Raw genomic sequence first — 57671 nt, forward strand, 5'->3', positions numbered from 1 at the left:
CCGAGGCGGGCCGCTACTTCGGGCGGCTCGCGCACCTGCTGGACGCCGTCGAGGACCAGGCCGCCGACGCCGCGGCGGGCGCCTGGAACCCCCTCACCGCCACCGGCACCTCCCTCACCGAGGCCCGCCGGCTGTGCGACGACGCGCTGCACGGGATCCGCCTGGCGCTGCGCGAGGCGGAGTTCGCCGACGCGGGGCTCGCCCACCGGCTGCTGGTGCACGAGCTGCGCACCTCGGTCGACCGGGCCTTCGGGACCGGCAGCTGCGGCCACACCGCGACGAACTCCGCCGGTCAGGGCTACGGCGCCCCGCCGCAGGGCTACGGCCAGGCCCCGGCCCAGCCGTACGGGGCCCCCGGCCCCTACGGGGCGAACCCGTACGCGCCCGGCGCCCCGCCCCAGCCGGGCGGGCCCGGCATGCCGCCGCCGATGGGCCCGGGCGGCCCCGGCGGTGGCGGCGGTGGGGGCGGTGGCGGCTTCGGCGGCCTGCCCCCGCAGAAGCCGCGCCGCGGACTGCTGGCCGGCTGCGCGGTGGCCCTCGGGCTCTTCTGCACCTGCCAGCTGTGCTGCACCGACCACGAGGGCCCCTGGTCCCGGCAGAAGCGCGACGCGTGGTGCGACGACTGCGGTGACTGCTGCGACTGCGGCAATTGCTGCGACGGCTGCGACTGCTGTGACTGCAGCTGCGACTGCGGCTGCTGATCGGCCGTCAGCTCCCACAGGCCCGGACGGGGTACGGGATGGTTCCCGCCCGGGCCCGTGTGGAAGGGTTCAGCGGCATGAGTGACGACCGAGACATCAACGCCTGGCGGGAGTGGCACGAGCATCGGCTGGCCACCGTCTCCGCCCCGTACGGGCCCCTCGCCCTGACGGGCACCCACTGGATCGCCGACTACCCGGAGGGTCGAATTCCGGCCGTTCCGGGCCGGTGGCGCGCCACCGCCGACGGGGTCGTGCTCAGCGCCTCCGCCGAGGAGGGTCTCGCCCTCGACGGGAAGCCCCTGGACGGGGAGGCGCGCCTCGGCGCCGACGAGGGCCCGCCCGCGCACTCCCGGCTCACCGCCGGGGAGCTGCGGTTCGTGGTGATCCTGCGCGAGGGGGAGTGGGCGGTCCGCGTCTTCGACCCGGCCTCCCCGGCCCGGGCGGCCTTCCAAGGGGTCGAGGCCGGCCCGTACGACCCGGCCCTCGCGCTGCCGGGGCACTTCCGCCCGTACGACCGGGACCGGACCGTCCAGGTCGAGAACGCCGACGGGCGGGCGCGCGGGCTCGGCCTCGGCGGCGAGCTGAGCTTCACCCGCGAAGGCGTCCGGCACACCCTCCAGGTGGCCGTCGACTCCGGGGACGGCAGTCTCTGGGCCGTCTTCGGCGACGCCACCGGCGGCCGCACCAGCTACCGCTTCCGCTTCCTGCGCCCCGGGACCCCCGCCGCCGACGGCTCGGTCACGGTGGACCTCAACCGCGCCCTGCTCCCGCCCTGCGCCTTCGCCGACCACTTCATCTGCCCCTTCCCGCCGCCCGGCAACACCCTGGCCTTCGAGGTCGCCGCCGGGGAACGACGGCTGAAAGGCGCCCTTGTCGACGGCAACTGACGAACAGGACACTCCCGTCAGCGTCACCCGGCGGACTTGTCAGGGGCACGTCGAACCGCGCGGCAGTCGGCCGCCCGGACCGACCCGCCCCCCACCGCCGCTCACGGGCTCCGGCACCCCCACCTCCGCCGGGCCCCCGACCCCCTTCCCGGAGGACGTCAAGTGAGGATCAAGAGCATCACCCGTGGCCGGCTGCTCGCCGCCGCCACCGGCCTGGCCGCCGTCGCCGCACTGGCCGCCCCCACAGCCGCCAGTGCCGACAGCCAGGACAACGGCTTCGGCGCGGACCGCCTCGCCGCCGCCGGGGCCTCCGTCCTGCGCGCCGACGTCGCGGGCACCGCCTGGCACACCGACCCCGCCACCGGAACCCTCGTCGTCACCGCCGACTCCACCGTCACCGGCGCCGACATCGCGAGAATCCGCCGCGCGGCCGGCGCCGACGCCGCCGCCCTGCGCATCGAGCGCACCCCCGGCAAGATCCGCAAGCTGCTCTCCGGCGGAGACGCCATCTACGCCTCCAGCTGGCGCTGCTCGCTGGGCTTCAACGTCCGCAGCGGCAGCACCTACTACGTCCTCACCGCCGGCCACTGCACCGACGGCGCCGGCACCTGGTGGAGCAACTCCTCCCACACCACCACCGTCGGCTCCACCGTCGGCTCCAGTTTCCCCACCAACGACTACGGCCTGATCAAGTACGCCAGCAACTCCCCGGTGCCGCCGGGCACCGTCGGCGGCCAGGACATCACCAGCGCCGTCAACGCCACCACCGGCATGTCCGTCACCCGGCGCGGCTCCACCACCGGCACCCACGGCGGCACCGTCACCGGCCTCAACGCCACCGTCAACTACGGCGGCGGCGACGTCGTCTACGGCATGATCAAGACCAACGTCTGCGCCGAACCCGGCGACAGCGGCGGCCCGCTCTACTCCGGCAGCCGCGCCGTCGGCCTCACCTCCGGCGGCAGCGGCAACTGCTCCTCGGGCGGAACCACCTTCTTCCAGCCCGTCGTCGAAGCCCTGAACGCCTACGGGGTCAGCGTCTACTGATCCCCGCGCCCCCGCTGCGCCCCTGGACGTACTCCCGCCTTCTGGGAGGATGTCCAGGGGTGTCCACGGGGGGAAGGTTTCGTATGAAGCGCATCGGCGTGACCGGCCACCGGGCGATCCCGGGCGAGGTGCTGGGCCACGTACGCGAGGCCCTGCACTCCGTACTGGGCGGCCACCAGGGGCCCCTGGAGGCCTTCTCCAGCCTCGCCGACGGCGCGGACCAGCTCTTCGCCGACATCGCGCTGGAACACGGCGCCGACCTCACCGTCGTGATCCCCAGCGGGGACTACGAGGACACCTTCGAGGACCCCGACGCCCTGGCCGGCTACCGCCGGCTGCGCCGCCGCGCCGCCCAGGAGGTCCTGATGGCCTTCGACCGCTCCACGGACGAGGCGTACTACGCGGCCGGCACCTACATCGCCGACTCCTGCGACCGGCTCGTCGCCGTCTGGGACGGCCTGCCCGCGCGCGGCCACGGCGGCACCGCCGAGATCGTCGCCTACGCCCGGGCGCTGGGCAAACCCGTCACCGTCATCTGGCGCGAGGGCGTGACCCGGGACTGACCCGGGACCGAGCCGCACCCGCCCGCACCTCAATTGCCGGGGTCGTCAACTGCTGTGCCGGGCCAGCCAGTCCGTGTGCTGCGGAGACACGTACCGTTCCGTCTCGTACACCGCCGACGGCCACTGCGACTCGGAGATGGTCGTCTGCATCACCACCATCATCGCCGACAGGTCCTGCTCGATCAGCGTGTGCGCCTCGATCAGCGGATGGTGGCGCCGCACCTCGTTCCACGCGATCCCCGCCGCCGCGGCCGCGCTCAGCAGCGCCGTCAGCCGCGGCCCCGGACCCGAGCCGAACGCCCCGAACAGCGCGAACAGCAGCGCCAGACACGTCAGCAGCACGATCGCCCACGACCACAGCGCCGTCGCCCGCCGCGACCCCTCCGCCCTGCGCTGGTACCAGCTGCGCTGCTCGATCAGCCGGTCCCGTACGTACGTCTCCCGGCGCACCTGGTAGTCCAGCCCCCGCAGCCGGTGCATGGCCCCGGTGATCTCCCCGCCCTCCGGCACCAGACCGGCCGCGCGCGGATCCTTCCAGCCCATCTTGCGCAGCTCGGCCAGCCCCTTCTCCAGCCGCGTCCGGTACACCTCCTCGGCCCCGTCGGCCTCACTGCCGAAGGGCGCCCCGTGCACCGCGTACCGCCACGCCAGGGACTTGATGAACTCCGCCGCGCTGCGGTTGAGCTGCCACTGCGGACGGGCCCGGCGCCGGGTCGCCCGTACGCCCACGCCCAGTACCCCGGCGTACGCCAGCGCGGCCAGCGCCCCGAACACGTGCAGCGGGCCCACCGCGGGCCCGGACGGCAGGGCGGCCGCCCCCGCCGCCGCGACCAGCAGCATCAGCTGGGCGCGGGTGGCCTGCGTCGACTCCCGCTGCCGGGAGACCGCCGCCTGATCGGTGTGGTGGAAGAGGGCCGGCAGGTCCTCGTTGCGAAAGGTCATGCTGTCGGTCACAGCGCCCCCCAAGGTGCCGTCGGGCAGTCTGCCGCCCGGGCGGCGGGGACCGTACGGCCCCCGCCGCCCGCGCTCGGATCACACCGCGAGCGGCTCCAGGTCCCGGTGGACCCGCCGCTCGTCACGGGCGTACCGGGTCAGACCGTGGTCCTCCCCGAGGAGACGCGCCAGCTCGGCGACCGCCTCCGCCCGCACCCGGGCCGCTTCTTCCTTGCGGCCCATCATGTCCAGGCTCACCGCCATGTTGGACGCGCTCGCCAAGGTCTCCGGGTGGTGCGCCCCGAGGGCCTCGCGCAGCCGCATCACCGCGAGCCGCTCCAACTCCAGTGCGCCCTCCGGATCGCCCAGGTCGGCCCGCGCGTTGGCCAGGTTCAGGTGCGCGAAGACGGTGTGCGGATGGTTGTCGCCCAGGACCTCGCGCATCCACAGGATGGTCTGGCGCAGCATCGTCTCCGCCGTGTCCGCGGCGCCCGTGCCCCAGTGGAACACCGCCAGGTTGTTCACCGCGGCCAGGGTGTACGGGTGCTTCTCGCCCGGGACCTTCATGTACTCGTCGACCACCTCCTGCGCCAGGTCCCGCGCCGCGCCCGGGTCCCCGGTCGCGAACAGGTCCGCCGCCAGGTTCAGTTCGCAGGCCAGCAGGTCCGGGTTGACCGAGGTGTACTTCGCCCGGTACCGGGCCCGGGTCGCCGTCGTCAGCCGCAGCGCGTTCTCCAGCTCGCCCGCCCGCCGCAGCGACACCGCCAGGTTCTTCGCCGCCGACAGGGTGCCCGGGAAGGCCCGGCCCAGCTGCCGCTTGTAGATCTCGTACGTCCGGCTCAGCAGCTGCACCGAATCGTCGTAGCGGCCCACCTCGCGCAGGTCCCGGGCCAGGTTCTGCGCCGAGGACAGCGTGTACGGGTGGTCCGGGCCCAGCACCTCCGTACGCCGGTCGAAGACCTCCTGGTCGATCTCCCGCGCCCGGGAGTACTGCCCGATCATGCGCAGGTTCAGCGCCAGGTTGTTCGCGGCGGCCAGGGTGCGCGGGTGCGCCTCGTGGAAGATCTGCCCGAAGCCCTCGTGCGCGGCCGTCGCCAGCTCCATCGCCTCGCCGTACCGGCCGAGCGCGCCCAGGTCCATCGCCAGACCGCTCGTGGTCATGTACGTGTGCGGGTGCGAGGGGCCCAGCGCGGTCCGCTGCCGCTCCAGCGTGACCTCGTCCAGCTCCTTCGCCTCCACGAACCGGCCCTGCGAGCGCAGGATGTTGGACAGGTGGAAACGCAGGTACAGGTACTGGAGGTCGTCGTTGCCCAGGGTCTCCTTCCACGTCTCGCGCAGCTCCTCGCCCAGCGCGTACGCCGCCTTGAAGTCACCGCGCTTCCACAGGTAGCGCACCCGGTCGATCAGCAGCCGGCGGGTCTCCGGCTCCTTGCAGAACCGCGCCTCCGACGGGCTCAGGTGCGGCCAGATCGTGTTGAACCGCGGCCAGGTCTCCGGATTGTCTATCGGCTCGTCGTCGTCCGGCCGGGCCCCCGCCAGGATCCGGTGCACCGCGTGCCGGGCCTCGCGCTGCTCCTCCTCCGTCAGCTGCGCCCGGATCACCGCCTGCACCAGGCGGTGCACCTGGATGCTGTTGCTCACCTGGTCGACCTTGGCCATCGCGAACCGGCCGATCTCCCGGATCACCCGGCCCAGCACCAGCTTCTCCTGGAGCGAGGAGTCGTACGGCTTCAGCGCGTCGATCATCTCCTTGCTGTACAGCAGGTTCGCCGAGATCGGCTCCGGCGCGAAGAAGGCGCACAGCTGCAACAGCCGCACGGCCGCGGGGGAGCGGGACTGCAGCCGCTCGATCGACACGTTCCAGGTCGCGGCCACCGGCTGCGGGTACCCCGGCGGCTGGTTCAGGCCCAGCACCCGCGCGGCCTGCTGCGCCAGCTGCTCCAGGTACGCGGACACCGGCGTCGCGGTCTCCGCGATCCAGGCGCCCGCCTGCTCCACCGCCAGCGGCAGGTCACCCACCGCCACGGCCACCTGCTCGGCGTCGTCCTTGGTGAGCCCGGGGGCGCGCCGCTGGAGGTGCTCGATGGACTCCTCGCGCAGGAACACGTCCACCGGCAGCGCGTCCCCGTACTGGGACCAGGACTGGTTGCGGGAGGTCACCAGGACGTGCCCGGGGCCGCCCGGCGGGAAGAACCGCTTCAGCGTCTCGGGATCGTCGGCGTTGTCGAAGACCAGCAGCCACCGCGAGGTCGGAACCCCGCGCCGCAGCAGGTCGATCGCCTCCTGGGACGCGGACGCCATGTCGTCGCCGGTCTGCGCGCCCAGGCGCACGGCCAGTTCCGCGAGGGCGGCGACCACGTCGTCGGTCTCCTCCGAGGAGATCCACCACACCAGGTCGTAGTCGGCCATGAACCGGTGCACGTACTCCAGCGCCACCTGCGTCTTGCCGACACCGCCGAGCCCGTACAGGGTCTGCGGCTGCGGCAGCACCACGGCCATGCCGCCGCCGAGCTGGTCGCGCATCCGCTCCAGCACGATGCTGCGCCCGGTGAAACCGGGGTTGCGGGGCGGCGCGTTCCAGATCTTCGGGACCGTCCCCGGGAAGCGGGGGCCCGGCTGGGAGGCGCTGGCCACGGTGTCGGGCAGGGCCGTCGGGCGTTCCACCGCGCGCAGCAGGGCGGTGGTCGCGTGCACCTCGTCGAGCCGGAAGAGGTCCACGGGGTTGCGGTCGATGTAGGGCGTCGCCAGGCGTACGTCGCCCACCCGCAGCGGCACCAGCTGGCGGCGGCCGCCCGTCGGGTCCTCGGCGGCGGCCCGGTTCCACACGTCCACGGCCCGCGCCGACTTCAGGTAGGCGCTGGAGAGCAGCACCACGGTCCGGGCGGCGGTGTCGACGCTGATGCCCGCGCCGAGGGTGTCCCCGGGGGAGGTGTCCGGGGCGCGCTCGGCGGAGACGTCCTTGGGGACGACCCGGAAACCGGCCCGGGTGAGCACCGACTCGATCCAGTCGGCCCACATCCGGTTCTCGGCGACGTAGGACAGGAACAGGTCGGCCGGCAGGGCGGGGCGGCGGCGGGTGAAGGCGTCGCGGATCCGCAGCCGGACCTCCTCGCCGATGGGCGGCATGGAGGTGATCGCGCCCTCGGTGACCACCGTGGTCAGCCGTTCGAAGGCGGACAGCAGGGAGTTGGTGAGCCCGGCCTCGTCGCCGAAGGTGGCCAGGGTCTCCTCGTAGGCGTAGTAGGGCCGGTACGGGATCTCCACCGCGCCCCAGTAGGAGGTCAGTTCGTCGCCGACCAGGCCGTTCGGGAAGCGGTCGAACTTGATCCGGGCCAGCGCCCGGCCCGCGTCGGCCTTCTCCTTCTCGCCCTCGTCGATGCGCATCGGCACCGGGTAGATCTTGATCCCCCGGTCGTTGAACCGCTCGTCGATCTGCCGGGCGACCGAGGCGGCGCCGTCTATGGACTGGTCGGACAGGGTGAAGCAGTCGACCAGCACGTCGGGCAGGTGGACGGTGCAGATGTCGGCGATGTCGGACAGGCCGGTGCGGCTGTCGATCAGGACGTAGTCGTAGTTCCGCTTCATGTCCGCCCGTAAGGCGTCGAAGAAGAGGCCGCCGCCGAGCCGGTCGTAGAAGTTGTCCCAGTCGAAGGTGGACACGGTCGCCGAGTACTCGCGGTTCTGCCGGCCCGCCGAGACGAAGTCGAGGGTGCCGCCGTCGGGGAACTCCCAGCCCAGGGTCTCCGGGGTGAGGGACACGGCGTGCGGCTGGATTCTCGCGTAGTCCTTGTGCCAGTCGTCGGCGCGCTGCACCGGGCTGGTGGCGGCCCAGGCGTACTCGCTGATCAGGTCGATGACCCCGGTGGTGGCCCCGAGCGTGGAGGGGTCCAGGAAGGGGTGGAAGAAGCGGTGCAGGCCCGGGGCTTCCAGGTCCCAGTCCACGGCGAGGACCCGTTTGCCGTTGGCGGCGAGGATCCAGGCGGTGTTGGCCAGCGCCATCGTGCGGCCCGTACCGCCCTTGTAGGAATAGAAGGTGACGATCCGTCCGTCCCGGCTGTCACGACTCGCTGTCATCCGCGTCCCCCCGGTCGTTGTCGGTGCTGTGGTCTGGCGCGTCGGGCCCGCCGGGTCCCGCCGGTCCGCGGTGGACGTCGGGCGGGAAGGGGGCCCGTGGTGGCGCGGGCGGTCCGTTCATCCCCATCGGCCCGATCAGGCGCGGGCGTTCGGTGTGGGTGTTCCCGGCCGGCAGGTACACCTGGGCGTGTCTGAGGAACTGCTGCGCGGCCGCCTCCACCACCTGGGGAAGGATCTGGCCGAGGGTCTCCATGCTCGCCACGCCGTTGGCGGCGGCCCGGCAGGCGGCCCGGCCCTGGCCCATCTTGACGGGCAGGGTCTCCTCCAGCCGCCGGGCCAGCTCGTCCTCCTTGGCCTTGCTCTGGTGGTCGTAGCGGTTCCAGGGCACGACCACGTTGATCCACGGCCGGGACTCCTGGTCGAAGGCGGCCAGGCGCCGGCGCCGCTGTTCGTCCTCCACCGCCCAGCGGTCGACGATCAGGATCTCGGGGCGGGTGGGCGGCTGCTTGCTGTCGAAGTGCCCGGCCTCGTCGTCGAAGGAGGACATGCTGGTCTGGTAGTTGAGGTTCTTCACCAGCTCCTCGGCGACGTACGCGACGGGCCGCTGGGAGACCGGATGATACGGGTTCCAGTCGAGCGCGCTCTCCCCGTAGTACTCGGGGCTGCGGCCCTCCGGCAGGTCGTGCCGGGAGGCGGCGGCGACGGTCACGTGCAGGGTGCGGGCCGGGGCGCCGCCCTGGCCCCCCAGGCCGGCGCGACCGCCGGCGGGGCCGAAGGCGCTGGGCACCACCCGGTAGTCCACCGGCCGTACGGGGTCCAGGCGGACCGTCTCGGCGACCCGCACGATGCGTTTGGCCAGCTCGTACACGGCCCGCTCGTACTGCTCGGCGTAACCGCGCAGCTTGATCAGCCCGTACAGCCCGTCGGTGACGTAGCGATCGCCGAAGGTGTTGTGGTTGAACTGCAACCGCTCGGCGGGGCCGGGCAGTTGGGAGGGCGGCACCGGTACCCACAGGGCGGGCACGATGGCCTCGGCGTTCCGGTTGCTCACCGCGCCGTGGTGGATGGCCCGCTGGGCGAAGGCGAACCACTCCCGCCCGCACATCTCACTGGCGAAGTAGCGCGGCGAGAACAGGGGGACGAAGACCCGGCAGGTGGCCAGCGCCGCCCCCAGCCGTTCCGACCAGCCCTCGCCGCTGCGTATCTCCCGGTCCATGAAACCGGCCTCGGAGCCCGCGGGAAGATCGGTCAGCGCCATGACGTGGCTGCACAGGTCCCGGAAGAGGCGCTCGACCCACATGTCGGGGTCGGGACCTCCGGCCCCGAACCTCGGTGTATGCGCATAACTGAGAAAAAAATACGGCTGCACTGATGCGGGCACACGACCCCCGTCCCGAAGATGCGAGCGAAGGAACATCATTCCGGAGCCGCTTCGCCACATCCCCTCCTCGTTCAGTCATTCAGCGTCTGTTTTCGGTCATCCAGTCGAGGGCGTGATCGACTGCGTCCGGAATCGCGAAGAGCGTCGCGGAAACCCCGCCCACCCGTCCCCTGCGCATCCGTGAATCCGGGAATGTCCTGCCGATCTCCGCGAAATCGCCGTCGTCCAGCGCGACGTCCTCGTACGCGGTCCACTCCTCCCCCTGCCCGCCCCCCGGAAGGTTCACCTTCACCACACAGTCGTACATGCGCAAGGGGGGCTTCGGAATTCGGTACTCCGCGAGATGGAAAGCGGTACAGGCCGAAAATCCCACATTGATCATGAGTACCTGGCCCCCCTCCCAGCACAGCTTTCCCAGCGGCGACTCCTCACCGAGATGGCTTTCGACACGGTGCTGCGCGCACAGCCGCCCCGCGTCCGCGCCGAGCGCGGCGAAAGAGGTCTGCGGATGGCCGCTGCGCGCCGCCCCCGGCGCGGTACGCACCGCCTCGGCGAAAGCGCCCATGCCCTGGCTCGGGGTGCGCTCCGGGTCGAAGGCCGGCATCCGGGCGACGAACGCCGCCACCTCGGGCCCGCTCAGGCCCGCGATCCTGGCCAGATGGGCGGTGGAGGTGAGGGAGTTCTCCGCGGTGAAGGCCGGGACCACCAGCGTGCCGTGCGGCCCCAGGACCCCGCGCAGCGCGTCGAGCAGCCGCTCGGCGCGCAGGCCCGTACCGCCCAGCGCGGCGTGCACCAGCAGCCGCTGCCGGGGGCGCACACCGAGCAGCCGGAGCTGCACGGCCAGGGCCAGGACCCCCGTCGGCGCCGCGCGGGCCCCGTCCGGTGCGTCCGACGGGGTCACGCGTCCACCGTCTTCAGCTCCCAGCGCAGCTCCGCGACCAGGCGCTTACCGGTCACCGTCAGCTCGGCCGCCTCCGACAGCCGGTCCAGGGCCCGGTGGATCCGGTCCGCCCCGTCCGGCTCGTGCGTGGTCGTGGCCCGGCGGTACGCCTCCACCGCGACCCGCTCGTGCACGTCGGCCAGCAGCCGCGACACCGGGACCGGGCGGCTCCGCCAGGGCGAGGGGTGCTGCCAGGCCCCGTCCAGCGTGTACAGGTCGGCCACCTCCGTCAGCGCCCGCAGCCGGGCCCGGCGCCGGCCCGTCAGCAGGGCCAGGGCGGTCTCCCGGACCCCGGCCGTGTACGGCAGCCCGAGCGCTCCCGGCCCGTGCCGCCCCGCCTCGCCCCAGCCCCCGGCGCGGGGCCCGCCGGCCAGCGGGGTCAGGGTGCTCAGCCCGGCGGCCGCCGCCCGCGCGAACTCGGGGACGGTGCGGTGCAGCAGGGCCCAGGCCGCGTCCAGGCGGCCCCGCCAGGCGTCGGCCTCCCCGGCCCCGAGGCGCAGCCGGGGCGGGCGGGCGAAGCAGTTGCGGTACGGGTCCAGGTCCTCCAGCGCCACCGGGGCCGCGTCCGGCCCGGGCGACCAGGTCCGTACGGGCAGCCAGCGCGCGTCGCCCGCCGCCGGGCCGAAGCGGTGCTCGGTGCGCCCGTCCCGTACGGCGTACCCCTCATCGGTGGCGCGCAGCACGGCCCGGCCGTCCGTGCCCGGCTCCCCGAGCCGCAGCAGCCCCAGCGTCGGCAGGTACACCTCACCGTCCCGGTACGCCACCTCGGCCGGCAGGTCCAGCCCGCCCCGCAGGACGGCGGCCGTGGTCAGCGCGGCGAGCCTGCGCGCCGCCCCGGTGGCGTCCGGACGGCCCTGCAGGGCGGCGTCCAGGGCCTCCAGCACCCAGGTCCGGGTGAACGGGTGGTCCAGTACGGCGTCCACCGCGTCCGCGCCCGCCTCCCCGGCACCCTCGGCCCCGGCCAGCAGCTCCCAGGCCCGGGCCCAGTCCGGGTCCGCGGCCAGCTCGCCGGCGAGGCGGGCCAGCAGCACCCGGGTGAGCTCCTCGTGGGACCGGGCGAGTTCGGCCGGGTCGGCCAGCTCGGGTGCGGTCTGGCGGGACGCGGTCCGCCCCTCGACCCCGTCCACCAGCTCGCGCAGGTCGGAGCAGTACACGGAGGGGTTGTCGAAGCCGTTGTCCGGCCGGTAGCGGTGGGTGTACAGCCCGCCGCCGCACGAACGTACGACCGGGCAGCGGCGGCACGTGTCGCTGACCCCCGCCAGCCCCAGCTGCCGGGCCCGCACCCCGGGGTGGGCCGCGACCTGGTCGAAGGCGTGCTCGAAGACGTTGAACCCGGTGGCCGCGGCCCCCTCGTAGGCGCTCTTGAGGGAGTCGACCTGCTCCAGCGTCCCGTCGGTCTCCACGACCACGAGGTCGGTCGGCGCGAGCCCGAGGGACTCGGTCAGGCTGGGCCCGCCGCGCAGGGTGGACAACAGGGACTCGAAGAGCCGTACGGGCACCGGCCGGCCCAGCTGCTCCCAGTGGTCGAAGATCCGCAGCAGCCAGCGCGCGTACGCGTCGGGGGCGCCGTCGGGGCGGGGCGGCGGGGTCTGCCAGGTGGCGTGGGGGAGCAGGAAGTCCACGCGGGGCGGCGCGAGTCCGACGAGGGCGTCGAGGACGGACACCGGATCGTTGGCCACGTCCACGGTGCACAACAGGCCCTGGTAGAGGTGGCGGTAGGGCTCGGAGCGCAGCAGCGCCACGGCGGCCAGGACCAGGGGGTGACTCGTACGGCCGTCCGCGAAGCGGCGGTGGCGGTCGTTGGCCTCGCGGTCGCCGTCGAGGCTGACGCCGACCCGGACGCCGTACTCGGCGAAGAGGTCCAGGTAACGGCGGCTGAGCTGGAGGCCGTTGGTGTGGATCCGCAGATCCAGTCCGGCGGTACCGGCGAGTGCGCGGGTGAACTCCTCGCACACGAGCCGCAGTCGGGCCGGGCCGGCCAACAGGGGTTCCCCTCCGTGGAGGATCACCGTGACGGAGGGGAGTGCATGGTCACGGGCATGTTCGGCGAGCCGCGACGCGGTCTGGGAAATGACCCCGGGGGAGATCACTTTCGGCCGGGCCCGCCAGCTCTGATCTGCGTGTTCGTAGACGTAGCAATGATCACAAGCGAGATCGCATCTGCTGTGAACCTTCAGGACGATCTCGCGAAATGCGATCAGGCCGGTCATTCCGCCAGTGTAAAGGCGGAGTTCGCCGTCAGAGCGCAGAGTTGAAGATCGGCGCCTGACCGTGACGGCCGGATTCCGACGGAAGGACGCGGCCGAGCGCGGCGGCGGCGGACGCGCTGCGGACGTCGATCTTCGCGAGGGGGACCCGGCGGTCCTTGACCGTGCTGGTCGGGGGGGTTGCGGAAGTGTTCACGACACCGTCCTCGGGGAGGCCATGTGAAAGGGGGAGGAATGACAGCAGCGCTCGCTGCTGTCAAGCGTGGACTTTACTCGTCCACACCCCATTGGCAACCGAGACATGACGCCTGGTCAAGCGTTCTATAGAAAGCGTGGCGGAATTCTCAAGAGGGTGTATTCGGCCGTTCGCCGGAACTCAAGATCCATTTCTCCGGGGCGGCCGCCCGGTGGATCCCCGGGGGCGCCGCGGGGCCCGCCGGGGCGCTGGGTAGGTTGGGCGGATGACCGAGCCCCCCGTGATCCTGCTGCTCTCCGGAAGCCTGCGCGCCGGTTCCTCCAACGAGGCGGTGCTGCGCACCGCGCGGGCCGTCGCCGCCGGGTCCCGCACACCGCTGGAGGCCGTCCTCTACGAAGGCCTGGGCGAACTCCCGCACTTCAACCCCGACGACGACACCGACCCGCTGCCGGCCCCGGTGGCCGCGCTGCGCGCGGCGGTCGCCGGGGCGGCAGCCCTGCTGGTCTGCTCCCCGGAGTACGCGGGCACCCTGCCGGGCTCCTTCAAGAACCTGCTGGACTGGACCGTCGGCGGCACCGAGATCGGCGACAAGCCCGTCGCCTGGGTCAACGCCGCCGCCCCCGGCCGGGGTGACGGGGCCTCGGCCACGCTGCGCACGGTGCTGGGCTACACGGGTGCCTCGGTGGTGGAGGAGGCCTGCGTACGCATCCCCGTGTCCCGGGACTCGATCGGCCCCGACGGCCTCCTCACGTCCCCCGAGGACCGCGAACGCCTGGCCGGGGTCCTCGCCGTGCTCCTGGAGGCGGCGAAGCCGGCCTAGGCCGTGTGGGCGCCGCGCCGGTCAGAGGTGGCGGCGGGCGGTGGTGACGAAGGAGTCGATCAGCTCCCGGGTCGCGTCCCGCCGGGGGACGACCTCCTCGCGGACGGCCGCGCGGTCGATCCTCCCGATCGCCTCGAAGGCCTCGGCGGCGACGGCGAGGAGCTCGGGTTCACCGGTGACCAGCTGGATCCGGAACAGGCCCTGCTGGGTGCGGGAGCGCGTCTCGAACGAGCGCCCGCGCAGGGCCGTCTCCTCCTCGGCGTCGGTGCCCTCGTGCACGCAGAACCAGTGGTGCAGCATGGCCTGGCGGAACTCGACCAGCAGCCCGGCGTACTCCCCGTACAGGTCCATCCGCTCCTGCCGCATCCGCTCCTGACGGGCGGTGTGCTCCGTCCGCCGCGCGGAGCGCTGCTGGAAGAGGTGCGTCACCGTAGAGCCCAGCAGCGTTCCGACGACCGCGACGAGGCTCGTCACCATGGCTTCCATGGGGTCATGGAAGCAGACCCGCCCCTCCCGCCTCCGGCCGGGGTCAGGCGGGCTGTTGTGCGCCCAGGGGCGGGGCCGGCAGTTCGCGCAGCAGCCAGGTGAGGATGTCGGGCAGGGCGCGAAAGGCCGCGAAGTGGGCGGCGGCGGGGTCGATGGTGGTGGTGGCGCCGGGGATGCGGCGGCCCAGCCAGCGGGAGTGGCCGACGGGGGAGAACACGTCCAGTTCGCCGTGCCAGATCAGTACGGGGCAGCGGATGTCGGCGGGGTCGAAGCCCCAGGGGCGGCTGAAGGCGAGGATGTCGTCGATCCAGCCCCAGGCGGAAGTGCGCACCCCCTCGCGGTAGTTGCGCAGCAGCATCGACCGCAGCCCCGCGTCGGAGACGATCATGCGGTCGTTGACGGTGAGCTCCCGCCGCAGTTCCTCCAGGAGCCGCCCCGGGTCCCGGCGGATCCCGGCGGCGCGGGGGATGAGCCGGGCGGCCAGCTCCTCCGGGTCGGCGGAGGCGGTGGTGTACTCCTTCACGTTCGAGGCGGCCATCCCGGCGAACCAGTCCAGGTCCTCCGCGTCCCGGGGCGCGAGCGGCACCAGGGCGGCCGTCCGGGTCACCCGGTCGGGCAGCAGGGCGGCGCAGGCCAGCGCGCCGGGCCCGCCGCCGGAGCGGCCGGCCACCGCGAAGGTGTCCAGGCCGAAGGCGTCGGCGACGGCGGCCACATCGTGGGCCACGTCGGCGACGGTCCGGCCGCAGTGGCGGTCGGAGGCGCCGTAGCCGGGCCGGTCGTAGGCGATGAGCTGCATCCGCCGCTGGTAGAGCACCATGCCGCGGGGGGCCGGTCCCAGCCGGCTGCCGGGCATGCCGTGGAGCAGGAGGACGGGCTTGCCGTCGGGGTCGCCCCAGCGCTCGGCCACCACGGTGCGTCCGTCCGCGGTGCGCACCTCTTTGCGCACGCGTTCCCTCCCTCACGTCCGGCGCGAGCAGTCACGCCGATTGTGCTCTCCGGCCGGGGAGCGCGGTAGGGCGCACTCGCGGCAAATTCTTGTGAAAGTTTTCACAAGCGTGCAGGGGTCTTAGGTCCCGATACGTCTGCGCAGGTCAGAGTGGTGATTCGGGAAGCCTGAACGGGCCTGAAGGGCCCTTCGACCTGCCGTGAAAGGGCTTTTTCGGCGGGGTGTCTTCCGCTTTCGGGTGTCGAATTGAGTCATCAGGAAAACGGTTCCACGCCGGTCTTCGGGCCGGGCCGGGTCGAAATGAAGGAGTTCCTTCCATGCAGGCCAACGAGAGGGTGGACGGGCTGGTCCAGGGCGCGCTGGCGGCGCTCGGCCGGTTCGAGTCGTTCAGTCAGGAGCAGGTCGACCACATCGTCAAGAAGGCTTCGCTGGCCGCGCTGAGCGCGCACGGTGAGCTCGCGAGGCTCGCGGTCGAGGAGACCGGCCGGGGTCTCTTCGAGGACAAGGCCGTCAAGAACCTCTTCGCGTGCGAGCACGTGGTGAACTCCATGCGCGGCCTGAGGACCGCGGGAGTCATCCGCCGCGACGAGCTGAACGGCATCACCGAGATCGCCGAGCCGGTCGGGGTCGTCTGCGCGATGACCCCGGTCACCAACCCCACCTCGACCACGGTCTTCAAGGCGCTGATCGCACTCAAGACCCGCAACCCGATCATCTTCGCCTTCCACCCCTCCGCACAGAACTGCTCCGCCGAGGCCGCCCGCATCGTCCGCGACGCCGCCGTCGCCGCCGGCGCCCCCGAGGACTGCGTGCAGTGGGTCGAGCAGCCCTCCATGGAGGCCACCGGCGCCCTCATGAAGCACCCGGGCGTCTCCACCATCCTCGCCACCGGCGGCAACGCCATGGTCAAGGCCGCCTACTCCTGCGGGAAGCCGGCCCTGGGCGTCGGCGCGGGCAACGTCCCCGCGTACGTCCACAAGAGCGCCAAGCTGGCCCGCGCGATCCACGACATCGTGCTCTCCAAGGCCTTCGACAACGGCATGATCTGCGCCTCCGAGCAGGCCGTCATCCTCGACCAGGAGGTCTACGAGGCGGGCCTCGCCGAGTTCCGGCGGCTCGGCGCCCATGTGGTCACCGCCGCCGAGAAGACCAAGCTGGAGCAGTTCGTCTTCGGTACGACGGCCTACGCCGCCGACTGCGCCGGCGCCAAGCTGAACCCGGCGGTCGTCGGCAGGTCCCCGCGGTGGATCGCCGAACAGGCCGGCTTCACCGTCCCCGAGGGGACCTCCCTCCTCCTCGCCGAGTGCGACGAGGTCGGCGAGGGCGAACCGCTGACCCGCGAGAAGCTCTCCCCGGTGCTGGCCGCCCTGAAGGCCGCCGACACCGAGCACGGCCTCGAACTCGCCGCTGCGATGGTCGAGTTCCACGGACTGGGCCACAGCGCCGCCATCCACGCCGAGGACGAGGAGCTCGTCGAGGAGTTCGGCCGCAAGGTCAAGGCGATCCGCGTCATCGCCAACTCGCCCTCCACCTTCGGCGGCATCGGCGACGTCTACAACGCCTTTCTGCCCTCCCTGACCCTCGGCTGCGGCTCGTACGGCCACAACTCGGTGGCCGGCAACGTCACCGCGGTCAACCTGGTCAACATCAAGCGGATCGGACGGCGCAACAACAACATGCAGTGGTTCAAGGTGCCGCCGAAGATCTACTTCGAACGCAACTCCCTCCGCTACCTCGGTGAGATGGAGGGCATCAGCCGCGTCTCGATCGTCACGGACCGGACGATGGTCGCCCTCGGCTTCGTGCAGAAGGTCACGGACATCCTGGCCTCCCGGCCGGGCGCGGTCGCCGTCCAGGTCATCGACGACGTCGAGCCCAACCCGGAGCTGGCCACCGTCCGGGCCGGCGCCGCGCTGATGCGCGAGTTCCGGCCGGACACGATCATCGGCCTCGGCGGCGGCTCCCCGATGGACGCCGCGAAGATCATGTGGCTGATGTACGAGCGCCCGGAGGTGGAGTTCGAGGACACGAAGGAGAAGTTCTTCGACGTCCGCAAGCGCGCCTACACGTTCCCCCCGCTCGGCGAGAAGGCCAGGATGGTCGCCATCCCGACGACCTCGGGCACCGGCTCCGAGGTCACCCCCTTCGCCGTCATCTCCGACCCGGCCGCGGCCCAGAAGTACCCGCTCGCCGACTACGCGCTGACCCCGGACGTCGCCATCGTCGACCCGGTCCTCCCGATGGGGCTGCCGGCCACGGTGACCGCGGACTCCGGCTTCGACGCCCTGACCCACGCCACCGAGGCGTACGTGTCCGCGTACTCCAACGACTACACCGACGGCCTCTGCCTCCAGGCCATCAAGCTGATCTTCGAGAACCTCCAGCGGTGCGTCGTCGACGGCCCGAACGACCCCGAGGCCCGCGAGAAGATGCACAACGCCGGGACCGTGGCGGGCATGGCCTTCGCCAACGCCTTCCTGGGACTGGTCCACGCCATGGCCCACACCCTGGGCAACACCTTCAAGGTGGCCCACGGCCGCACCAACGCGATCCTGCTGCCGCACGTGATCCGCCACAACGGCACCGTCTCGCACAAGGCCACCCCGTGGCCGAAGGCCGAGGTCTACCGGGCGCCGGAGCGCTTCCAGGAGATCGCCAGGATGCTCGGCCTGCCGGCCGCCACCCCCGCCGAGGGCGTCGAGTCCTACGCCAGGGCCGTCGAGGAACTGCGCACCAAGTGCGGGATCCCCGCCTCCTTCGCCGAGGAGGGCGTCGACGAGCAGGCCTTCCTCGAGGCCCTGCCGGTCCAGGCCGTGAACGCCTACGCCGACCAGTGCGCCCCCGCCAACCCGCGGATGCCGATGATCGACGACATGGAGCAGCTGATGCGCCAGGCGTACTACGGCAGCTGAACCGCCGCGAAGGACAGCACCCCGCCCGCCCGGACCGACAGGACCCGGGCGGGCGCAGTGCGTGCCGGACTCCTACGCGGGCGGGACCCTGAGCGGGGCCGGGACCAGCAGGGCCGCCGCCGTACGGGCCCGCTCCAGCGCCTGGGCGCGGTCGGCGCCCCGCTGGCCGAGGACCACCCGGGTGCTCAGCCCGTCCAGCAGTGCGAGCAGCTCCGAGGCACGGGCGGGGACGTCGAGCGGGGCGAAGCGGCCCTGGTCCACGCCCTTGGCCAGCAGCGCCTCCAGGTCCTGCTGCCAGCCCTCGTCGATCTCCTCCTGGGCGGCCTTGAGCGGCTCGTTGGAGGCGGTGCGCGCCCACAGCTCGATCCACAGGGTCCAGCGGGGGTCGCGCGGCCCCTCGGGCAGGTACAGCTCCAGGAACTGGTCGAGCTTGCGGGTGGCCGTCACGCGGCGGCCCAGCAGGGCCCGCCGGTCGACCGCGAGCTGTTCCTCGCTCCAGCGCAGGGCCTCCAGCAGCAGCCGGTCCTTGCTGCCGAAGTAGTACAGGATGTGCCCGCCGCTGGTGCCGAGCCGCTCGGCCAGCGCGGACATGGTGAGCGAGGCGAGCCCGTTCTCGGCGATCGCCGCCATGGCCTCTTCGAGCATCCGCTCCTGGGCGACCTGCCCGTCGCGCCGTCGTGCCGCTCCCGCCACCGTCCCGCCTTCCTGATCTTCCTCCGCCCGACCTTATCCCGGACAAGGTCTTGACGTGCCCCCATCGCGCACCGCATCTTGAATGCCATTCAAGAACCTAGAACGTCATTCAAGGTTCACGGTCAGAGTCAGGGGTCCGCCATGGGGCAGCAGGAGACACAGGGGAGCGCCGACGTCGACGAGGTGTTCCGGGTCGAGACCCACGGGATCGACCCCATCCCCGACGCCGAACGGCACGGCAGCGCCAAGGACCTCTTCTGGCTCTGGTTCGGCTCCAACCTCACCTTCACCTACGTGATCAACGGCGCCCTCGCCGTCGCCTTCGGACTGTCCTTCTGGCAGGCCACCGCCGTGGTCGTGCTCAGCGCCCTGTCCTTCTTCGCGATCAGCGCCGCCGGCCTCAGCGGCATCCGCACCGGCACCGCCACCCTCGTCATCTCCCGCGCCGCCTTCGGGGTCCGCGGGAACTTCCCCGCCGGGGTCCTGAACTGGGTGGTGAGCATCGGCTACACCATCGTCAACACCGTCGTCGGCACCCTGGCACTGGAACTGCTCCTCGCCGAGACCGGCCTCGCGGACGGGACCCCCGCCCGCGCCCTCGCGCTCGCCGTCACCCTCGTACTCACCTTCGCCGTCACCCTGTGGGGCCACGCGACCGTGCAGTTCGCCGAACGCTGGGCGGCGTACGTCCTGGCCGCCGGCTTCGGCGCGCTCCTCGTCTTCGTCCTGCCCGGCGCCGACACCTCCGCGCAGGCCGCCACCGCGCCCGGCCTCTCCGGCTGGAGCCTCGCCTTCGTCGTCATGCTGGCCGGACCCTTCTCGTACCTGCCCATGCCCGCCGACTACACCCGCTACCTGCCCCGCACCACCTCCCTCAAGTCGATCACCTGGAGCGGGGCCCTCGGCGGCATCGTCTCCTCCGTGGCCCTCGGCATCGCCGGAGTGGCCGCCGCCACCCAGACCGACATGACCGACGCCGTCGCCGGAGCCGAGAGCCTGCTGCCCGGCTGGTTCCAGCCCGTGTTCCTCTTCCTGGTCCTCGGCGGCTCCGTCACCAACTCGATCATCACCCTCTACTCCTCCGGCCTGAACCTCCAGGTCCTCGGCATCCCCTGGAGCCGCGCCCGCGCCCTCGCGATCAGCGCCGTCGTCACCGCCGCCGGCTCCCTCGCCGCGCTCTTCCTCACCGACTTCACCACCTCCCTCCTCTCCTTCCTCTCCCTCCTGATCATCGTGTTCGCCCCCTGGGGCGGCGTCTTCCTCGCCGACATGCTGCTGCGCCGCTGCCACTACGACGCCGAAGCCCTGCACGCCGGCCCGCAGGGCGCCTACTGGTACCGCTCCGGCTACCACCCCGCCGGGATGACCGCCCTCCTCGCCGGCCTCGCCTTCGCCGCCCTGACCTGCGACTCCGAACTGTGGACCGGCCCCCTCGTCGCCCCCCTCGGCGGCGCCGACCTCACCCTGCTCGGCTCGGTCGTCTCCGGCCTCGTCTACTGGGCCCTCACCCGCCGGCGCCCGACCTACGCCCCCGCCGCCTGACCTCCCACCCGCACGACCACGCACTGGAGCGCCCCATGTCCCGCCCCTTCCCCGCCGACCTGCTGCTCACCGGAGCCCGGATCCACACCGTGGACCCCGCCCTGCCCGAAGCCGAGGCCCTCGCCGTCCGCGACGGGGTGATCGTCTGGGTCGGCTCCGACGCCGAAGCCGCCGCCTGGGCCGGGCCGGACACCGAGCGGATCGACGCGGGCGGCCGACTGGTCCTGCCCGGCTTCATCGACGCCCACAACCACGTCCGGCTCGGCTCCGACGCCGACTGCGTCCAGCTGGCGGGCGTACGCACCCTCGAAGGCATCCAGGAACGCATCCGCGCCTGGCGGGCCGAGCACCCCGATGCCACCTGGATCGAGGCCGAGGCCTTCGACTACTCCGCGATCCCGGGCGGACGCATGCCGTGCGCCGCCGACCTGGACCCGGTCACCGGGGACGTACCGGCGATCGTCCTCTCGTACGACGTCCACACGGCCTGGCTGAACACGGCCGCCCTGCACCGCCTCGGCATCACCCGCGACCGCACCGACCTCCCCTTCGGCACGGCCGCCCTCGACCCTAAGACGGGCGAACCCACCGGCTTCGTCAAGGACTTCGCCGTCAAGGGCCTCTCCCGCGACGGGCACCGCGCCCTGCGCGAACTCGGCGTCCCGTGGGCCTCCCCGGACCGCCAGTACGGGCGCCTCGCCCGGAGCCTCGACGACGCCATCGGCTTCGGCATCACCACCGTCGTCGAACCGCAGAACTCCCTCGACGACCTGGAACTCTACGAACGGGCCCGCGCCGAAGGACGGCTGCGCTCACGGATCGTCGCCGCCCTCTTCCATCCGCGCGGCACCACCGACACCGACCTCGACGAATTCGCCGACGCCGCACGCCGCTTCCCCGGCGACCGGCTGCGGGTCGGCCCGCTCAAGCTGTACATCGACGACGTGGTCGAACCCCGCACGGCCGCACTCCTGGAACCGTACGCGGGCTGCGGCCACCACCGCGGCGAGACCTTCTACCCGGCCGAGGAGTTCGCGGACCTCCTCGCCGAGCTGGACGCGCGCGGCTTCCAGTGCTTCGTCCACGCCACCGGGGACCGGGGCATCCGCACCGTCCTGGACGCCGTCGCGCACGCCCGCACCGTCAACGGCCCGCGCGACGCCCGTCACCAGGTCGTTCACGTGGAATGCCTCGACCCCGAGGACGTGCCGCGCTTCGCCGAACTGGGCGTCGTCGCCTGCATGCAGCCCCGCCACTGCGCGCCCGAGATCGCCGGCCCCGGGCAGGACTGGGCCGAGAACGTCGGCGAGGACCGCTGGCACAAGGCCTGGCCCATGCGGAGCCTGAACGAGGCGGGAGCCGTGCTGGCCTTCTCCAGCGACTGGAACGTCGCCGAGATGGACCCCATGGTCGGGATCTACACGGCGATCACCCGGCGCCCGCTCGGCGGGGGCGAGGCGTGGCAGCCGGAGGAGACGGTGTCCGTCGAGACGGCGGTCCACGGCTACACGATGGGCTCGGCCTACGCGAACTTCCTGGAGACCGAACGGGGTTCGATCACCGTCGGCAAGGCGGCGGACTTCGTGATCCTGTCCCGGGACATCCTGCGGATCCCGGCCGCCGAGATTCCGGGGACGGTCGCCGAAACGGTGGTGGTGGCAGGCGATATCGCCCACCGCCGCCCGTAGCCTGGCCGGCCGGTACCGGACATCCCGCTGCGCGGGCCCGTCCCCACCCCACCCTTCCACCGTTCCCGCCTCAAACGCCGGCGCGGCTCACAAACCTGGGGCTCCGCCCCGGGCCCCCACGCCTCAAACGCCGGCGAGGCTGGATGTGGCGGCGGGGCTGGATTGGGCGTAGCCGTTCGCGTGCGGGTGCGTTGCCGGGGGCCAGCCCCCGGACCCCCGCTCCTCAAACGCCGGAGGGGCTGGATTCGTCGGGATCAGAGACGTGAGGGGTCGGGGACGGGGTGGGGTGTCGTCCGGGATGTAAAACGTGATTTGTTGGCGCGCGGTACCCCGTCACCCGACGAAGCTGCGGAGGGGGCGCCATAAATCATGCCTATCCCGGACGGCACCCCACCCCGTCCCCGACCCCGCCCCCCCCGGAGCCCTGGTTACCGCGCGGCCAGCGCCAGGGCGGTGGGAACGCCGGACCGCCCTACGCCTCCGGGTGTTCCTCGGGCGCGAGGAAGCGCCCCATGGGGAGGACCTGGCGGCCCCAGGTGGAGGCCAGGATCTGCCCGGCGAGCAGGTACGTCGCCCCGAGCGCGGCCAGCAGACCGGACCAGCCGGTGACCCGGTTCCAGGTCGGCGACCCGGTGAACCCGCTGACGGTCATCGCGACGAAGACGACCAGCACGCAGCTGAAGGTGGACAGCAGCACCAGGTGGATCCGCCAGCTGCCGAGCCACAGCACGAACACCACGAACACCCAGGGCAGGGTGAACAGCCCGCTGACGTCCCCGCGCAACGCGGGGTCGGTGGCCGGCAGCACCCACTGGATCAGGCAGGCCTTCGCCATCCAGAAGAGCCCGAAGCCGCCGAAGACGGTGGCGTGCCACGTGTCGCCGCGCTGGGCCTGGAACAGCCCGGCCAGCAGCTGGGCCAGCCCGCCGATGAAGAACCCGACCAGCGGCAGCACCGAGTGACCGAGCTCCTCCGGGAAGATCCCCGCGTCGATGCCGGTCGCGATGACGGTGACCACGATGAAGCCGGTGAGCCGAGCGCACCCAGTTGCGCCTGCGCGCTGGGCTCCATCCGCTTGACGGAGACGGCCTGTTCGGCGGGCCCCTGCCGGTTGCGGAGGACGGGCGTGTTCACCGCCCGGGCTCCCCGTCACCGGCGAACCGGGGGACGGAGGGGGAGTCGTCGGGCAGGCCACTGCCCACGGCGGCGCCCGGCCGTCCCCGGCGCATCACCGCGCAGGCCACCGTGATCGCGGCGCCCGCCACCGCCCACGCGGCCAGCACCAGCATCGGCCCGCCCGCGCCGTTGCCGTCGAAGTACGTGAGGGAGCGCGCGGCGTACGTACCGGCGCCCGGCGGCAGGGCCGGGCCGATGGTGCTCCAGAAGGGCGGCAGCAGCGGGTACGGGTAGGCGCCGCCCGCGCTCGGGTTGCCGAACACCACGACCAGCAGGATCGCCAGGCCGATGCCGACCACGCCGGCCAGCCCCTGGAGGGCCAGGGTGATCGCGCCGACGGCGAAGACGACGAGGGTGCCGAGCCCCCACAGCGCCATGAGGGGGCCGGGCAGCGCGCCCAGGACCGGGCCGGCGATGACCGCGCCGAGCAGCCCGGCGGCGATGGAGTACAGCAGCAGCGCGCCGAGCCGGATGACGGCGCGGGCGGCGTTGGCGGGCCGGGCGCCGGCGCTGATCGCGAGGATCGCGGCGCACAGGTAGCCGCCCACGCACCAGCCGATGACCAGGTAGAAGGAGCTCAGGCCGCGGCTGTCGCCCTGGTCGGCGGGGGCCACGTCGATGACCCGGATCTCGCGGCCCTGGGCCTTCTCGGCCGCGCCGACGACCGCTTCGACGGCCTGGGAGAGGGAGGCTCCGGCGCCGCTCGCGACGAGCAGCTCGTCGCGCCTCCCGGCCGGGTCGATGACCAGCGCCCCGTCGACGTCCCGGTTCTGGATCTGGCGGACCGCGGCGGCCCGGTCCTTGACGGCGCGGGGGTCGAGCGGGGTGCCGGGCAGCTCGCCGAGCTGCTTCGCGGACCGTTCGGCGACCTGTTCGACCGGGGCGGCCACCGCGAGGGGGATCCTGTCGGGCTTCGGGTGGTGGAAGGCCCCGATGTAGGAGGTGATGAAGGCCAGCTGAAGGGCCAGTACGCCCAGGACCAGCAGGGCGGCCCGGGTCGTCACGGCGTCCTTGACCTCGGCGAGGAAGCCGCCGGAGGGACCGGAGGCGGTGCTCTGGGTGGGCTGGGTCATGTCCTCACGCTGGGCGTGGCGGGGGCCGTGCGCAGCAGGGGAGAGCCGAATGGATGATCGAACAAGTGTTTCGCACGGATATTCGAATTGTTCTATGGTGGAGAGCGGGGGAGGTGTCGATCCGAGCGAAGCAGGAGGCCGTGGGTGCCTGGTTTTACGCATCTGCACACCGTTTCGGGGTTCTCCGTACGGTACGGAGCCTCGCACCCGCAGCGGCTGGCGGAACGCGCCGCCGAACGGGGCATGGACGCCCTCGCCCTGACCGACCGCGACACCCTCGCGGGCGCGGTGCGGTTCGCGAAGGCGGCCGCCGGGGCCGGGATCCGGCCGCTGTTCGGGGTGGACCTGGCCGTGGCTCCCGCGGAGTCGCTCGCGGCGCCGGGGGGCTCCGGCCGCCGGGCCGGCGAGGCCTCGTACCGCAGACGGGTCCCGGTCCGGGGCGGGGCCTTCGTGGACGAGTCCGCCCCGCGGGCCGTCTTCCTGGCCCGCGACGGCGCCGCCGGATGGGCGGAACTGTGCCGGATGGTCACGGCCTCTGCCCTGGCCGGACGGGGGCAGGACACCGCGCCCGGCGCCGACGGCGCGGGGCGCGCCCCCTGGACCGCCGGGGACTCCCGGCCCTCCCGGTCCGCCCCGGGCTTCGGCCCGGGCCGGACCGGCGGCCCGGACACCCCAGGACCCGACCACACCGCGAGCGACGGCCCCCCGCCCTCCGGCGGGCCCGGCGCATCCCCGGACGGATCCGGGGACGCCCTGGGCTTCGGGTCCGGCGGATCCGGGGATGGCCGGGGGGCGGTGTTCGTGTTGCTCGGGCCCGGGTCCGAGGTGGGGCGGGCGCTCGCCGCGGGGCGGCCCGACCGGGCGGCCCGGCTGCTCGCGCCCTGGCGGGAGATCTACGGCGACGCCCTGCGCCTGGAGGCCGTCCACCACGGCCGCGCCGGCACCGGCCCCGGCTCCCTGCGGCTCGCCGCCCGTACCGTCGGCTTCGCCGCCGAACAGGGTGTCCCCGCCGTCCTGACCAACGCCGTCCGCTACGCCGACCCCGGCCAGGGTCCCGTCGCCGACGTCCTCGACTCCGCCCGGCGCCTGGTCCCCGTCGACCCCAGGGGCCCCCTCGACAGCGGTGAACGCTGGCTCAAGGGCCCCTCCGCCATGGCCGAGGCCGCCGACCGGATCGCCCAGGCCGCCGGACTGCGCCCCGCCGACGCCCGCCGCCTGCTCGCCCGGACCCGGGAGACCGCCGAGGCCTGCTCCGTCGACCCCGAGGACGACCTCGGCATCGGCTCCGTGCACTTCCCCGAGGCCCGCCTCGTCGGCGCCGCCCACCGCACCGCCCAGCGGGTCCTGACCTCCCGCGCCTCGGCGGGCATGGTGCTGCGCGGCTACGCCGGCGAGCGCGCGTACTGGGACCGGATGCACGAGGAGCTCGACGTCATCGCCTACCACGGCTACGCCTCGTACTTCCTGACGGTCGCTCAAGTCGTGGACGACGTACGGGAGATGGGCATCCGGGTGGCCGCCCGCGGCTCCGGCGCCGGCTCCCTCGTCAACCACCTCCTCGGCATCGCCCACGCCGACCCCGTCGCCAACGGCCTGCTGATGGAACGCTTCCTGTCCCGCCGCCGGCGCGTCCTGCCCGACATCGACATCGACGTGGAGTCCGCCCGCCGGCTGGAGGTCTACCGCCGGATCATCTCCCGCTTCGGCGCCGAGCGCGTCGCCACCGTCTCCATGCCCGAGACCTACCGGGTCCGCCACGCCGTCCGCGACGTCGGCGCCGCCCTGTCCATGGACCCGGCCGTCGTCGACCGGCTCGCCAAGGCCTTCCCGCACATCCGCGCCCGCGACGCCCGCGCCGCACTGGAGGAACTGCCCGAACTGCGCGGGGTCCAGGAGGGGCGGGGCCCCGCCTACGAGCGGATGTGGGACCTCGTCGAGGCCCTGGACGCCCTGCCGCGCGGCACCGCCATGCACCCGTGCGGGGTGCTGCTCTCCGACGCCTCCCTGCTCGCCCGCACCCCCGTGGTCCCCACCAGCGGCGAGGGATTCCCCATGTCCCAGTTCGACAAGGAGGACGTCGAGGACCTCGGGCTGCTCAAACTCGACGTCCTGGGCGTGCGGATGCAGTCCGCGATGGCGCACGCCGTCACGGAGCTGAGCCGCGCCACCGGACGGGAACTCGACCTGGACGACCCGGAGCAGGTGCCGCCGGGTGATGGGGCCACGTACGAACTGATCCGCTCCGCCGAGACGCTGGGCTGCTTCCAGATCGAGTCCCCGGGCCAGCGGGACCTCGTGGGGCGGCTCCAGCCGGCCACCTTCCACGACCTGGTCGTCGACATCTCCCTCTTCCGCCCCGGCCCGGTCGCCGCCGACATGGTGCGGCCCTTCATCGAGGCCCGGCACGGGCGGGCCCCGGTCCGCTTCCCGCACCCCGACCTCGCCGACGCGCTGCGCGAGACGTACGGGGTGGTCGTCTTCCACGAGCAGATCATCGAGATCGTGCACGTCATGACCGGCTGCGGACGCGACGAGGCCGACCGGGTGCGGCGCGGGCTCTCCGACCCGGACTCCCAGGGCCGGATCAAGGTCTGGTTCGCGGCGTCCGCCGCCGCGCGCGGCTACTCGGCGGAGGTGATCGCCCGGACCTGGGAGATCGTCGAAGCCTTCGGCAGCTACGGCTTCTGCAAGGCGCACGCGGTGGCCTTCGCCGTACCCACCTACCAGTCGGCCTGGCTCAAGACCCACCACCCGGCGGCCTTCTACGCCGGACTGCTTACCCACGACCCCGGCATGTACCCCAAGCGGCTGCTGCTCGCGGACGCCCGGCGGCGGGGAGTGCCGGTACTGCCGCTGGACGTGAACCGCTCCTCGGTCACCCACCGCATCGAACTGGTGTCCGGTCCGCCGGAGCGCTGGGGGCTGCGCCTCGCCCTCGCCGACGTCCACGGCATCAGCGAGGCCGAAGCCCTGCGCATCGAGGCCGGACAGCCCTACGCCTCCCTGCGCGACTTCTGGGACCGGGCCCGCCCCGGCCGCCCCGTCGCCGAACGCCTCGCCCAGGTCGGCGCGTTGGACGCCTTCGGTGCGAACCGCCGTGACCTGCTGCTGCATTTGACGGAACTCCACGGCGGCGCCCGGCGCGTCCGCGGCGCCACCCAACTCCCCCTGGGCGGAGGCCGGTCCACCGCCCCCGTCGGCCTGCCCGACCTCACCGAAGCCGAACGGCTCAGCGCCGAACTCGGCGTCCTCGGCATGGACACCTCGCGCCACCTCATGGACGACCACCACGCCTTCCTCACCGAACTCGGCGTGACCCCGGCGCACCGGCTCCGGGACACCGGGCACGGCCGGACCGTCCTCGTCGCCGGCGCCAAGGCCGCCACCCAGACCCCGCCGATCCGCTCCGGCCGCCGCGTCATCTTCACCACCCTCGACGACGGCACCGGACTGGTCGACCTGGCCTTCTTCGACGACAGCCAGGAAGCCTGCGCGCACACCGTCTTCCACTCCTTCCTGCTCCTCGTACGAGGAGTCGTGCAGCGGCGCGGACCGCAGAGCCTCAGCATCGTCGGAGCCGCCGCCTGGGACCTCGCCGCCCTCGCCGAACTGCGCGGCCGCAGCGGCCTGGAAGCCGTCACCGCCCGGCTCGCCGAACCCCTCGCCCAGGGCCCCGGCGACTCCGGCCGCCGCATCCACCTCCCGACCGGCTACGAGATGAACCCCTGGGCCGACCTCCAGCCGCCCGGCGAACGCGCCGCGACCGGCCGCAAACTGTGGCACTCCAGCCCCGGGAGCGCCGGATGACCGCGATCCTCCACGTCCGCTGCGCCCCCGCGCTCCCCGACCGGGGCTACCGCGAAGTCCTCGACCTGCTCCGCGAGTTCTCCCCCCTCGTCCAGGCCCTGCCGCCCCGCGCCGCCCTCGTCCAGGCGCGCGGCGCCCAGCGCTGGTTCGGCGCCGGCCCCGCCCGCATCGCCGAGGTCGTCAGGCTGCGCGCGGTGGCCCGGCTCGGCGCCGACGTCCGCATCGGGGTCTCCACCACCTGGGCGGTGGCCGCCATGGCCTCCGCCCGCGTCCCGGAACCCGGCGGCGTCCTCGCCGTACCGGGGGACCACGTCACCGAGTTCCTCGCACCCCTCCCCGTGGAGGCCCTCCACGGACTGGGCGCCCGGCAGGCCGAAGCCCTCCGCGGGTACGGGCTGCACACGGTCGGCGCCCTCACCTCGGTCCCGCGCGGGGTCCTGGAGCGCATCCTCGGCAAACGCGCCGGCCGTACCGTCGCCGACCGCGCCCGGGGCATCGACCCCCGCCCCGTCACCCCGCGCGACCTGCCCGCCTCGGCCGCCGTCCGCACCCGCTTCCCCCGCCAGGAACTCGACGGCCCCCACGCCCGCGCCGCCCTCCTCGCCCTCGCCGTCGGGCTCGGCGCGAGCCTGCGCGGCCGCCGCCAGGCCGCCCGGGCCCTCACCCTCACCCTGCACTTCGCGGGCGGCGCCCGCTGGGAGAGGTCCCGGCGGCTCACCGAACCCTCCGCGCACGACGAGGACCTGCGTACCCTCGCCTACCGCCTGATGGACGCCGCGGGCCTCCAACGGGCCCGGCTGACCGGCATGACCCTGCGCGCCGAAGACCTCACCGGCGCGGCCGCGGTCACCCGCCAGCTCTCCCTGGACCCCGTCCGCGAAGCCCGCCTCACGGTGGAAGCCGCCGTGGACCGCGCCAACGCCCGCTTCGGCGCCGGCACCGTCGGCCCGGCGGCGGCCCTCCTGCGGGCCGCGAGCTAGGCCGAGCCTGCCGTCAGACGTCCCCCAGCATCAGCCGGGCCGTCTCCGTGCGCAGCGGGGTGGTCTGGGCCTGGATCAGGTGGAACTGGGCCTCGCGGGACAGGCGGCCCGCCGCGTGGCCGTACTGGATCGCGCGGCCGCCCGCCACCGCCACGCAGACCGCGGCCGACCGTACGGCCAGGTCCAGGGAGGCGGCCCGCAGGGCGAGGCGGGCCTCCGCAAAGCCGCCCGGCGGGGCCTCGTCGCGCAGGGCGTAGGCCTCGGCGCGCAGCGCGGCGGTCCGGCGCGCGAGCCGCAGGCCCAGCTCCTCGTACGCGGACTCGTGCAGGAGGTGGTCGGCGGTGGCGCGGAGCTGCCCGAAGACGGCCGGCTGGGCGTCGGCGTTCTCCTCGTCGTAGGCCCGGATCCAGTCCGCCCGCGGTTCCCGGCCCAGCACCCGCGCGTCGGGCACGTGGACGTCGCGCAGCTCGACGGCGGCCGTGTGCGTACCGCCCATCGCCCACAGCGGAGCCCCCGCCACGGCGGTCAGGCCACGGTCCGGCGCGCAGTCGGCCAGCGCGAGGACCACCTCGTCGGCCTCCGTGACGGCCCCCACGAACAGGGTGTCCGCCAGGCCCCAGCCCGTCACCCACGGCACCCGCCCGTCCAGCCTCCACCCGCCCGCCACCCGCCGCGCCGTGACGGGCGGGCGCGGATGGCGCAGGAAGGCGAAGCCGGCCGTGGCCCGCCGCTCCCCGCTCGCCAGAGCCGGCAGCCACTCCTCGCGCAGTGCGGCCCCCGCCGGGCCGGACGCCTTCAGCAGGGCCTTGGCCAGCGGGACGTGCTGGGTCCACACGAACCACGTCGACGGGTCCACCGCCGCCAGCACCTCGTGCACCTCCCGGGTCACCTGACGGGCCGTGAGCCCGCTCGCGGCCCCCGGTTCGTATCCGATCAGGCCGTACGCCCCGCAGGCGGCCAGCGCGTCCAGATGCGTACGGGGCACCCCGGACCCGGCGGTGCGTTCCGTCTCGGGCCGCAGGACCCGTACGGCGGTCTCCGTGACGGCGGCGACCAGCGGGTCGGCCGCCAGCGCGGGCGGGGTGGCCAGGGCGGTACCGGCACCGGGGGCCCTCTGCATGACCGCGATCACCTCATGTGGGTCGGGGACTGGGGGCGGAGCGGAAGCGGCGTCCAATTCTTCCGGAGCGGCGGTCGGGGCACGCCGGACACGCGAGTTTTTACCGCCGCGTAACTTCCAAGTCCTGCTACTCGCCCGTAATTTAGCGGTCAGCAGCCCCCCTTGTGATCCGGATCACGGGACGAACCCCCACGCCATTCCCCTTGACCCTCCCCCAGCCACCGCTGGGCGGTTCCCCCTTGGAGATCACACGATGCTGCCCTGGAGACGCCTGCTCCGCCCGTTCGCCGTCCTCACCCTCGCCGCCGCGGCCCTCGTCGCCCCCACCGGCGCCGCGCAGGCCGCGTCCGCCCCCACCAGCGGCTGGAACAACTGGTCCTGCAAACCCTCCGCCGCCCACCCGCGGCCCGTCGTCCTCGTCCACGGAACCTTCGGGAACTCCGTCGACAACTGGCTGGGCTTCGCGCCGTACCTCGTCAACCGCGGGTACTGCGTCTACTCCCTCGACTACGGCCAGCTGCCCGGCGTGCCCTTCTTCAACGGCCTCGGCCCCATCGACAAGTCCGCCGGCCAGCTCGACGTCTTCGTCGACAAGGTCCTCGCCTCCACCGGCGCCGCCAAGGCCGACATCGTCGGCCACTCCCAGGGCGGCATGATGCCGCGCTACTACCTCAAGTTCCTCGGCGGCGCCGCCAAGGTCAACGCCCTCGTCGGCCTCGCCCCCGACAACCACGGCACCACCCTGCTCGGACTCACCCAGCTGCTCCCGTACTTCCCCGGCGCCGGGGACCTGATCAGCACCGCCACTCCGGGGCTGGCCGACCAGATCGCCGGATCCCCCTTCCAGAACAAGCTGAACGAGGGCGGGGACACCGTCCCCGGCGTGCAGTACACGGTCATCGCGACCAGGTACGACGAGGTGGTCACCCCCTACCGGACCCAGTTCCTCGACGGGCCGAACGTCCGCAACGTCCTGCTCCAGGACCTCTGCGGCCTCGACCTCTCCGAACACGTGGCCATCGGCCTGACCGACCGGATCGCCTGGCACGAGGCACTCAACGCCCTCGACCCGGCGCACGCCGAACGGACCACCTGCGCGTCGGTCTTCAGCTGACGCTGACGCTGACGCGCAGGCGGTCCGGAGGCTTCGCTCAGCGGCCGTGACGGCCCGTCGCCGCCCGGCGGCGGGCCAGCCCGAACAGCACGGCCGCACCCGCGGCCAGCGCCGCCGCCCCGGCGATCGCCACCACCGGGGTGGCGCCGCTGCCGCCCGTCTCCGCGAGGTTGTCGCCCCGGGCCCCGGCCGGGGACGGCGACGAACCCTGGGACACGGGGGCGGCGGGAGCGGCGGCAGCGGAGGCGGGCGCCTTGGCGTTCGTCTTCGCGTCGTCGTCCCCGTGGCCGTTGTGCTCCACCGAGGACTTCGGGGCCCCCTCGGCGATCTGCTGGTCCGTCGGGGCCTTGGGCGGCGTGCTGGGCTTGGCCTCCGGCTTGCCGCTCGCCGCCGCGCTCGGGGTGGCGCCGGTACCGGCGTCGCCCTTGCCGCCGCCGCTACCGCTGTCCTTGCCGAAGACCACGTCCGAGCAGGTGTAGAAGGCCTCCGGGCTGTCCGAGCGCTGCCAGATGCTGTAGATCAGGTGGCGGCCGCTCTTCTTCGGCACGGTCCCGCTGAAGACGTAGTCACCGTTCTGCATGCCCGGGTCGGTGACCTTCGCGAACGGCAAGGGCTCCAGGTCCGACCACTTCAGCGGCTTCGTCGGGTCGTAGCCGTCCTTCGTCACGTACAGCTCGAAGGAACCCTTGTGCGGGGCCGTCCCCTTGTAGCGGAAGGTGTGCGCACCCGCCGTCATCGGGCCGGCCGGCCAGTCGGCGCGGGCCAGGTCCAGCCCCTTGTACTTGCTGTTGCCGGCCGAGCAGAGCTGGCCGTCCGGGATCAGCTTCTTGCTCTGGCCGGCCGCGTTGGCGATGTTCACCGCGTTCCAGTCGTAGAACGCCTGCGCCCCGCTCGCCGCGACGGCCGCCTTGCACGCCGCCGACTTCGGCGCCTCCGGCCCCTCCGCGTAGCAGGCCGCCACCCGGCTGACCGGGTCCGTCATCGAACCGTGCGCGGCCGCCGGCGCGGCGGCGTACGCGGCCACCGCGAGGGGCGCGAGGGCGACGGCGGCGGTACGGCGGGCGGCGGAACGGCGGCGTGCGGACATGGGTGGATCTCCTTCGGGCGCAAGGCAGGGATGCGCCAGCGGAGGGAACCGGTCCGCGCGGCGCCCCGCCCCCCGACGGGGCCCCGGCGCCGCAACCGGCCCTCCCTGGCACCGCCAAGCTAGCCCGCCACGACCCGGGTTCCGCCCCTTCGGAGCCCTCCGGGCCGATCCTTAGGGTCCCTTTAAGGCAGCGGTAAGCGGCCCCTCAGGAACGGCCGGCCCGTCAGGCGAGCAGCGCCGCCAGACCGGCCGCCGAACGGGCCTGCTCGTCCAGGGCGTCGAGGGCCCGGACCGCCTGCGCCGCCGCCTCCGGATCGCTCTGCGCGAGACCGCTCTCGGCGAACTCGTCCTCGTCCAGGCGCAGGACGGACGCCCCGTCCGCCGAGACCCACAGGTCCAGGTCCAGGTCCTCGACCAGGATCTCCCCCTCCCGCACCAGCGCCGGGCGCGTGACGTCGCAGTACCAGCCCTTGAGGACGCCCTCGCCGTTCCAGACCTCCTTCACCGCGTACCAGCGCGTCCGCCAGAAGTGCTCCACGAACACGTCGCCCGGCTCGAAGCGCACGAAGCCGAAGTCCCGTACGCCCTCGGCCGCCCAGGGGGCGCGTACGGAGATCCGGTCGCCGTCGTCCGACACCTGCGCCGCCGGATAGCGGATCTTGGTCTTGCCGGCCTTGGTGAGGGTGACGGTCCATCGGGTGTTCACTGCGGTGCTCCCAGCTTCTTCGTGTAGCGCGTCTCGGTCGCGCGGATCTCGTAGCCGAACCACGCGTTGATCGCGAGCATCGGCCCGTTCCCGGCGTCGTTGCCGGTGAAGGCCTCGGTGCACCCGGCCGCGCGGGCCCGGTGCAGCGAGTCGGTCTTGGCGAGTTTGGCCAGCCCGCGGCCCCGGAAGGCGCGCAGGGTGCCGGTCATCGCGGAGGAGTAGCGGCCCGCGCCGTCGGTGCGGGCCGCCGAGAAGGCGGCCACCACCCCGTCGACCAGGGCCACCGTCGTCAGCTCGTGGTCCAGCGTCGGGTCGTGCCAGACGCCGTCCAGCCAGTCCTGGTAGTCGTTCAGCTCCGCCGGTACGTCGCCCGGCTCGTCCGCCGTCACCGCCGCGTCGGCCTCGAAGAGCGGGCGCGGATCGGCCGCGAACGCCGAGCCGGGGCGCAGCTCGACCCCGGCCGGCAGGTCCCGGGGGAGCGGGGGCAGCGTGCCCGCCGCCAGGTCCAGGCGCAGGAAGTGCGCGGAGCGGCTGGAGCGGTAGCCGTGGTGCTCGGCGAAGGCCCGGTGGGCGGGGCCGTCCAGCACCCAGGCGTAGACGTCCACGGCGCCCTCGGCGGCCAGGTGCGCCTCGGCGGTGCGCAGCAGCCCGGTCCCGGCGCCGAGGCCGCGGTGCGCGGGGTCGACGTAGGCGTTGACGAACGACAGGCCCGGCTCCGGAGCGTCGTACGCCAGGCCCACCTGGGCGGAGCCGACGACCGTACCGTCCGGGGTCTCGGCGATCAGCAGCCGGTAGCGCCCCGCGGGAGGGGCGGCGGCCACCTCGTGGGCCACCCCGGCGGGCGTCGTCACCATGAACGGGAGGGCGGCGCGGCGCACCCGCACGACGGCTTCCGCGTCCCCCGGGTCGCCGGGGCGCAGGTCACGGATGAGAACGGTCACGGGGCCGACGTTACGGGCGGGCCCCCGCGGCCGCCTCCGAATTACCCGGCGCGCGGGACGGATGCGGGAGAATCGGCGGCGTGACCTCGACCTCGACACACCTGAAGATCAGGATCGACGGCTCGGCCGGCTCGGCCGCCCCGTACGAACAGCTGCGCGCGCAGATCGCGGACCGGGCCCGGTCGGGGAAGCTCCCCGCGGGCTTCAAACTGCCCACGGTGCGGGGCCTCGCGGAGGAACTGGGGCTGGCCGCGAACACCGTGGCCAAGGCGTACCGGGCGCTCGAGACCGACGGGGTGATCGAGACGCGGGGCCGCCACGGGACGTTCGTCGCGGCGGCCGAGGGTTCCTCGCGGGAGGCGGCCGCCGCCGCGCAGGCCTTCGCCGAGCGGGCCCACCGCCTGGGCCTCACGGAATCCGAAGCCCTGACCGCCGCCACCACCGCCCTGCGGGCCCGCTACTCGGCCGCCTGACCCCGGGGCCCGCCGTCCGGGCGCGGCGCCGTTGCCGGGGGCCAGCCCCCGGACCAGGGGCTGGATTTTGCCCAGGCCAGGTGGTGGCTGGATTGCCCGGAGGGCAATTCCAGCCTCGCCGGCGTTTGAGGCGCGGGGTCTGGGGCGGAGCACCAGGTCTTTGAGCCGCGCCGGCGACTGAGGCGGGAACGGAGGAAGGGCGGGTAGGGGACCGCCCCGCGCAGCGGACACCGACCGCCCGCCGGAGGCTAGAGGTAGAGGCCCGCCTCCACACCCTGCCCCTGCGGAGGCAGCAGCGCGGCCGGCCCCGTCCCCCTCCGCAGCGCGAAGAGTTCGGCGAGGGTCGCCCCCTCCCGGGACACCCCCTCGTCGGTGCCGAGCCAGTCCACCGCCTCCCCGTGCGTCAGCCGGCCGACCTCGATGCGGGCCAGGCACCGTCCGGGCCGGACCACGGCCGGGTGGAGCCGTTCCAGGTCCTCGTTGGTGGTGACCCCCACCAGGACGTTGCGGCCCTGCCCGAGCAGACCGTCCGTCAGGTTCAGGAGCCGCGACAGCGCCTGCCCGGCGGTGTGCCGGGCCTCGCCGCGGATCAGCTCGTCGCAGTCCTCGAGCAGCAGCAGCCGCCAGCGGCCCTTCGCCGTGCCCTCGTCCTCGCCGATCGCGATGTCCATCAGGTAGCCGACGTCGTTGAACAGCCGTTCCGGGTCCAGGACGCAGTCCACCTGGCACCAGTCCCGCCAGGAGCGGGCCAGTGTGCGCAGCGCGGAGGTCTTGCCGGTGCCGGGCGGGCCGTGCAGCAGGAGCAGCCGGCCCGCGATGTCGTCCGGGGTGACCTTCATCAGCCGGTCCATGGCCCCGGCCACCGGCGCCGTGTAGTTCGGCCGGACCTCCGCCCAGGTGCCCGCGGAGATCTGCCGGGTCGTGCGGTAGGGGCCGCGGCGCGGGGAGACGTACCAGAAGCCCATCGTGACGTTGTCCGGCTGCGGTTCGGGCTCGTCCTCGGCGCCCTCCGTGGCCGCGCCGAGCATCCGCGTGGCCAGTTCGTCGCTGACCGCGGTGACCGTCACGTCGGCGCCCCGGCTCCAGCGGGAGACGAGCACCGTCCAGCCGGTGCCTTCGGCGAGGGTGGCACTGCGGTCGGTGTCGCGGGCCGAGCGGATGACCTTCGCGTCGGGCGGCAGCAGGGTGGCCTCGGCCTTCACCCGCTCGATCGTCACGCTCTGGGAGTACGGCTGTTCTCCGGACGCGAACCGTCCGAGGAACAGCGCGTCGACGACGTCCGACGGTGAATCGCTGTCGTCGACATTGAGCCGGATCGGCAGCGCGTCATGCGGGTCTGCTGGCATGGCGCCCATGATCCGGCACGAACTGCCCTCCTGCACCTGTGTTTCGCCGGATCGAGTGTCCGGATTCCCTCTTCAAACGCAGCGCGGGTGAAGATTCCGACGGTAACCCTGCCCCGAATATTCTTGGCATGAACACTTCCAGCCAGCCCCGGCTCCTTGTACCACGGACTCAGGAGTAACCCCCCACAAGGAGCCGCACACATGAGCAGGAAACTGTCGCGCCTCGCAGCCCTCACCTCCTCGCTGGTCCTCGCCGCCGGAGCCGCCCTCTTCGGCGCCGGACAGGCATCCGCCGCCGCCCGGGCGGACTTCGGCTACGTCGCCCTCGGCGACTCGTACTCCTCCGGCGTCGGCGCCGGGAACTACGACAGCGGGAGCGGCAACTGCAAGCGCACGACCAGGGCCTACCCCGCCCTGTGGGCCGCGGCCCACGCCCCCCAGACCTTCTCCTTCACCGCCTGCTCGGGAGCCCGTACGGGTGATGTCCTCAACAGCCAGCTGAGTCCCCTCAACTCCGGCACCGACCTCGTCAGCATCACCGTCGGCGGCAACGACGCCGGATTCTCCGACGTCATGACGACCTGTGTCCTCCAGTCCGAGTCCACCTGCGTCAACCGCGTCAACCAGGCCAAGGCGTACGTCGACTCCACCCTCCCCGGCCAGCTCGACCAGGTCTACAACGCCATCCGCGCCCGGGCGTCCGGCGCGAAGGTGGTCGTCCTCGGCTATCCCCGCTTCTACAAGCTGAACGGATCCTGTGTCACCGGACTGACCGAGGGCGAGCGTTCCGCCATCAACGGCGCCTCCGACCACCTGAACGCCGCCATCGCCAAGCGCGCCGCCGACCACGGCTTCACCTTCGCCTCGGTGGCCGGAGCCTTCACCGGGCACGAGATCTGCTCCGGCGACGCCTGGCTGCACAGCGTCAACTGGGCCAACATCGGCGAGTCCTACCACCCCACCGCCGCCGGACAGTCCGGCGGCTACCTGCCGGTCTTCACCGGCAAGGCCTGAGCCCCGCCCGCGGACGGCCCCGGCCACGCCACGGCCGTCCGCGGGACGACGTCCACCGTCCGCCCGGCCGCCCGCGCTCAGGGGCTCGCGGACGGGCTCACCGACGGGGTGGGCGTAGGCGCCGGTGTGCCGGAGCCGCCGGGCGACGGGGTGCCGGCCGTCGGGGTCGGCCGCTCGCAGGTCACGGAGTACTCCAGCCACGGCGAGTCCGCCCGCGCGGGCGCACGCACCTCCAGCCGGACCGCGTCCTCGAGGACCGCCCCCGGCCGGTGGCCCGACTCGGTGTGCATCAGCTGGCGGGTCCGGGCGCCGCCCGCCTCGTACGTCAGGTTCTGCCACTGCGGCTCGGGGCCCGCGCCCGCGCCCCCGCGCGTCACCCAGCGGTACTCCACCACGGCCGGCGTACGGGCCACCTCCACCGTGCCGGTGAAGGAGGGCGCCCCCCAGGCGGGCGGCGGGCAGCTCCCGCTGTACGCGGGGCGCACGGTGTTCACGTAGACGGTGACGCTCTGCGCGGGCCCCGAGGACGCGGACGACGCCGAAGCGGAAGCCGAGGCCGGAGCGGAGGCCGACGCGGACGCGGACGCCTGCGGGGAGGCCGACGGTGACGGGCTCGCGCCGTCGTCGCCCGTGGGATCCCTCAGCAGCAGCCACCCCAGCACGGCCAGCGCCAGCAGCAGCACCACGATCCCGGCGGTCAGCACCAGCCCGGCCCGGCCCCGCCTCGGCTCCGGGCCGCCGGGACCGGGGAGCGGCGCGGGCACCGGGGCCGTCGGCGTCGGAGCCCCGTACGGCCCCTGCCCGGCCACCGTCGGCGTCCCCGGCCCGGCCGCCGACACCGGGCCGCCGGCGTCGCGTACGGCCCCGCCCGCGCCGATGATCCGCAGCATCCGGGCCGCCTCCGCCGCCGACAGCCGCGCCCCGGGGTCCTTGCGCAGCAGCCCCTCCAGCACCGGCTCCAGCGTCCCGGCACGGCGCGGCGGCGGCAACTCCCGGTCCACCACGGCCTGGAGGGTGGACAGCGGGGTGTCCTGCCGGAAGGGCGAGACGCCCTCCACGGCCGCGTACAGCATCACCCCGAGCGACCACAGGTCCGACTCCGGACCCGGATCGCGCCCCAACGCCCGTTCAGGCGCGAGGAATTCGGGGGAGCCGACCACCTCGCCGGTCATCGTGATCGCCGAGGAGCCCTCCAGGCTGGCGATCCCGAAGTCGCTCAGCACCACCCGCCCGTCATTGGCGATCAGCACGTTCGCGGGCTTCACGTCGCGGTGCAGCACCCCCGACCCGTGCGCCGAGCGCAGCGCGGCCAGCACCTGCTCGCCGATGTGCGCGGCCCGCTGCGGGCTCATCGGGCCCTCGGCCTCCAGCACCTCCGCCAGGGACAGCCCGCGCACCAGCTCCATCACGATCCAGGGCCGGCCGTCCTCGGTGGCCACGTCGTAGACCGTGACCACCCCGCGGTGCGAGACACGGGCCGCGGCCCAGGCCTCCCGCTCCAGCCGCCGGTACATGCGCGCCACCTCGGCCGGGTCCAGCCCCGCCGGGGCCCGCACCTCCTTGACGGCGACCTCGCGGCCCAGCACCTCGTCCCGGGCCCGCCAGACGACGCCCATCCCGCCCCGGCCCAGCGGGCCGAGCAGCCGGTACCGGCCGGCGACGACACGCGCGGCGTCCCCGGTTTCGTTGCCACTCACGCGAACCCCCAAGAGTCACCGGGTGATCACTCCAAGTTAGCGCAGAGCGGCTCCGGTGGACCCTGTCGTGACGTCACTCTCCCCCTCACTCTTCGCAAGGCTCCCCAAGTCGGGTCATTTGTGCGGAGAGTGACGGATGACTCCGCTGAGTAATCGTCAACTACCCGTAACTACAGGGGTAATTCACACCACCGGGATACCCGAGAGTGACGCAGGGGCGATAGGGTTACCCTGCCCGGGCCGGGTGCCCTCGTACGGGTGGGGAGAGACATGGAACAGATAGCAATGCGCAGCAGGCCGCCTCGCGTGCCTGCCATCACTTGCGGCAGCAGCGCGACCAGCTCGCGCCTCGACCGCCACCTCGCCGTGCTGGGCGGACCCGCCGTCCCGCACCACGAGGTCGCCGAGGCGACCCTGCTGATGCGCGAGCTCACTTCCCGCGACCACACGCACGTCCAGCGGAGCCGGAGCGCGCGCGTCGCGCTGTTCGCCCCGCTGCGCAGGCTGCGGCGCACGCTCTTCGGCAGCCGCCGCTCGTAACTGCCCCGCGGTGCGGCCGGTCCGTCCGGCCGCGCGACCCGGCCCCGTCCCCTCCTCCCGGCTCCACCCGGCGTCCAAGGGGATCCCGTTCGGGATCCCCTGGAGCCCCGGCCTCAGGCGACCACACCGTCCCGGCGCAGTGCCGAGATCCGCGCGCCCGACATCCCCAGGGCCCGCAGCAGGAGATCGGTGTGCTCGCCGAGCGCGGGTACCGCCCCCATGCGCGGCTGCGCCCCGCCCGGCAGCACGATCGGCGGCAGCAGCGCCCGCAGCGGGCCCGCCGGTGAATCCACCTCGCGCCAGCGCCCGCGTGCCTCCAGCTGCGGATGCCCGGCCAGCTGGGCGACCGAGTTCAGGCGCGCGCAGGCGATGCCCGCCGCCTCCAGCCGCCCGACCGCCTCGTCCGCCCCGAGCCGGCCGAGCGCCTCCGCCACCACCGCGTCGGTCTTCTCCCGCCCCAGGGTCCGGGCCGCGTTCGTCGCGTACGCCGGGTCCTGCGCCAGGTCCGGCCGCTCCAGCACCTGCCGGGCCAGGCGCTGCCACTCCCGGTCGTTCTGCACCGACAGCAGGACGCGGTCCCCGTCGGCCGTCGCGTAGGCGTCGTAGGGGGCGATCACGGCGTGCGCGAGGCCCGTGCGCACCGGCTGCTGCCCGCCGTGCATCGTGTGGTGCAGCGGATGGCCCATCCACTCGGCGAGCGCGTCCAGCATCGACACCTCCACCGGCCCGCCGCGCCCCGTCGTCCCCCGGCGCAGCAGGGCGGCGAGCACCCCCGAGAACGCGTACATGGCCGCCGCGATGTCGGCGGCCGGGATCCCCGCCTTCACCGGCTGCTCCGGGGTGCCGGTCACCGAGACCAGCCCCGCCTCGCACTGCACGAGCATGTCGTAGGCCCGCTTGTGGGCGTACGGGCCCTCGGGGCCGTAGCCGGAGATGTCCACGGCCACCAGGCGCGGGTAGCGGGCGCACAGCGCGGCCGCGTCGATCCCGAGCCGGGCGGCGGCCCCGTGCGCGAGGTTCTGGACGAAGACGTCGGCGCCGTCGAGCAGTGCGTGCAGCACCTCCAGGCCGCGCGGGTCCTTCAGGTCCAGGGCGAGGGACTCCTTGCCCCGGTTGGCCCATACGAAATGCGAGGCCAGGCCCTGGGCGGCGGTGTCGTAGGCGCGCGCGAAGTCGCCGCCGTCGGGCCGCTCGACCTTGATCACCCGGGCGCCGAGGTCGGCGAGCTGGCGGGTGGCGAAGGGGGCCGAGACGGCCTGTTCGACGGCGACGACGGTGAGGCCCGCGAGGGGCAGCGGCTCCACGGGAGGTCCGGCGGGAGGTCCGGGGTGCGGTGCTGGGGGTCCGGCGAGGGGTTCGGTAGCCATGGTCCCTGCCTACTGGACCGGACCCGGCCCTGTCACCCGTGCGCGGTGCGACGGGTACGCGGCCCGGCCGGTTCGCACCCCTACGTCACACAACGCCCGGGTGCCCGGCGGGGCTCAGGGTTCGGGGTTCGGCGCTCGTGGCTCGCGGCCGCTCAGCCCCGGCCGCGTGCGAACCGGCGCGTGGCCAGCGGTGCGAAGACGGCCACCAGGAGCAGCGACCACAGCAGCGCCCCGGCCACCGGATGCGCGGCCGGCCAGGCGGCCCCCGGCTCGGCCGCGCCGCCCGCGTTCCCGCACAGCTCCCGTACGGCGGTGGCGACGGCGCTGATGGGGTTCCACTCGGCGACCGTGCGCAGCCAGCCGGGCAGTCCGGCGGTCGGCAGGTAGGCGCTCGACAGCATCGGCAGGACGAAGGTGGCGCCGCCGAGCTGGCCCGCGGCCTCCTCGCTCGGGGACAGCAGTCCGAGGTACGTGCCCACCCAGGCGGTGGCGAAGCGGAACAGCAGCAGCACCCCCAGTGCCCCCAGCGCGCCGGGCAGTCCGTTCTCGGCCCGCCAGCCCATCGCGAGCCCCACCAGCATCAGCGGCACCATCGACACCCCCGTGGTCAGCAGGTCGGCGGCGATCTGCCCCAGCGGGACGGCGGCCCGGCTCATCGGCAGCGTCCGGAAGCGGTCCATCACCCCCCGGTGGGCGTCCTGCGCGGCCGTGAACAGGCCGGTCATCAGGCCGTTCGCGGCGGTGGCGGCGAGCAGCCCCGGCACCAGGAACTCCCGGTAGTCGGCGCCGGGCATGGCGACCGCGCTGCCGAAGACGTAGCCGAAGAACAGCAGCATCGTGATCGGCATGGTCTGGGTCAGGATCAGCAGCGCCGGGGCGTGCCGGGCCTTCTGGAGCTGGCGGGTGAGGACGGCGCCGCCGTCCGCGAGCAGGGTGGTCATGCCGCGTTCTCCTTACGGGGCGGGGTGACGGGGGCGGAGGCCGCTCCCGTGAGGCGCAGGAACACCTCGTCGAGGGTCGGCGGGCGCAGGCTCGCGTCCGTGACCGGGATCCCGGCGGTGTCGAGCGCGCGGATGATCCGGGGCAGGGTGACCGCCGCGTCCAGGACGCTCACGCCGACGCCGAGCCGTTCCTCGTCCAGGACCGGACGGCCGCCGGTGAGCTGGTCGAGGACCGCCGCGGCGGCCGCGAGCGCGGAGGCCTCGGGGACGGTCACCTCGGCGTGGGCGCCGATGCGGGACTTGAGGGCGGCGGGGGTGCCGGAGGCGACGGCCCGGCCCTGGTCGACGACCACGACCTCGTCGGCGAGCCGGTCCGCCTCCTCCAGGTACTGGGTGGTGAGCAGGACGGTGGTGCCCTCGTCGGCGAGTGCCCGGACCGCCGTCCAGATGTGCTCGCGGGCGGCCGGGTCCAGGCCGGTCGTGGGCTCGTCCAGGAACAGCACCCGGGGCTGGGTGACGAGTCCGGCCGCGAGGTCGAGGCGCCGCCGCATGCCGCCCGACCAGGTCGAGGCCACCCGGTCGGCGGCCCCGGTGAGCCCGAAGCGCTCCAGCAGTCCGTCGGCGCGGTCGCGCCCGGCCCGCCCGCGCAGCCCGGCGAGGCGGGCGAAGAGCCGGAGGTTCTCGCGGCCGGTCAGGTCCCCGTCGACCGAGGCGTACTGGCCGGTGACCCCGATGGCGCGGCGTACGGCGGCCGGCTCGCGGGCGACGTCGTGGCCCGCGACCAGGGCGCGGCCGGCTGTGGGCGCCGTGAGGGTGGCGAGGATCCGGACGGCGGTGGTCTTGCCCGCGCCGTTGGGGCCGAGCAGCCCGCAGACGCGGCCCTCCGGCACGGCCAGGTCCAGGCCGCTGAGGGCGCGCACGGCGCCGTAGTTCTTCTCCAGACCTTCACTAAGTACAGCGTACGTAGTCATCATGTGCCGCACCCTACCCCACTACGTACGGTGTACGTAACTAAGATGGGTCAAGGCCGGAGCCAGGGCCGCTGTCAGGGCCGGGGTCAGGGTCGGGCAGCAACGGGACGACAGAGGTGATGTGAGCGATGACAGCCGGTGGGCGCCCCGCTGAACCCGAAGTGATCTGGGCCCGCCCGCAGCGGGCCGGCCGCGGCCCGCGGCCCGCGCACAGCCGCGACTCCATCGCTGCCGAGGCGGTCCGGATCGCCGACGCGGAAGGGATCGAGGCCGTCTCCATGCGGCGCGTGGCGGCGGGGATCGGCGCGGGGACCATGTCCCTGTACAACTACGTCCCGCGCAAGGAGGACCTCTACGAGCTGATGGTCGACGCCGTCAGCGCGGAGTACGAGCTGACCCCGCCGACCGCCGACTGGCGGGCCGACCTCCTCGGACTCGCCCGCCAGACGCGGGCGCTGATGCGCCGCCACCCCTGGCTGCCCCGGCTGCTCAGCCCCGTCCACGGCTTCAGCCCGCACGCCCTGCGCTACCTGGAACACAGCCTGGCCTGCCTGGAGCCGCTGGAGGTGTCCGCCGCCGAGAAGCTGGAGCTGATCGCCGCGGTCAACGGCACCGTGGCCACCTTCGTGGCGGGCGAACTGGCACTGGCCGAGCGGGCGCGCTCACTGCCCTGGAGCGAGGCCGCGGAACAGGGCGTACGGACGGCCTGGCTCGGCTCCCGGCTCGCGACCGGGGAGTACCCGAGGCTGGCCGCCGCCCTCACCGACGGCAACCCGGTCCTGGGCCCCGGACTGGACATGGCCGCCGTCTTCGACCGCGCGGTCTCCCGCCTCCTCCGGGGCTGGACCGCCGGGGATCCGGGCGGCGGGGCCTAGGCCGCCTCTTTCGGATCTTGCCGGGCGGGCCCGGCCCGGCCGCATCCGGGCAGCCGGAAGGCGTGGTCTAGAGCAGCGCGAACTGCCCGCCCGGGCCCTCCTCCTCGTGGTCCAGTACCGAGGCCGGCCGCCGGGCCCAGCGCGGCGGGGGCAGTACCCCGGCCGCCGCCAGCTCGGCGCCCGGCAGCAGCGGCCCGGGGGAGAACGCCGCCCGCTCCGGCGCCAGATCGGCCAGCAGGGCCAGGGTCGTCACCAGGGCGAGCAGCTCCGAGGTCCAGGCCTGCGGCCACCGGTCCGGGCCCAGGGCCTCCAGCCCCGGCGCGCCCGGGTCCCGGTGTGCGCCGCGGGCGGCGAACCAGGCCTCCAGCACCCGCACCCCCTGCGCCTCGTACTCCCAGGCCCCGGCCGGGACGGGGGCGACGACCCCGTCCCCGAGCGTCAGGGTCTCGCTCTCCGGGTCGTACGCGAGCCCGTCCGGCCAGGCGGTGACCGCCGCGCGCACGTACGGCCGCCGCCCGCCCGGCAGCCGGGGCGGCTCCCCGCCGCGCGCCCCGCGCAGCTGGACGGACAGCAGCCGGTGGCCCAGCTCCAGCCCGGCCCGCCAGCGCTCCGGGTCGGCGGCGAGCGGGACCTCGTACCCCCGGGGCCCGGGGCGGCCGGCGGCGAGGATCCAGCACAGCACGTCCTCCGGGGTGACCCAGCCGCCGAGGCGGGAGCCCAGCAGCGGCAGCAGGCCCGGCGCGAGGTTCGGCTCGGCCCCGCCCGGCCGCCGGTGCAGCGGGCGGATCCGGCCGAGCCGGCCCGCCGGGAGGTGCGCCGTGGCCAGCGGCTGCGGGGCCCCGACCAGGAACACCTGCTGTTCGTCGCGGACCCGCCACAGCTCGGGGCGGGCCGAGTCGATCAGCCGCTGGTCGGGCAGCAGCCACTGTTCGTCGAAGGCGGCGCGGAGCACCCGTACCGGCTCGGGGAAGGGGCCGGGCTCGTCCGCGAACCGGGCGGTCGCCGAGCGCTGCCCCGGCAGCGCGGCCGCCCCGGCGGAGGGCGTACGGGACCGGCTCGGGCGGAACAGCCGCTCCCGCTCCGCCCCTTCGGCGCCGGCCAGGGCCGTCCAGCGGGCGCGCAGGGTCGCGGGATCGGGCGCCGCCACCCACGCGCGGCCCAGGCGCAGACCGCCCACGGCCCAGGGCATCAGATCGTCCAGCAGCGGTACGTCTTCGCTCACCCGGCAGATGGTAGCGACGGGGCGCCGGGGCCGCCCCAGGGTCGGGCCGTGTCCCGGCCGAAGCGTTACGCTCCTTATGTACGCATCCGTACCGACCTAGGAGTCGGCCATGAGTCAGTACGACGAGTACACGACGCCCTCGCAGGCCGAGGGCGAGCGCCTCGACGAGGACATGGACGAGGCACAGCGCAAGGAACGCCACCCCCAGACGATGCGCACCACGCCCTCCCAGGCCGAGGGCGAGCGCCTCGCGGAGGACGACGAGAAGAAGTGACGCGGCGCCGGGCGGGCGGCCGGGTCAGGGCGCGTCGACGGTGACCGTGAAGGAGAAGCGGTCGCCCCGGTACCGGATCCGGGCCACGTCCACCACCCGCCCGTCCTCCGCGTACGTCACACCCGTGTAGTGCAGGATCGGGCTCAGCAGCGGCACCTGGAGCAGCTCCGCCGTCTCCGGGTCCGCGAGCCGGGCCTCGACGGTGTCCGTGATCCGGCTGATCCGGACGCCGACCACGTCCCGCAGCACCTTCGTCATCGGCCAGCGCTCCAGGTCGGCCAGGTCCACCGCCTCGGCGAACTCCGGGAGCACCGCGTTCTCCGCCCAGTTGGTCGGCTCGTCGCTCTGCCCGTCGCGGCGGAGCCTGCGGTACGTGACCACCTCCGCCGTGTCCGGGAAGTGCTCCAGCAGCTCCCCGGACACCGGCGTCCGCTCCCGGCCGAGAATCGTCGTACGCTCACCCGACTGCTGCGCCACGATCGCGTCCACCGAACCCAGCAGCCGCACGGGCGCCCCGCGCCGCGCACCCGGCTCGATGAAGGTGCCCCGCCGGCGGTGCCGGCTGATCAGCCCCTCGCCCTCGAGCTCCTTGAGCGCCTGGCGCATCGTCAGCACGCTCACCCCGTAGTGCTCGGCGAGCTGCTCCTCGGTCGGCAGGCGCAGCGAGGCGTCGGGGGTGCGCCCGAGTATCGAGGCGCGCAGCGACTGGGACACCTGGTACCAGAGCGGCAGTTTCCGGTTCAGGACCAGGGAGTCGGGGGCGAAGGCGGTCACGGGAGGTTCTCCGTACGGCTGGCTGGACTTCAGGCGGGGCGGTGGCGCGGTCGTGTTGCGGTGCTGGTCGGGCGGCCGCCGCCGGTCATGCGCATGTTAGGCGCGGAAGTGCCGTTCGAGACCCTGCCATACGTCGTCGTAACCGCGCTGGAGGTGATCGGCGCCCGCCGCCTGCGGGGTGGCGGTGATCGGCCAGCGGGTCTCGAACATGAAGGCCAGGCCGTCGTCGATCTTCTGCGGCTTCAGCTCGGCGGCGCTCGCCCGGTCGAAGGTCTCCCGGTCGGGGCCGTGCGCGGACATCATGTTGTGCAGCGAGCCGCCGCCGGGGACGAAGCCCTCGGCCTTGGCGTCGTAGGCGCCCTCGATCAGGCCCATGTACTCGCTCATCACGTTGCGGTGGAAGTACGGCGGACGGAAGGTGTCCTCGCCGACCAGCCAGCGCGGGGCGAACACCACGAAGTCCACGCCCGCCAGCCCCGGGGTGTCGGAGGGGGAGGTCAGCACCGTGAAGATCGACGGGTCGGGGTGGTCGTAGCTGATCGACCCGATGACGTTGAAGCGGCGCAGGTCGTAGACGTACGGGACGTGCGTGCCGTGCCAGGCGACCACGTCGAGCGGGGAGTGGTCGTAGGTCGCGGTCCAGAGGTTGCCGCAGAACTTGTTGACCACCTCGGTCGGGCGCTCGCTGTCCTCGTACGCGGCGACGGGCGCCCGGAAGTCGCGGGCCGCCGCCAGGCCGTTGGCGCCGATCGGGCCGAGGTCCGGCAGCTCGAAGGGCTGCCCGTAGTTCTCGCAGACGTAGCCGCGCGCGAGCTCGTCGAGGGGCTCGACGCGGAACCGGACGCCGCGCGGGATCAGCGCCATCTCGCCCGGGCCGGCGCTCAGCAGGCCGAGCTCGGTGCGCAGCAGCAGGCCGCCGCGCTCCGGGACGATCAGCAGCTCGCCGTCGGAGCTGCTGAACACCCGGTCCGTCATCGGGGCGTTGGCGGCGTAGAGGTGGATGGCCATGCCGGTGCGCTGCGTGGCGTCACCGTTGCCGCCCAGGGTCCACAGGCCGGACAGGAAGTCGGTGCCGGGGGCCGGGTCGGGCAGCGGGTTCCAGCGCAGCCGGTTGGGGTCCGGGACGGCCTCCGTGAAGGGCGCGGTGCGCAGGGGGCCGTTGTCCACGCGGGTGAAGGCGGGGTGCGCGGCCGAGGGGCGGATCCGGTACAGCCACGAGCGGCGGTTGTGGGTGCGGGGCTCGGTGAAGGCGCTGCCGCTGAGCTGCTCGGCGTAGAGGCCGAGGGGGGCGCGCTGCGGGGAGTTCCGGCCGTGGGGGAGAGCGCCGGGGACCGCCTCCGAGCTGTGCTCGTTGCCGAAGCCGGTGAGGTACTCCAGCGCCTCCGCCGTCTTCCTGGCCTGCTCACTCATGGGGCTGCTCCCGATCCGTAGAAGGAATCCTATGGTCGACAGTAGGATTCCGTGGCCCCCACGTCAACGGTGGCTTGTGGCCGCCTGGCCGATTCGGCCGTACGGCGGCGGCGTGGAGGGCGGCCCGGGCGGCGGCTTGCGCGGCGGCCCGGACGGCGGCCCGGACGTCGGTCTGCACGGCTGCGGGCGGTGCCCGCGCGGCGCCCGCACGTCATCCGCACGCCATCCGCACGTCATCCGTACGAATTCACGCAGAGGGGGATCCGAAAAGATGAACATTGCTCTACTCTCACGCGCATGTCGTGGACCCGCAGGTTCCCTGCCGTGCCGGCGGCGCTCCTCGCCGCCCTCCTCGCCCTCCTGTCCCTCCTCGTCGCCGCGCCCGCCGCGAGCGCGCACGAGGAGCGCCCGGTCGCCCTCCCCGACGGCACCGGATCCGTCCCGCAGTACCGGGCCGCCGAACCCGACCTGCTGGTGTGCAAGACCGACCGGCCCGGCTTCGAACGCCGAGTGGCCGGCTTCCCGGAGCAGCTGCGGCAGCGCAACCTGGCCCTCTATGAACGCTGCGAGAAGAGCGGCTACCGCCACCTCCAGGAGGCCGTCGACGCCGTCGACCGGCCCGGGATGAACATCGCGATCCTCCCCGGCCTCTACGAGGAGGAGCCCTCCCTCCCCAAACCGACGGGGGAGTGCGCCCGGCTCAAAGCCCCCGACTCCTCGCTGGGCTACCAGATCCTGTCGTACGAGCAGCAGAGCGCCTGCCGCCACAACCAGAACCTCGTCGCGATCCTCGGCAAGACGAACCTCCAGATCGAAGGCACCGGCGCCTCCCGCCTGGACGTCGTCATCGACGCCAAGTACCAGAAGCTGAACGGCATCCGGGCCGACAAGTCCAACGGCATCTACTTCCGCAACTTCACCGCGCAGCGCACCACCTTCAACTCCCTCTACGTCCTCGCGGGCGACGGCTTCGTCATCGACGACGTCCTGACCCGCTGGAACGACGAGTACGGCTTCCTGACCTTCGCCAGCGACCACGGCCTGTACAAGAACTGCGAGTCCTACGGGAACGGCGACTCCGGCATCTACCCGGGCAGCGCCTCCGACATCAACGACGGGCGCGGCTACGACGTGCCCCGCTACTCCATCGAGATCACCGGCTGCCGCAGCCACCACAACATGGTCGGCTACTCCGGCACGGCGGGTGACTCCGTCTGGGTCCACGACAACGAGTTCGACCAGAACATGGGCGGCGCCTCCATGGACAGCGCCTTCCCCGGCCACCCCGGACTCCCGCAGAACCACGCCCGCTTCGAACGCAACCTGATCCACGACAACAACGCCGACTACTACCACTACGTCGCCGACGGGACCTGCGCCAAGCCGCCCGTCGAACGCGGCTACGAGCAGGGCGTCGTCTGCCCCCAGATCTCCATGCCGCCCGGCACCGGCATCATCACCGCGGGCGGCAACTGGAACCTCTACGAGAACAACTGGGTCTACGGACACCGGCGCGCCGGCTTCTTCCTGAGCGCGGTCCCCGCCTTCGTCCGGGGCGAGGAGCGGTGGTCGAAGCAGACCGACACCTCCCACCACAACCGCTACGCCGGCAACGTCCTCGGCAAGGACCGCTCCGGAGCCTCCCGCCCCAACGGCACCGACGTGTGGTGGGACGGCCAGGGCAAGGGCAACTGCTGGCAGGACGGCCCCGACGGCTCCACCCCCGGCACCCTGCCGCAGTGCGGGGACGCGCGCGGCGAGGTCAGCGGCGCCTCCGCCCGCCTGGTGGGCGAACCGGTCAAGCTCACCCAGCTGCTGGTCTGCGCCGACTACAACGTCCAGGCGCGCAAGCTCCCCGCCGGGTGCGACTGGTACGGCGCCCGGGGGCTGGAGCGCGTCGAGACACAGCTCGCGCTGGCGGTCGCGGCGGTGCTGCTGCTGGTCGGCGGCGTGCTGTGGTGGCGCCGGCTGCGGGGCTCCCGCCTGGGCACCGCCGCCTCCCTCCTCGGCCTCGCCGGCCTGGCCCTGGACGTGGCCGGCTCCACGATGCCGCTCGTCGACACCTTCGTTCCCGCGCTCGCCCTGCTCCTGCTCGGGCTGTGGTGGACGGGCGCCGGGATCGCCCTGCGCCCGCAGCGCCCCTGGCTGGCACGCCTCACCCTGCTCCTGGGGGCCCTGACCCTGCTGGACGCCTTCGACAAGGCCGTCCTGATGATCCCCTGGATCCCCCTCAGCCCCGCCTGGATCCGCGCCTTGGCCGCCCTGGCCTGGACCCTCTGGGCAGCCGTCGCCGCAGCCCGCCCGGGCCCGCCCACCCCCGCCCACCCCGAAGGCCCGGGCGACGCCCCGACGGGCGACCGCACCCCCGCCCCCGCCCTGAGCACCCCCACCCCCCACCCCACCCCGGACACCCCGGCGTGACCCCCAGGCGCACCCCGCCACCCGCCCCGACGACGCAGCCGCCACCCCGGCGGCTGGGGTTGCCGCCCCAGGACGTGCCGCGGAGGCGCCCGCTCCCGAGCGGACGGTGGCATCGCACGAGCTGCGGCTCCGCCACCGCCGGCCGGCTCCCGGAGGCGCTCCGCCCTACTACCGGAGGTCAGCAGTGACCGTCCCTCCAGAGGACCGCACCCGGTGCGACGTGTGCCGGGTCCCCGCCCACGTCCCCGCGGGGCGCCGCCGCCCGCCGCGCCGCGCCGCCCGCACGGCGGCGCTGGTGACGCTCCTCCTGCTGCTCGCGGGCGGAGCGGCCACCGGCTGTGGCGGCCGGGCCACCACCCACCACAAGCCCGGCACCACCCACGAGCAGGCCTCCGGGAACGCCGGCACCCTGCTCGACGCCCAGGACGGCGGCGGCCACCACCTGCGCGAGGTTCCGGCCCACGGCGCGCCGGAGGTGAAACTCGCCTCCCGCCCGGACTCCGAGGACGGCTGGAACCTCCAACTGGCCGTGTCGAACTTCCGCTTCACCCCCGACAGCACCGGCGGCGCGGCCCTCCCGGGCGCGGGCCACGCCCACCTGGAGCTCGACGGCCGCAAACTGGCCCGGGTGTACGGCCCCTGGTACCACCTCCCGGCGGCCCAGGTCCCGGAGGGGACGCACACCCTGACCGTCCGCCTCTACGCGGACGACCACACCGCCTGGGCCGTCGCCGGCAAGCCCGTCGAGGCGGCCGTCCAGCTGACCGCGGGCCCCCCGGGCCAAGCCGCCCACAGCCACCCGGCTCCCGCCCCGACCGGCTCACCGGCACCCCCGCAAGCGGCGGACCGGACCGTCACCGTCACCGTCCGCGACGGCAAGGTGCTCCCCGCCCCCGGCCGCACCGAGGTCAAGCGCGGCGAGCGGGTCGCCCTGCGCGTCACCAGCGACCGGGCCGACACCCTGCACGTGCACGGCTACGACAAGGAACTCGCCCTCCCCGCAGGCCAGGAGGCCACCCTGGTCCTGACGGCCGACCGCACGGGCCTCTTCGAGGTCGAGACCCACGAGTCCGCCCTCGTCCTGACCCAGCTCCTCGTCCGGTGACCGTGCTCGCGCACGGCATCGGTTCCCAGCACGACCTGCCGATCTCTCCCTTCTACGCCTTCGCCGGAGCCTTCGCCGCGCTGTTCGTCTCCTTCCTGGCACTGGGCCTGCTCTGGTCCGCCTCCCGCTTCCGCGGCGACCGCTCCGGCCTCGCCCTGCCCGCCGGGTTCCAGCGGGTGGCCGACGCGCCGGCCACCCGCTCCACCCTGCGCGGACTCGGCCTCGCCGCAGCCCTCGCCGTACTCCTGCACCTCCTCCTCGGTCCCGACGACCCTGCCCGGAACCCCGCTCCCGGCGCCGTCTACGTCCTGCTGTGGGTCGGACTCGTGCCCGCCTCCCTCCTCCTCGGCCCCGCCTGGCGCCTCCTCAACCCGCTGCGCACCCTGCACCGCCTGCTGGCCCGCGCCCGCCGCCGCCCGCCCGGCGCCGGCCGCCCACTGCCGCCCCGCCTCGGCCAATGGCCCGCCGCCGCCGGGCTGTTCGGCTTCACCTGGCTCGAACTCGTCTCACCCGATCCCGCATCCACCACCACCCTCCTGTCCGCGCTCGCCTGCTACACCGCCGTCCACCTGCTGCTCGCCGCCCGCTTCGGCGAGGACTGGTTCGCCGGCGCCGACGCCTTCGAGGCCTACTCGGACCTCCTGGCCCGGCTCTCCCCGCTCGGCCGCCGCAGCGACGGCCGCCTGGTTCTGCGTAGTCCCTTCCACGGACTCGACGCGACGCCCGAGCGGCCCGGACTCGTCGCCACCGTCTGCGTCCTGCTCGGCTCCACCGCCTACGACGGCTACTCCGACAACCCCTCCTGGATCAACGCCATTCAGACCTCCCCCCTCGGCCGCACCCCCACGGCCACGCTCGGACTCCTTGGTTCCATCGCCCTCGTCGCCACCCTGTACTGCCTGTGCGCTGCGGCCACCCGCCTCGTCAGCGGCCCGCACCCCGGCCCGCTGACCGCCTTCGCGCACTCACTCGTGCCGATCGCCCTCGGCTATCTCATCGCCCACTACTTCTCCCTTCTCGTCACCGAAGGGCCACGTACAGTAATCATGGCACTGGGTACTGACAACGGCTCCGATCCCAGTCCCCCCTTGGGTCCAGGGGGTCTGGCCACCCTCCAGGTCGTCGCCGTCGTCGGGGGACACGTACTCGGTGTGATCGCCGCGCACGACCGTTCCGTACGCCTCTTCCCGCCCGCCAAGGCCGTCGCGGGCCAGCTCCCGCTGCTCGCGCTGATGATCACGTACACCGTCGGCGGACTCTCCCTCCTGCTGAACTGAGGACCGCGGGCGGGATCCGTGACCGCGGGCGGCAGGCCGCGGGCCGGCGACCGCTGGACCGATACGTCAGGAGCGGCATGATGGACCCCGTGCCTCCCGCTCACCCCCTGCGCCGGACCCCCGTCCAGCAGCGCAGCACCGACCGCCTCGCCCGCATCCTCGACGCCTGCGCCGAACTCCTCGACGAGACCGGCTACGAGAACCTCAGCACCCGCGCCGTCGCCCTGCGCGCCGGAGTCCCCATCGGCTCGGTCTACCGCTTCTTCGGCAACAAGCGGGCCATGGCGGTCGCCCTGGCCCACCGCAACCTCGACCGGTACGCCGACGGCATCCAGGCACGGCTCGCCGCCCTCCCGGCCACCGACTGGCGGCCCGTCGTGGACGCCGTACTGGACGAGTACCTGGCGATGAAGCGCAGCGTCCCCGGCTTCGCCCTGGTCGACTTCGGCGTGCCCGCACCGCCCGCCGAGGGGCCCGCCGCCGACCCCAACCACCAGGTCGCCGCACGCCTGACCGAGCTGCTCTGCGCCCACCTCGGCCTCACCCCGGACGCGACGCTGGAGCGCTCGGTGCTGGTCGCGGTGGAGGCGACCGACGCGCTGGTCCAACTCGCCTTCCGGGCCGATCCGGCGGGGGATCCCGGCATCGTCGACGAGACCCGGGCCATGATGCACGCCTACCTGGCCCGAGCCCTGGACTGACGTTCCGCACCTCCCTCCGGCGCCGCCGGCGGCCCCGCGCACCCGGGTGCCCACCCCGGCCCCTCCCGCCGCCCCGCCCCGAGCCCGTCGCCCCGTACGGCGCTGCCCGCGCACCCCCGCGGCTCCGAAACAGCCTGACGCAGCCCCCTCCCCGCCATGCCTACCGGTCGGTATGCTCGGTCCGCCCGCGTGCCCCGAACCCGAACCCGAACCCGCCCCGACCCCGCCCGGTCCGGCTACCGGTCCGTGCCCCGCTCGCCCCGTGCCGCCGCCTGTCGCCCCTGGAGGGCCCATGCCCCGCACCGCCCCGCGCATCTGCCCCCTCTGCGAAGCCACCTGCGGCCTCACCCTCACCATCGAGGGGTCCACCGTCACCGGCGCCCGGGGCGACCGCGACGACGTGTTCAGCCGCGGATTCCTCTGCCCCAAGGGCGCCGCGTTCGGTGGGCTCGACAACGACCCCGACCGGCTGCGCACCCCGCTCGTCCGCCGCGGCGGCCACCTGCGGGAGGTCGGCTGGGACGAGGCCTACGAGGCCGTCGCAGCAGCCGTACCCGCCCTCGTCCGGGAGCACGGCGCCCAGTCCGTCGGCGTCGTGCTCGGGAACCCGAACGCCCACACCATGGCCGGCGCGCTCTACCCGCCGCTCCTGCTCGGCGCCCTCGGCACCCGCAACCTCTTCACCGCCAGCACCCTCGACCAGATGCCCAAACACGTCTCCAGCGGGCTCCTCTTCGGCGACCCCTTCGCCATCCCCGTGCCCGATCTCGACCGCACCGACTTCCTGCTCCTGCTCGGGGCCAACCCGGTCGAGTCCAACGGCTCCCTGTGCACCGCCCCCGACTTCCCCGGGCGGCTCAAGGCGCTGCGGGCCCGGGGCGGCACGCTCGTGGTCGTCGACCCGCGCCGTACGCGCACCGCGCGCCTCGCCGACCGGCACCTCGCGCCCCGTCCCGGCGCCGACGCCCTGCTGCTGGCCGCGCTCGCGCACACCCTGCTCGCGGAGAAGCTCGCGGACCCCGGCCCCCTCGCGGAACACCTCGAAGGACTCCGGGAACTCCCCGACGCCCTCGCCCGTTTCACTCCTGAGGACGTCGCCCCCGCCTGCGACCTCCCGGCCGCCGAGATCCGCACCCTCGCCCGCGAGCTGGCGGCCGCGCCCACCGCTGCCGTCTACGGGCGGATCGGCAGCTGCACCACCGAGTACGGGACGCTCGCCAGCTGGCTGGTCGACGTCCTGAACATCCTCACCGGCAACCTCGACCGCCCGGGCGGGGCCCTCTTCCCGCTCCCGGCGGCCGGCCCGCGACCCCGCCCCGCCGGGCCCGGCAAGGGGTTCGCGCTCGGCCGCTGGCGCAGCCGGGTCAGCGGCCACCCCGAGGCCAAGAGCGAACTGCCCACCGCTGCCCTGGCCGAGGAGATCGAGACCCCGGGCGAGGGGCGGATCCGCGCCCTGATCGCCATCGCCGCCAACCCCGTACTGTCCGCTCCCGACGGGCGACGGCTCGACGCCGCCCTCGCCGGGCTCGACTTCATGGTCAGCGTGGACCCGTACCTCAACGAGACCTCGCGCCACGCCCACGTCGTGCTGCCGCCGCCCCCGCCGTCGCAGAGCGCGCACCACGACTTCGCCCTCAACGCCTTCGCCGTCCGCAACCAGGTCCGCTACACCCGTGCGCCCGTCCCCCTCGACGCGGACCGGCTCGACGAGTGCGAGATCCACGCACGCCTCGTCCTCGCCGTCTCCGGCATGCACGGCCGCGCCGAGCCGTCCGCCGTCGACGACACGGCCGTCCAGGGCGCCCTGGCCAAGGTGACCGCCGACCGGCAGTCCCCGCTGTACGGGGCGGACCCGGCGCGCCTCGCCGGTCTCCTCACGGGGGAGAGCGGCCCGGAGCGGAGGCTCGACCTGATGCTCCGACTCGGCCCGTACGGAGACCTGTTCGGTGCCGCCGCGCCGTCGGGCAGCGAGACGGGCGGCGCTCCCGCAGGGGCCGGGCTCAGCCTGGAGCGGCTGCTCGCGCACCCGCACGGCATCGACCTGGGCCCGCTGAGGCCCCGGCTCCCGGGCGTGCTGAAGACCCGCAGCGGCAGGATCGAGCTGCTCCCGGACCCGATCGCGGCCGAGCTGCCCCGGCTGCGCGAGGCGCTCGCCGGCCGCCCCGCCACCCTGGTGCTCGTGGGCCGCCGCCATCTGCGGTCCAACAACAGCTGGATGCACAACGTCCCGGCCCTCGTCGGAGGTTCCAACCGCTGCACCCTTCAGGTCCACCCCGAGGACGCGGACCGGCTCGGCCTCACCGACGGCGGCCGGGCCCGGATCACCGCCGACGGCGGAAGCCTCGACGTGCCCGTGGAGGTCACCGACGCCGTCCGCGCGGGCGTGGTCAGCCTCCCGCACGGCTGGGGCCACGACCGGTCCGGCACCCGCCTCGCGGTGGCGGGCAGTGTGCCCGGGGCCAACGTGAACCAGCTCCTCGACGGCACCCGGCTCGACCCGCTGTCGGGCACCGCCGTGCTCAACGGCTTCCCCGTCGCGCTTGCACCCCTGCCCTGAGCTGGGGTTTTGCTCGTATTGCTCACGCGCCGACGTCTTGTTGGCGTAAGGAGGCGGCACCTACCTTCCCTGCATGCTGACCTTCCTCGGCTTCGCCATGATCGCGACCTTCCTGGTCCTGATCATGCTGAAGAAAATGTCGCCCATCGCGGCGCTCGTCCTCATCCCCGCGCTCTTCTGCGTGTTCGCCGGCAAGGGCGCGCACCTGGGGGAGTACGTCATCGACGGCGTCGGCAAGCTCGCCCCGACCGCCGCCATGCTGATGTTCGCCATCGTCTACTTCGGCGTGATGATCGACGTCGGCCTCTTCGACCCGATCGTCCGGGGCATCCTGCGCTTCTGCAAGGCGGACCCGATGCGGGTCGTCGTCGGCACGGCGGTCCTCGCCGCGATCGTCTCCCTCGACGGGGACGGCTCCACCACCTTCATGATCACCGTCTCGGCGATGTACCCGCTCTACAAGCGGCTCGGCTTGAGTCTGGTGGTCATGACGGGCGTCGCCGCGACCGCCAACGGCGTCATGAACACCCTGCCCTGGGGCGGACCCACGGCCCGCGCCGCCACCGCGCTCAAGCTCGACGCGGGCGACATCTTCGTCCCGATGATCCCGGCCCTCGCCGTCGGCCTGCTCTTCGTCTTCGTCCTGGCCTACGTCCTGGGCGTCAAGGAGCGCCGCAGGGTCGGCGCCCTGGTCATGCCCGGTGAGGAGCCCGCCGAGGAGTCCCTGGTGGCAGCGGGCACGGGCACGGGCGCCAGCACGAGCAAGAGCAAGGGCGCGGGTGCCGCCGTCGGCGGCAGTGGCAGTGGCAGTGGCGACCGTACGGCCGGCGCGGACCCGGACCCGGCCCTGGACGTGACTCCGGCCGCGGCCGAGCCCTCCCAGCCCGGCGACGACGGCTTCCAGGGACTGGATCCCCACCGGTCGACCCTCCGTCCCCGCCTCTACTGGTTCAACGCGGGCCTCACCGTCGCCCTCCTCACCGCGATGATCATGGAGCTGCTCCCGATCCCGGTGCTCTTCCTGCTCGGCGCGGCCCTGGCCCTCACGGTGAACTTCCCCCACATGCCCGACCAGAAGGCCCGGATCGCCGCCCACGCGGACAACGTCCTCAACGTCGCCGGCATGGTCTTCGCCGCCGCCGTCTTCACCGGCGTCCTCACCGGCACCGGCATGGTCAAGCACATGGCCGACTGGCTGGTCGGGGCCATCCCCGAGGGCATGGGCCCGCACATGGCGCTGGTCACCGGCCTGCTCAGCCTGCCCCTCACCTACTTCATGTCGAACGACGGCTTCTACTTCGGCGTCCTGCCGGTGCTGGCCGAGGCGGGGGCCGCCCACGGCGTCTCCCCGCTGGAGATCGCCCGCGCCTCCCTGGTCGGCCAGGCCCTGCACATGTCCAGCCCGCTCGTTCCGGCCGTCTACGTCCTCGTCGGCATGGCCAAGGTCGAGTTCGGCGACCACACCCGTTTCACCGTGAAATGGGCCGCCCTGACCTCGCTCGTCGTCCTCGCGGCGGGGATGCTTTTCGGCATCATCTGAGCCGCCGGAGCACTGGCGCACCAAAAACTACCGACGCTAGTTTGTAGGGTGTTGGCGACGTCAGGTCTTGGTCTACGCGCTCGTGCGTGCTCGGGAGGAATGCCATGAAGGCACACGACGGGATGTACATCGGCGGGGAATGGCGGCCCGCCGCCGGTTCCGGCCGGATCGAGGTCGTCAACCCGGCCGACGAGCAGGTCGTGGCCGTCGTGCCGGCGGGCACCGCCGAGGACGTGGACGCGGCCGTACGCGCGGCCCGCGCGGCCTTCCCCGCCTGGGCGGCCACGGCTCCGGCCGAGCGGGCCGCCTTCATCGGGGCCCTGCGCGACGTACTGGCCGCCCGCAAGAGCGAGATCGCCGAGACCGTCACCGCCGAGCTGGGCTCACCGCTCGGCTTCGCGGAGGCCGTGCACGTCGGCTCGCCGATCGCGGTGGCCGCCTCGTACGCCGAACTGGGGGCCTCGTACGCCTTCGAGGAGCGCATCGGCAACTCCACGGTGTTCCTGGAGCCGGTCGGCGTCGTCGCGGCCATCACCCCCTGGAACTATCCGCTGCACCAGGTCGTTGCCAAGGTGGCACCCGCTCTCGCCGCCGGCTGCACCATCGTCCTCAAGCCGGCCGAGGACACCCCGCTGACCGCGCAGCTCTTCGCCGAAGCCGTGCACGAGGCGGGCATCCCGGCCGGGGTCTTCAACCTCGTGACCGGCACCGGCCCGGTCGCCGGCCAGGCGCTGGCCGAGCACGAGGGAGTCGACCTGGTCTCCTTCACCGGCTCGACCGCCGTCGGCCGGAAGATCGGCGCCATCGCCGGCGCCGCCGTCAAGCGCGTCGCCCTCGAACTGGGCGGCAAGTCGGCGAACGTCATCCTGCCCGGCGCCGATCTGGCCAAGGCCGTCGCGGTGGGCGTCGGCCACGTCATGAACAACACCGGCCAGAGCTGCAACGCGCTCACCCGCATGCTCGTGCACCGGGACCAGCACGAGGAGGCCGTCGCCCTCGCGGCCGCCGCCGTCGCCAAGTACCCGTCGGGCGACCCCCGCGACCCCGGCACCCGCCTGGGCCCGGTGGTCAACGCCACCCAGCGCGACCGGGTGCGCGCGTACATCGTCAAGGGTGTCGAGGAAGGCGCGCGCCTCGTCGCGGGCG

46 protein-coding genes (2 of these 46 running past the window's edge) are annotated in these 57671 nt (G+C 73.7%); 23 read left to right on the forward strand and 23 right to left on the reverse strand.

The features are described from left to right. From OOK31_RS27590 to OOK31_RS27605, 4 genes are all read left to right on the forward strand, one after another. A protein-coding gene (locus tag OOK31_RS27590; RefSeq protein WP_267090072.1) for a DUF5685 family protein crosses the window boundary here: on the forward strand, window positions 1-701 show its 3' portion. It extends 595 nt beyond the left edge of the window; only the last 701 of its 1296 coding nucleotides appear in the window; its start codon lies beyond the left edge, outside the window; the stop codon is at window positions 699-701. A gap of 77 nt (window positions 702-778) precedes the next feature. Continuing rightward, window positions 779-1588, forward strand: coding sequence for a DUF1684 domain-containing protein (locus tag OOK31_RS27595; protein WP_267090073.1), 810 nt, complete (start codon window positions 779-781; stop codon window positions 1586-1588). Between the two features lie 162 nt (window positions 1589-1750). Beyond that, a complete protein-coding gene (locus tag OOK31_RS27600) occupies window positions 1751-2635 on the forward strand; it encodes a S1 family peptidase (protein ID WP_267090074.1) in 885 nt (294 codons plus the stop codon). Window positions 2636-2718: 83 nt separating this feature from the next. Beyond that, entirely contained in the window at window positions 2719-3198 is a 480-nt protein-coding gene (locus OOK31_RS27605; RefSeq protein ID WP_267090075.1) for a hypothetical protein, read from the forward strand. A 45-nt stretch (window positions 3199-3243) separates the two neighbouring features. Here the strand turns inward: OOK31_RS27605 and OOK31_RS27610 are convergent, their stop codons facing one another. The 6 genes from OOK31_RS27610 to fxsA form a co-directional block, all read right to left on the reverse strand. Further along, a complete protein-coding gene (locus OOK31_RS27610; RefSeq protein WP_267090076.1) occupies window positions 3244-4140 on the reverse strand; it encodes a DUF4231 domain-containing protein in 897 nt (298 codons plus the stop codon). Between the two features lie 90 nt (window positions 4141-4230). After that, window positions 4231-8205: an FxSxx-COOH system tetratricopeptide repeat protein gene (gene fxsT, locus OOK31_RS27615; protein WP_267090077.1), complete on the reverse strand. Its 3975-nt coding sequence runs from the start codon at window positions 8203-8205 to the stop codon at window positions 4231-4233. After that, window positions 8189-9622 carry a TIR-like protein FxsC gene (locus OOK31_RS27620; RefSeq protein ID WP_267090441.1) on the reverse strand — a complete coding sequence of 478 codons (1434 nt, stop codon included), beginning with the start codon at window positions 9620-9622 and terminating at the stop codon, window positions 8189-8191. Before OOK31_RS27620 ends, fxsT begins: the two co-directional genes overlap by 17 nt. Window positions 9623-9665: 43 nt before the next feature. Then, window positions 9666-10487: an aminoglycoside N(3)-acetyltransferase gene (locus OOK31_RS27625; RefSeq protein WP_267090078.1), complete on the reverse strand. Its 822-nt coding sequence runs from the start codon at window positions 10485-10487 to the stop codon at window positions 9666-9668. After that, window positions 10484-12736 carry a radical SAM/SPASM protein FxsB, inactivated metallohydrolase extension form gene (fxsB, locus tag OOK31_RS27630; RefSeq protein WP_267090079.1) on the reverse strand — a complete coding sequence of 751 codons (2253 nt, stop codon included), beginning with the start codon at window positions 12734-12736 and terminating at the stop codon, window positions 10484-10486. The genes OOK31_RS27625 and fxsB overlap by 4 nt, the downstream gene beginning before the upstream one ends. A 28-nt stretch (window positions 12737-12764) precedes the next feature. Beyond that, window positions 12765-12929 carry an FxSxx-COOH cyclophane-containing RiPP peptide gene (gene fxsA, locus OOK31_RS27635; protein ID WP_267090080.1) on the reverse strand — a complete coding sequence of 55 codons (165 nt, stop codon included), beginning with the start codon at window positions 12927-12929 and terminating at the stop codon, window positions 12765-12767. A gap of 265 nt (window positions 12930-13194) precedes the next feature. Here fxsA and OOK31_RS27640 point away from each other — a divergent pair, with 265 nt between their 5' ends. Then, the gene (locus tag OOK31_RS27640; protein WP_267090081.1) at window positions 13195-13749 is read left to right on the forward strand and encodes an NADPH-dependent FMN reductase; all 555 of its coding nucleotides are present in this window, start codon (window positions 13195-13197) and stop codon (window positions 13747-13749) included. Window positions 13750-13770: 21 nt separating this feature from the next. Here OOK31_RS27640 and OOK31_RS27645 read toward each other — a convergent pair whose 3' ends face one another. Together OOK31_RS27645 and OOK31_RS27650 are read right to left on the reverse strand one after the other, a co-directional pair. After that, a complete protein-coding gene (locus tag OOK31_RS27645; protein ID WP_267090082.1) occupies window positions 13771-14235 on the reverse strand; it encodes a hypothetical protein in 465 nt (154 codons plus the stop codon). A 43-nt stretch (window positions 14236-14278) separates the two neighbouring features. After that, window positions 14279-15181, reverse strand: coding sequence for an alpha/beta fold hydrolase (locus OOK31_RS27650; protein ID WP_267090083.1), 903 nt, complete (start codon window positions 15179-15181; stop codon window positions 14279-14281). Window positions 15182-15498: 317 nt separating this feature from the next. Here OOK31_RS27650 and adhE point away from each other — a divergent pair, with 317 nt between their 5' ends. After that, window positions 15499-18093 carry a bifunctional acetaldehyde-CoA/alcohol dehydrogenase gene (gene adhE, locus OOK31_RS27655; RefSeq protein ID WP_267090084.1) on the forward strand — a complete coding sequence of 865 codons (2595 nt, stop codon included), beginning with the start codon at window positions 15499-15501 and terminating at the stop codon, window positions 18091-18093. 72 nt (window positions 18094-18165) lie between these two features. Here the strand turns inward: adhE and OOK31_RS27660 are convergent, their stop codons facing one another. Beyond that, window positions 18166-18786, reverse strand: coding sequence for a TetR/AcrR family transcriptional regulator (locus OOK31_RS27660; protein WP_267090085.1), 621 nt, complete (start codon window positions 18784-18786; stop codon window positions 18166-18168). Between the two features lie 141 nt (window positions 18787-18927). Between OOK31_RS27660 and OOK31_RS27665 the strand changes: the two genes are divergently transcribed. Both OOK31_RS27665 and OOK31_RS27670 read left to right on the forward strand, forming a co-directional pair. After that, on the forward strand, window positions 18928-20328 hold the full coding sequence (locus OOK31_RS27665; RefSeq protein ID WP_267090086.1) for a cytosine permease: 1401 nt from the start codon (window positions 18928-18930) through the stop codon (window positions 20326-20328). 35 nt (window positions 20329-20363) lie between these two features. Beyond that, window positions 20364-22016: an amidohydrolase gene (locus OOK31_RS27670; RefSeq protein WP_267090087.1), complete on the forward strand. Its 1653-nt coding sequence runs from the start codon at window positions 20364-20366 to the stop codon at window positions 22014-22016. A gap of 472 nt (window positions 22017-22488) precedes the next feature. Here the strand turns inward: OOK31_RS27670 and OOK31_RS27675 are convergent, their stop codons facing one another. Both OOK31_RS27675 and OOK31_RS27680 read right to left on the reverse strand, forming a co-directional pair. After that, on the reverse strand, window positions 22489-23211 hold the full coding sequence (locus tag OOK31_RS27675; RefSeq protein WP_323188257.1) for an acetate uptake transporter: 723 nt from the start codon (window positions 23209-23211) through the stop codon (window positions 22489-22491). Next, on the reverse strand, window positions 23147-24265 hold the full coding sequence (locus OOK31_RS27680; protein WP_267090089.1) for a DUF3533 domain-containing protein: 1119 nt from the start codon (window positions 24263-24265) through the stop codon (window positions 23147-23149). Before OOK31_RS27680 ends, OOK31_RS27675 begins: the two co-directional genes overlap by 65 nt. Before the next feature lie 144 nt (window positions 24266-24409). Between OOK31_RS27680 and OOK31_RS27685 the strand changes: the two genes are divergently transcribed. Together OOK31_RS27685 and OOK31_RS27690 are read left to right on the forward strand one after the other, a co-directional pair. After that, window positions 24410-28072, forward strand: coding sequence for a DNA polymerase III subunit alpha (locus tag OOK31_RS27685; protein WP_267090090.1), 3663 nt, complete (start codon window positions 24410-24412; stop codon window positions 28070-28072). Beyond that, complete coding sequence (locus OOK31_RS27690; protein WP_267090091.1) at window positions 28069-29052, forward strand: hypothetical protein; 984 nt, start codon at window positions 28069-28071, stop codon at window positions 29050-29052. The genes OOK31_RS27685 and OOK31_RS27690 overlap by 4 nt, the downstream gene beginning before the upstream one ends. Before the next feature lie 13 nt (window positions 29053-29065). On the opposite strand, the gene OOK31_RS27695 is transcribed toward OOK31_RS27690, so the two are convergent. After that, window positions 29066-30172 carry an acyl-CoA dehydrogenase family protein gene (locus OOK31_RS27695; RefSeq protein ID WP_267090092.1) on the reverse strand — a complete coding sequence of 369 codons (1107 nt, stop codon included), beginning with the start codon at window positions 30170-30172 and terminating at the stop codon, window positions 29066-29068. 253 nt (window positions 30173-30425) lie between these two features. On the opposite strand from OOK31_RS27695, the gene OOK31_RS27700 reads away from it, so the two are divergent. Next, a complete protein-coding gene (locus tag OOK31_RS27700; protein WP_267090093.1) occupies window positions 30426-31286 on the forward strand; it encodes a triacylglycerol lipase in 861 nt (286 codons plus the stop codon). 37 nt (window positions 31287-31323) lie between these two features. On the opposite strand, the gene OOK31_RS27705 is transcribed toward OOK31_RS27700, so the two are convergent. The 3 genes from OOK31_RS27705 to OOK31_RS27715 all read right to left on the reverse strand — a co-directional run bounded on the left by OOK31_RS27705 (window position 31324) and on the right by OOK31_RS27715 (window position 34020). Continuing rightward, the gene (locus OOK31_RS27705; RefSeq protein ID WP_267090094.1) at window positions 31324-32373 is read right to left on the reverse strand and encodes a lytic polysaccharide monooxygenase; all 1050 of its coding nucleotides are present in this window, start codon (window positions 32371-32373) and stop codon (window positions 31324-31326) included. Between the two features lie 223 nt (window positions 32374-32596). After that, the gene (locus OOK31_RS27710) at window positions 32597-33079 is read right to left on the reverse strand and encodes a DUF402 domain-containing protein (protein WP_267090095.1); all 483 of its coding nucleotides are present in this window, start codon (window positions 33077-33079) and stop codon (window positions 32597-32599) included. Beyond that, the gene (locus tag OOK31_RS27715) at window positions 33076-34020 is read right to left on the reverse strand and encodes a GNAT family N-acetyltransferase (protein ID WP_267090096.1); all 945 of its coding nucleotides are present in this window, start codon (window positions 34018-34020) and stop codon (window positions 33076-33078) included. Before OOK31_RS27715 ends, OOK31_RS27710 begins: the two co-directional genes overlap by 4 nt. A gap of 80 nt (window positions 34021-34100) precedes the next feature. Between OOK31_RS27715 and OOK31_RS27720 the strand changes: the two genes are divergently transcribed. Next, the gene (locus OOK31_RS27720; protein ID WP_267090097.1) at window positions 34101-34493 is read left to right on the forward strand and encodes a GntR family transcriptional regulator; all 393 of its coding nucleotides are present in this window, start codon (window positions 34101-34103) and stop codon (window positions 34491-34493) included. Window positions 34494-34741: 248 nt separating this feature from the next. On the opposite strand, the gene OOK31_RS27725 is transcribed toward OOK31_RS27720, so the two are convergent. Then, the gene (locus OOK31_RS27725; RefSeq protein WP_267090098.1) at window positions 34742-35839 is read right to left on the reverse strand and encodes a DUF5925 domain-containing protein; all 1098 of its coding nucleotides are present in this window, start codon (window positions 35837-35839) and stop codon (window positions 34742-34744) included. A 201-nt stretch (window positions 35840-36040) separates the two neighbouring features. On the opposite strand from OOK31_RS27725, the gene OOK31_RS27730 reads away from it, so the two are divergent. Beyond that, complete coding sequence (locus tag OOK31_RS27730) at window positions 36041-36853, forward strand: SGNH/GDSL hydrolase family protein (RefSeq protein WP_267090099.1); 813 nt, start codon at window positions 36041-36043, stop codon at window positions 36851-36853. 77 nt (window positions 36854-36930) lie between these two features. On the opposite strand, the gene OOK31_RS27735 is transcribed toward OOK31_RS27730, so the two are convergent. Continuing rightward, a complete protein-coding gene (locus OOK31_RS27735) occupies window positions 36931-38550 on the reverse strand; it encodes a serine/threonine-protein kinase (protein WP_267090100.1) in 1620 nt (539 codons plus the stop codon). Window positions 38551-38820: 270 nt separating this feature from the next. Here OOK31_RS27735 and OOK31_RS27740 point away from each other — a divergent pair, with 270 nt between their 5' ends. After that, the gene (locus tag OOK31_RS27740) at window positions 38821-39090 is read left to right on the forward strand and encodes a hypothetical protein (protein WP_267090101.1); all 270 of its coding nucleotides are present in this window, start codon (window positions 38821-38823) and stop codon (window positions 39088-39090) included. 113 nt (window positions 39091-39203) lie between these two features. Here OOK31_RS27740 and OOK31_RS27745 read toward each other — a convergent pair whose 3' ends face one another. The 3 genes from OOK31_RS27745 to OOK31_RS27755 all read right to left on the reverse strand — a co-directional run bounded on the left by OOK31_RS27745 (window position 39204) and on the right by OOK31_RS27755 (window position 42372). Next, entirely contained in the window at window positions 39204-40457 is a 1254-nt protein-coding gene (locus OOK31_RS27745) for a CaiB/BaiF CoA-transferase family protein (RefSeq protein ID WP_267090102.1), read from the reverse strand. A 152-nt stretch (window positions 40458-40609) separates the two neighbouring features. Further along, a complete protein-coding gene (locus OOK31_RS27750) occupies window positions 40610-41398 on the reverse strand; it encodes an ABC transporter permease (RefSeq protein WP_267090103.1) in 789 nt (262 codons plus the stop codon). Then, the gene (locus OOK31_RS27755) at window positions 41395-42372 is read right to left on the reverse strand and encodes an ATP-binding cassette domain-containing protein (RefSeq protein ID WP_267090104.1); all 978 of its coding nucleotides are present in this window, start codon (window positions 42370-42372) and stop codon (window positions 41395-41397) included. Before OOK31_RS27755 ends, OOK31_RS27750 begins: the two co-directional genes overlap by 4 nt. A 125-nt stretch (window positions 42373-42497) precedes the next feature. Between OOK31_RS27755 and OOK31_RS27760 the strand changes: the two genes are divergently transcribed. Further along, entirely contained in the window at window positions 42498-43244 is a 747-nt protein-coding gene (locus tag OOK31_RS27760; RefSeq protein WP_267090105.1) for a TetR/AcrR family transcriptional regulator, read from the forward strand. Between the two features lie 67 nt (window positions 43245-43311). On the opposite strand, the gene OOK31_RS27765 is transcribed toward OOK31_RS27760, so the two are convergent. Then, window positions 43312-44433: a type ISP restriction/modification enzyme gene (locus OOK31_RS27765; RefSeq protein WP_267090442.1), complete on the reverse strand. Its 1122-nt coding sequence runs from the start codon at window positions 44431-44433 to the stop codon at window positions 43312-43314. A 142-nt stretch (window positions 44434-44575) separates the two neighbouring features. Between OOK31_RS27765 and OOK31_RS27770 the strand changes: the two genes are divergently transcribed. After that, entirely contained in the window at window positions 44576-44740 is a 165-nt protein-coding gene (locus OOK31_RS27770) for a hypothetical protein (RefSeq protein WP_267090106.1), read from the forward strand. 24 nt (window positions 44741-44764) lie between these two features. Here the strand turns inward: OOK31_RS27770 and OOK31_RS27775 are convergent, their stop codons facing one another. Together OOK31_RS27775 and hmgA are read right to left on the reverse strand one after the other, a co-directional pair. Beyond that, a complete protein-coding gene (locus OOK31_RS27775) occupies window positions 44765-45514 on the reverse strand; it encodes a GntR family transcriptional regulator (protein ID WP_267090107.1) in 750 nt (249 codons plus the stop codon). 96 nt (window positions 45515-45610) lie between these two features. Then, the gene (gene hmgA, locus OOK31_RS27780) at window positions 45611-46924 is read right to left on the reverse strand and encodes a homogentisate 1,2-dioxygenase (RefSeq protein WP_267090108.1); all 1314 of its coding nucleotides are present in this window, start codon (window positions 46922-46924) and stop codon (window positions 45611-45613) included. Between the two features lie 297 nt (window positions 46925-47221). Here hmgA and OOK31_RS27785 point away from each other — a divergent pair, with 297 nt between their 5' ends. The 7 genes from OOK31_RS27785 to OOK31_RS27815 form a co-directional block, all read left to right on the forward strand. Further along, window positions 47222-49345: a right-handed parallel beta-helix repeat-containing protein gene (locus OOK31_RS27785; RefSeq protein ID WP_267090109.1), complete on the forward strand. Its 2124-nt coding sequence runs from the start codon at window positions 47222-47224 to the stop codon at window positions 49343-49345. Window positions 49346-49637: 292 nt separating this feature from the next. Then, window positions 49638-50450, forward strand: coding sequence for a hypothetical protein (locus tag OOK31_RS27790; RefSeq protein WP_267090443.1), 813 nt, complete (start codon window positions 49638-49640; stop codon window positions 50448-50450). After that, window positions 50447-51727: a hypothetical protein gene (locus OOK31_RS27795; RefSeq protein ID WP_267090110.1), complete on the forward strand. Its 1281-nt coding sequence runs from the start codon at window positions 50447-50449 to the stop codon at window positions 51725-51727. The genes OOK31_RS27790 and OOK31_RS27795 overlap by 4 nt, the downstream gene beginning before the upstream one ends. Window positions 51728-51807: 80 nt before the next feature. Then, a complete protein-coding gene (locus OOK31_RS27800; protein WP_267090111.1) occupies window positions 51808-52428 on the forward strand; it encodes a TetR/AcrR family transcriptional regulator in 621 nt (206 codons plus the stop codon). A gap of 292 nt (window positions 52429-52720) precedes the next feature. After that, the gene (locus OOK31_RS27805; protein WP_267090112.1) at window positions 52721-54985 is read left to right on the forward strand and encodes a molybdopterin oxidoreductase family protein; all 2265 of its coding nucleotides are present in this window, start codon (window positions 52721-52723) and stop codon (window positions 54983-54985) included. A gap of 73 nt (window positions 54986-55058) precedes the next feature. After that, a complete protein-coding gene (locus tag OOK31_RS27810; RefSeq protein ID WP_267090113.1) occupies window positions 55059-56525 on the forward strand; it encodes a CitMHS family transporter in 1467 nt (488 codons plus the stop codon). A gap of 104 nt (window positions 56526-56629) precedes the next feature. Then, window positions 56630-57671 carry the 5' portion of an aldehyde dehydrogenase family protein gene (locus OOK31_RS27815; protein WP_267090114.1) on the forward strand. 371 nt of this gene lie beyond the right edge of the window, so the window shows 1042 of its 1413 coding nt (coding positions 1-1042); it begins with the start codon at window positions 56630-56632; its stop codon lies beyond the right edge, outside the window.

It is taken from the genome of Streptomyces sp. NBC_00249 (assembly GCF_026342355.1).
Classification (GTDB): Bacteria; Actinomycetota; Actinomycetes; order Streptomycetales; family Streptomycetaceae; genus Streptomyces.

Coding starts and splice junctions, on each gene's coding strand:
- OOK31_RS27595 (WP_267090073.1), top strand. CDS start 779: ATGAGTGACGACCGAGACATCAACGCCTGGCGGGAGTGGCACGAGCAT.
- OOK31_RS27605 (WP_267090075.1), top strand. CDS start 2,719: ATGAAGCGCATCGGCGTGACCGGCCACCGGGCGATCCCGGGCGAGGTG.
- OOK31_RS27610 (WP_267090076.1), bottom strand. CDS start 4,140: ATGACCTTTCGCAACGAGGACCTGCCGGCCCTCTTCCACCACACCGAT.
- fxsT (WP_267090077.1), bottom strand. CDS start 8,205: ATGACAGCGAGTCGTGACAGCCGGGACGGACGGATCGTCACCTTCTAT.
- OOK31_RS27620 (WP_267090441.1), bottom strand. CDS start 9,622: ATGTTCCTTCGCTCGCATCTTCGGGACGGGGGTCGTGTGCCCGCATCA.
- fxsB (WP_267090079.1), bottom strand. CDS start 12,736: ATGACCGGCCTGATCGCATTTCGCGAGATCGTCCTGAAGGTTCACAGC.
- OOK31_RS27640 (WP_267090081.1), top strand. CDS start 13,195: ATGACCGAGCCCCCCGTGATCCTGCTGCTCTCCGGAAGCCTGCGCGCC.
- OOK31_RS27645 (WP_267090082.1), bottom strand. CDS start 14,235: ATGGAAGCCATGGTGACGAGCCTCGTCGCGGTCGTCGGAACGCTGCTG.
- adhE (WP_267090084.1), top strand. CDS start 15,499: ATGCAGGCCAACGAGAGGGTGGACGGGCTGGTCCAGGGCGCGCTGGCG.
- OOK31_RS27665 (WP_267090086.1), top strand. CDS start 18,928: ATGGGGCAGCAGGAGACACAGGGGAGCGCCGACGTCGACGAGGTGTTC.
- OOK31_RS27670 (WP_267090087.1), top strand. CDS start 20,364: ATGTCCCGCCCCTTCCCCGCCGACCTGCTGCTCACCGGAGCCCGGATC.
- OOK31_RS27680 (WP_267090089.1), bottom strand. CDS start 24,265: ATGACCCAGCCCACCCAGAGCACCGCCTCCGGTCCCTCCGGCGGCTTC.
- OOK31_RS27690 (WP_267090091.1), top strand. CDS start 28,069: ATGACCGCGATCCTCCACGTCCGCTGCGCCCCCGCGCTCCCCGACCGG.
- OOK31_RS27695 (WP_267090092.1), bottom strand. CDS start 30,172: ATGCAGAGGGCCCCCGGTGCCGGTACCGCCCTGGCCACCCCGCCCGCG.
- OOK31_RS27700 (WP_267090093.1), top strand. CDS start 30,426: ATGCTGCCCTGGAGACGCCTGCTCCGCCCGTTCGCCGTCCTCACCCTC.
- OOK31_RS27705 (WP_267090094.1), bottom strand. CDS start 32,373: ATGTCCGCACGCCGCCGTTCCGCCGCCCGCCGTACCGCCGCCGTCGCC.
- OOK31_RS27725 (WP_267090098.1), bottom strand. CDS start 35,839: ATGCCAGCAGACCCGCATGACGCGCTGCCGATCCGGCTCAATGTCGAC.
- OOK31_RS27730 (WP_267090099.1), top strand. CDS start 36,041: ATGAGCAGGAAACTGTCGCGCCTCGCAGCCCTCACCTCCTCGCTGGTC.
- OOK31_RS27740 (WP_267090101.1), top strand. CDS start 38,821: ATGGAACAGATAGCAATGCGCAGCAGGCCGCCTCGCGTGCCTGCCATC.
- OOK31_RS27745 (WP_267090102.1), bottom strand. CDS start 40,457: ATGGCTACCGAACCCCTCGCCGGACCCCCAGCACCGCACCCCGGACCT.
- OOK31_RS27750 (WP_267090103.1), bottom strand. CDS start 41,398: ATGACCACCCTGCTCGCGGACGGCGGCGCCGTCCTCACCCGCCAGCTC.
- OOK31_RS27755 (WP_267090104.1), bottom strand. CDS start 42,372: ATGATGACTACGTACGCTGTACTTAGTGAAGGTCTGGAGAAGAACTAC.
- OOK31_RS27760 (WP_267090105.1), top strand. CDS start 42,498: ATGACAGCCGGTGGGCGCCCCGCTGAACCCGAAGTGATCTGGGCCCGC.
- OOK31_RS27765 (WP_267090442.1), bottom strand. CDS start 44,433: ATGCCCTGGGCCGTGGGCGGTCTGCGCCTGGGCCGCGCGTGGGTGGCG.
- OOK31_RS27770 (WP_267090106.1), top strand. CDS start 44,576: ATGAGTCAGTACGACGAGTACACGACGCCCTCGCAGGCCGAGGGCGAG.
- hmgA (WP_267090108.1), bottom strand. CDS start 46,924: ATGAGTGAGCAGGCCAGGAAGACGGCGGAGGCGCTGGAGTACCTCACC.
- OOK31_RS27785 (WP_267090109.1), top strand. CDS start 47,222: ATGTCGTGGACCCGCAGGTTCCCTGCCGTGCCGGCGGCGCTCCTCGCC.
- OOK31_RS27800 (WP_267090111.1), top strand. CDS start 51,808: ATGGACCCCGTGCCTCCCGCTCACCCCCTGCGCCGGACCCCCGTCCAG.
- OOK31_RS27805 (WP_267090112.1), top strand. CDS start 52,721: ATGCCCCGCACCGCCCCGCGCATCTGCCCCCTCTGCGAAGCCACCTGC.
- OOK31_RS27810 (WP_267090113.1), top strand. CDS start 55,059: ATGCTGACCTTCCTCGGCTTCGCCATGATCGCGACCTTCCTGGTCCTG.